43 protein-coding genes (2 of these 43 only partly in view) are annotated in these 57,671 nt (G+C 66.2%); 22 read left to right on the forward strand and 21 right to left on the reverse strand.

All coding sequences use genetic code 11. From position 1 onward, the window contains the following. Nucleotides 1-397: the end of an NAD(P)H-dependent flavin oxidoreductase gene (locus ACQR1H_RS21805; protein WP_434881753.1), read on the forward strand. Its footprint begins 572 nt before the window's first position; the window shows 397 of its 969 coding nt (coding positions 573-969); its start codon lies beyond the left edge, outside the window; the stop codon is at nucleotides 395-397. A gap of 84 nt (nucleotides 398-481) precedes the next feature. Here ACQR1H_RS21805 and ACQR1H_RS21810 read toward each other — a convergent pair whose 3' ends face one another. The 4 genes from ACQR1H_RS21810 to ACQR1H_RS21825 form a co-directional block, all read right to left on the reverse strand. After that, entirely contained in the window at nucleotides 482-2,053 is a 1,572-nt protein-coding gene (locus tag ACQR1H_RS21810; RefSeq protein WP_316181115.1) for an ABC transporter substrate-binding protein, read from the reverse strand. A 212-nt stretch (nucleotides 2,054-2,265) separates the two neighbouring features. Then, nucleotides 2,266-3,798 carry an ABC transporter substrate-binding protein gene (locus tag ACQR1H_RS21815; RefSeq protein ID WP_434881752.1) on the reverse strand — a complete coding sequence of 511 codons (1,533 nt, stop codon included), beginning with the start codon at nucleotides 3,796-3,798 and terminating at the stop codon, nucleotides 2,266-2,268. A 131-nt stretch (nucleotides 3,799-3,929) separates the two neighbouring features. Further along, complete coding sequence (locus ACQR1H_RS21820) at nucleotides 3,930-5,540, reverse strand: ABC transporter substrate-binding protein (RefSeq protein WP_434838044.1); 1,611 nt, start codon at nucleotides 5,538-5,540, stop codon at nucleotides 3,930-3,932. A gap of 42 nt (nucleotides 5,541-5,582) precedes the next feature. Beyond that, nucleotides 5,583-6,221, reverse strand: coding sequence for a hypothetical protein (locus tag ACQR1H_RS21825; RefSeq protein ID WP_315804605.1), 639 nt, complete (start codon nucleotides 6,219-6,221; stop codon nucleotides 5,583-5,585). A gap of 519 nt (nucleotides 6,222-6,740) precedes the next feature. Between ACQR1H_RS21825 and minC the strand changes: the two genes are divergently transcribed. The 4 genes from minC to ACQR1H_RS21845 are packed head-to-tail and all read left to right on the forward strand — an operon-like array spanning nucleotide 6,741 to nucleotide 9,339. Further along, a complete protein-coding gene (minC, locus tag ACQR1H_RS21830) occupies nucleotides 6,741-7,436 on the forward strand; it encodes a septum site-determining protein MinC (protein ID WP_316181120.1) in 696 nt (231 codons plus the stop codon). A gap of 20 nt (nucleotides 7,437-7,456) precedes the next feature. After that, on the forward strand, nucleotides 7,457-8,272 hold the full coding sequence (minD, locus tag ACQR1H_RS21835) for a septum site-determining protein MinD (protein WP_315804603.1): 816 nt from the start codon (nucleotides 7,457-7,459) through the stop codon (nucleotides 8,270-8,272). Further along, a complete protein-coding gene (gene minE / locus ACQR1H_RS21840) occupies nucleotides 8,269-8,544 on the forward strand; it encodes a cell division topological specificity factor MinE (protein ID WP_315716282.1) in 276 nt (91 codons plus the stop codon). Before minD ends, minE begins: the two co-directional genes overlap by 4 nt. A 21-nt stretch (nucleotides 8,545-8,565) precedes the next feature. Continuing rightward, nucleotides 8,566-9,339 carry a thioesterase family protein gene (locus tag ACQR1H_RS21845; RefSeq protein ID WP_434847123.1) on the forward strand — a complete coding sequence of 258 codons (774 nt, stop codon included), beginning with the start codon at nucleotides 8,566-8,568 and terminating at the stop codon, nucleotides 9,337-9,339. A 315-nt stretch (nucleotides 9,340-9,654) separates the two neighbouring features. Here ACQR1H_RS21845 and ACQR1H_RS21850 read toward each other — a convergent pair whose 3' ends face one another. Next, complete coding sequence (locus ACQR1H_RS21850; protein ID WP_316218035.1) at nucleotides 9,655-11,346, reverse strand: methyl-accepting chemotaxis protein; 1,692 nt, start codon at nucleotides 11,344-11,346, stop codon at nucleotides 9,655-9,657. A gap of 242 nt (nucleotides 11,347-11,588) precedes the next feature. Here ACQR1H_RS21850 and ACQR1H_RS21855 point away from each other — a divergent pair, with 242 nt between their 5' ends. Then, complete coding sequence (locus ACQR1H_RS21855) at nucleotides 11,589-12,011, forward strand: DUF1801 domain-containing protein (protein ID WP_315804600.1); 423 nt, start codon at nucleotides 11,589-11,591, stop codon at nucleotides 12,009-12,011. 410 nt (nucleotides 12,012-12,421) lie between these two features. Beyond that, nucleotides 12,422-13,501 (forward strand): hypothetical protein, encoded by a 1,080-nt coding sequence (locus ACQR1H_RS21860; protein WP_434908171.1) that lies wholly within the window; start codon nucleotides 12,422-12,424, stop codon nucleotides 13,499-13,501. 1,122 nt (nucleotides 13,502-14,623) lie between these two features. Here the strand turns inward: ACQR1H_RS21860 and ACQR1H_RS21865 are convergent. Further along, a complete protein-coding gene (locus ACQR1H_RS21865) occupies nucleotides 14,624-16,186 on the reverse strand; it encodes an AMP-binding protein (protein WP_316218033.1) in 1,563 nt (520 codons plus the stop codon). A 154-nt stretch (nucleotides 16,187-16,340) separates the two neighbouring features. Between ACQR1H_RS21865 and ACQR1H_RS21870 the strand changes: the two genes are divergently transcribed. The 4 genes from ACQR1H_RS21870 (at nucleotide 16,341) to ACQR1H_RS21885 (ending at nucleotide 19,131) form a co-directional block, all read left to right on the forward strand. Next, the gene (locus ACQR1H_RS21870; protein ID WP_316218032.1) at nucleotides 16,341-16,946 is read left to right on the forward strand and encodes a hypothetical protein; all 606 of its coding nucleotides are present in this window, start codon (nucleotides 16,341-16,343) and stop codon (nucleotides 16,944-16,946) included. A 56-nt stretch (nucleotides 16,947-17,002) separates the two neighbouring features. Next, complete coding sequence (locus ACQR1H_RS21875; RefSeq protein WP_316218031.1) at nucleotides 17,003-17,974, forward strand: NAD(P)H-dependent flavin oxidoreductase; 972 nt, start codon at nucleotides 17,003-17,005, stop codon at nucleotides 17,972-17,974. A gap of 82 nt (nucleotides 17,975-18,056) precedes the next feature. Beyond that, nucleotides 18,057-18,323 carry a hypothetical protein gene (locus tag ACQR1H_RS21880; RefSeq protein WP_315804595.1) on the forward strand — a complete coding sequence of 89 codons (267 nt, stop codon included), beginning with the start codon at nucleotides 18,057-18,059 and terminating at the stop codon, nucleotides 18,321-18,323. A gap of 181 nt (nucleotides 18,324-18,504) precedes the next feature. Beyond that, nucleotides 18,505-19,131: a hypothetical protein gene (locus ACQR1H_RS21885; RefSeq protein WP_315804683.1), complete on the forward strand. Its 627-nt coding sequence runs from the start codon at nucleotides 18,505-18,507 to the stop codon at nucleotides 19,129-19,131. Between the two features lie 72 nt (nucleotides 19,132-19,203). Here ACQR1H_RS21885 and ACQR1H_RS21890 read toward each other — a convergent pair whose 3' ends face one another. Both ACQR1H_RS21890 and ACQR1H_RS21895 read right to left on the reverse strand, forming a co-directional pair. Next, nucleotides 19,204-19,683, reverse strand: a complete 480-nt coding sequence (locus ACQR1H_RS21890) for a hypothetical protein (protein ID WP_315804594.1) — start codon at nucleotides 19,681-19,683, stop codon at nucleotides 19,204-19,206. Nucleotides 19,684-19,809: 126 nt separating this feature from the next. Further along, nucleotides 19,810-20,661, reverse strand: coding sequence for an SDR family oxidoreductase (locus ACQR1H_RS21895; RefSeq protein WP_434908172.1), 852 nt, complete (start codon nucleotides 20,659-20,661; stop codon nucleotides 19,810-19,812). A 188-nt stretch (nucleotides 20,662-20,849) separates the two neighbouring features. Here ACQR1H_RS21895 and ACQR1H_RS21900 point away from each other — a divergent pair, with 188 nt between their 5' ends. From ACQR1H_RS21900 to ACQR1H_RS21920, 5 genes are all read left to right on the forward strand, one after another. Next, complete coding sequence (locus tag ACQR1H_RS21900) at nucleotides 20,850-22,886, forward strand: NAD(+) synthase (RefSeq protein WP_434899892.1); 2,037 nt, start codon at nucleotides 20,850-20,852, stop codon at nucleotides 22,884-22,886. A gap of 218 nt (nucleotides 22,887-23,104) precedes the next feature. Beyond that, nucleotides 23,105-23,794 carry a substrate-binding domain-containing protein gene (locus tag ACQR1H_RS21905; RefSeq protein ID WP_316181135.1) on the forward strand — a complete coding sequence of 230 codons (690 nt, stop codon included), beginning with the start codon at nucleotides 23,105-23,107 and terminating at the stop codon, nucleotides 23,792-23,794. Nucleotides 23,795-23,908: 114 nt separating this feature from the next. After that, nucleotides 23,909-24,349 (forward strand): hypothetical protein, encoded by a 441-nt coding sequence (locus ACQR1H_RS21910; protein WP_315804590.1) that lies wholly within the window; start codon nucleotides 23,909-23,911, stop codon nucleotides 24,347-24,349. A gap of 170 nt (nucleotides 24,350-24,519) precedes the next feature. Then, nucleotides 24,520-25,752 (forward strand): MFS transporter, encoded by a 1,233-nt coding sequence (locus ACQR1H_RS21915; RefSeq protein WP_434908173.1) that lies wholly within the window; start codon nucleotides 24,520-24,522, stop codon nucleotides 25,750-25,752. 127 nt (nucleotides 25,753-25,879) lie between these two features. After that, nucleotides 25,880-26,122 carry a hypothetical protein gene (locus ACQR1H_RS21920; protein ID WP_434838032.1) on the forward strand — a complete coding sequence of 81 codons (243 nt, stop codon included), beginning with the start codon at nucleotides 25,880-25,882 and terminating at the stop codon, nucleotides 26,120-26,122. Nucleotides 26,123-26,350: 228 nt separating this feature from the next. Here the strand turns inward: ACQR1H_RS21920 and ACQR1H_RS21925 are convergent, their stop codons facing one another. Further along, on the reverse strand, nucleotides 26,351-26,593 hold the full coding sequence (locus tag ACQR1H_RS21925) for a hypothetical protein (protein WP_434908174.1): 243 nt from the start codon (nucleotides 26,591-26,593) through the stop codon (nucleotides 26,351-26,353). Between the two features lie 1,022 nt (nucleotides 26,594-27,615). On the opposite strand from ACQR1H_RS21925, the gene ACQR1H_RS21930 reads away from it, so the two are divergent. From ACQR1H_RS21930 to ACQR1H_RS21955, 6 genes are all read left to right on the forward strand, one after another. Continuing rightward, on the forward strand, nucleotides 27,616-30,132 hold the full coding sequence (locus ACQR1H_RS21930) for a hypothetical protein (protein ID WP_434908175.1): 2,517 nt from the start codon (nucleotides 27,616-27,618) through the stop codon (nucleotides 30,130-30,132). Then, entirely contained in the window at nucleotides 30,125-33,631 is a 3,507-nt protein-coding gene (locus ACQR1H_RS21935) for a DUF6603 domain-containing protein (protein WP_316218026.1), read from the forward strand. Before ACQR1H_RS21930 ends, ACQR1H_RS21935 begins: the two co-directional genes overlap by 8 nt. A gap of 51 nt (nucleotides 33,632-33,682) precedes the next feature. Then, complete coding sequence (locus ACQR1H_RS21940; RefSeq protein WP_315804584.1) at nucleotides 33,683-36,979, forward strand: hypothetical protein; 3,297 nt, start codon at nucleotides 33,683-33,685, stop codon at nucleotides 36,977-36,979. 37 nt (nucleotides 36,980-37,016) lie between these two features. Next, the gene (locus tag ACQR1H_RS21945; RefSeq protein WP_434908176.1) at nucleotides 37,017-42,686 is read left to right on the forward strand and encodes a hypothetical protein; all 5,670 of its coding nucleotides are present in this window, start codon (nucleotides 37,017-37,019) and stop codon (nucleotides 42,684-42,686) included. Then, on the forward strand, nucleotides 42,679-44,562 hold the full coding sequence (locus tag ACQR1H_RS21950; RefSeq protein WP_434908177.1) for a hypothetical protein: 1,884 nt from the start codon (nucleotides 42,679-42,681) through the stop codon (nucleotides 44,560-44,562). The genes ACQR1H_RS21945 and ACQR1H_RS21950 overlap by 8 nt, the downstream gene beginning before the upstream one ends. Nucleotides 44,563-45,434: 872 nt before the next feature. Next, on the forward strand, nucleotides 45,435-48,539 hold the full coding sequence (locus ACQR1H_RS21955; protein ID WP_434908178.1) for a DEAD/DEAH box helicase: 3,105 nt from the start codon (nucleotides 45,435-45,437) through the stop codon (nucleotides 48,537-48,539). Nucleotides 48,540-48,840: 301 nt separating this feature from the next. Here ACQR1H_RS21955 and ACQR1H_RS21960 read toward each other — a convergent pair whose 3' ends face one another. The 12 genes from ACQR1H_RS21960 to ACQR1H_RS22015 all read right to left on the reverse strand — a co-directional run. Next, a complete protein-coding gene (locus tag ACQR1H_RS21960) occupies nucleotides 48,841-49,338 on the reverse strand; it encodes a 2Fe-2S iron-sulfur cluster binding domain-containing protein (protein WP_434908179.1) in 498 nt (165 codons plus the stop codon). Between the two features lie 21 nt (nucleotides 49,339-49,359). Then, on the reverse strand, nucleotides 49,360-49,890 hold the full coding sequence (locus ACQR1H_RS21965) for a luciferase family protein (RefSeq protein ID WP_315804579.1): 531 nt from the start codon (nucleotides 49,888-49,890) through the stop codon (nucleotides 49,360-49,362). A gap of 7 nt (nucleotides 49,891-49,897) precedes the next feature. After that, the gene (locus ACQR1H_RS21970) at nucleotides 49,898-50,887 is read right to left on the reverse strand and encodes a 2Fe-2S iron-sulfur cluster-binding protein (RefSeq protein WP_434908180.1); all 990 of its coding nucleotides are present in this window, start codon (nucleotides 50,885-50,887) and stop codon (nucleotides 49,898-49,900) included. A 56-nt stretch (nucleotides 50,888-50,943) separates the two neighbouring features. Next, nucleotides 50,944-51,969, reverse strand: a complete 1,026-nt coding sequence (locus ACQR1H_RS21975) for an aromatic/alkene monooxygenase hydroxylase subunit beta (protein WP_434908181.1) — start codon at nucleotides 51,967-51,969, stop codon at nucleotides 50,944-50,946. 21 nt (nucleotides 51,970-51,990) lie between these two features. Continuing rightward, on the reverse strand, nucleotides 51,991-52,290 hold the full coding sequence (locus ACQR1H_RS21980) for an MmoB/DmpM family protein (RefSeq protein WP_315716254.1): 300 nt from the start codon (nucleotides 52,288-52,290) through the stop codon (nucleotides 51,991-51,993). Between the two features lie 9 nt (nucleotides 52,291-52,299). Further along, nucleotides 52,300-52,680 carry a Rieske 2Fe-2S domain-containing protein gene (locus ACQR1H_RS21985; RefSeq protein WP_315804576.1) on the reverse strand — a complete coding sequence of 127 codons (381 nt, stop codon included), beginning with the start codon at nucleotides 52,678-52,680 and terminating at the stop codon, nucleotides 52,300-52,302. Beyond that, a complete protein-coding gene (locus ACQR1H_RS21990) occupies nucleotides 52,673-52,918 on the reverse strand; it encodes a toluene-4-monooxygenase system B family protein (RefSeq protein WP_316237158.1) in 246 nt (81 codons plus the stop codon). Before ACQR1H_RS21990 ends, ACQR1H_RS21985 begins: the two co-directional genes overlap by 8 nt. A 100-nt stretch (nucleotides 52,919-53,018) precedes the next feature. Continuing rightward, nucleotides 53,019-54,503, reverse strand: coding sequence for an aromatic/alkene/methane monooxygenase hydroxylase/oxygenase subunit alpha (locus tag ACQR1H_RS21995; RefSeq protein WP_434908182.1), 1,485 nt, complete (start codon nucleotides 54,501-54,503; stop codon nucleotides 53,019-53,021). A gap of 426 nt (nucleotides 54,504-54,929) precedes the next feature. Beyond that, a complete protein-coding gene (locus ACQR1H_RS22000) occupies nucleotides 54,930-55,253 on the reverse strand; it encodes a 2Fe-2S iron-sulfur cluster-binding protein (RefSeq protein WP_434838024.1) in 324 nt (107 codons plus the stop codon). Between the two features lie 14 nt (nucleotides 55,254-55,267). After that, nucleotides 55,268-56,029 carry an SDR family NAD(P)-dependent oxidoreductase gene (locus tag ACQR1H_RS22005; protein ID WP_434908183.1) on the reverse strand — a complete coding sequence of 254 codons (762 nt, stop codon included), beginning with the start codon at nucleotides 56,027-56,029 and terminating at the stop codon, nucleotides 55,268-55,270. Continuing rightward, on the reverse strand, nucleotides 56,026-56,640 hold the full coding sequence (locus tag ACQR1H_RS22010; protein ID WP_315804571.1) for an HD domain-containing protein: 615 nt from the start codon (nucleotides 56,638-56,640) through the stop codon (nucleotides 56,026-56,028). The genes ACQR1H_RS22005 and ACQR1H_RS22010 overlap by 4 nt, the downstream gene beginning before the upstream one ends. Further along, nucleotides 56,640-57,671: the 3' portion of an aldehyde dehydrogenase family protein gene (locus ACQR1H_RS22015; RefSeq protein WP_315804570.1), read on the reverse strand. 414 nt of this gene lie beyond the right edge of the window; the window shows 1,032 of its 1,446 coding nt (coding positions 415-1,446); the start codon falls outside the window, past its right edge — the gene reads right to left on this strand; the stop codon is at nucleotides 56,640-56,642. Before ACQR1H_RS22015 ends, ACQR1H_RS22010 begins: the two co-directional genes overlap by 1 nt.

Genomic DNA, 57,671 nt, shown 5'->3' on the forward strand with positions numbered 1-57,671 from the left:
CCGCGCCGCGCGCGTCCTCGGCGCCGACTTCGCCTATATCGGCTCGGCCTTCATCGCCACCAAGGAGGCGAACGCGGTCGAAAGCTACAAGGACATGATCACCAAGTCCGGCGCCGACGACATCGTCTATTCGAACCTGTTCACCGGCGTGCACGGCAACTACCTGAAGCCGTCGATCGTCGCCGCCGGCCTCGATCCGGACAACCTCCCGACCTCCGATCCGTCGAAGATGAGCTTCGGCACCGATGCCTCGGGCGAGCGCGCCAAGCCGAAGGCCTGGAAGGAGATCTGGGGATCGGGGCAGGGCATCGGCGCCATCAAGGACGTGCTGCCCGCCGCCGAGCTGATCGCACGCTTCAAGAAGGAATATGACGAAGCGATCGATCCGCCGCTCTGAGCGGCTTCGCGCCGGACAGAAGAAAAGCGCGGCAGCCAGGGCTGTCGCGCTTTTTTTTGTCGAGGCCGCAACAGAGCGGGCGAGCTACTCCAGCTCGATCGCCTGGAACTTGCCGCGCTCGTCCAGCGCGGTGCCCCAGATCTTGTGCGAGGCCTGGTGTTCGGCGCGGCCGAAGCCGAGCTTGGCGCCGAGACCGAGATCGATGTCACGCATGTTCTCCAGCGTATCGATCAGCGCCTCGGTGTCGAGCTGCGGGCCAACCCGGCGCAGCGCCTGGATCAGCACGTTGGCCGAGACGTAGCCTTCGAACGACACGTAGGACGGTGCCTCGCCCGGGAAGTACTTCTCCAGTGCGCTCTTGTATTCGAGCACGGCGCTCGAATAGCCGCCGACGGCCGGCACCACCTGGGTGACGATCACGCCGCTGGCATAGCGCGGGCCGAGCAGCATCAGCTCGTCGGAGAGCTCGGTCGAACCCACGAAGGAGACGTTGGTGTAGATCATGTGCGGGAACAGATCGCGCGTCTTCTCGATGAACTTCGCGGCGGCGCGATAGGTTGCGACCATGACGATCGCCTTGGGCGGGTTCTTCAACGCCCTCAGCTGGTTGACCGCGTCGTCGACGTCGACCGTGTTGCGCTTGTAGTTGAGGCGCAAGATGGACGTGTCGGCAAGGCCGAGCGTGCGGAAGGCCTTGGCCACACCGGAGAAGCCTGCATCACCATAGGCGTCCTGCTGCGCGAACACGGCAATGTCCTTGGCCGGCAGGCGGCGCAGCTTGACGAGGTAGCGCACGACGGTGTCGGTCTCTTCCGCGTAGCTGGCGCGATAGTTGAATACGTAGCGATCCGGCGGATCGTTGCGCAGCAGGTTGGCGCCGGTGAACGCGCCGTAGAACAGCACGCGACGCTGCAGGGCGTAGGGCATCGCCACGGCAGAAGTTGGGGTGCCGACGTTGCCGACGAAGCCGAACACCTTGTCCTTCTCGTAGAGCTGCTTCATCGCGTCCAGCGTCCGCGACGGCTCGTAGCCGTCGTCGGCCGAATAGAGCCGCAGCGAGCGCCCGGCGATGCCGCCGGCGTCGTTGGCGCGGTTGAAGGCGGCCTCGATGCCCATCTTCATCTGGCGGCCGAGCTCCTTGGCAGCGCCGGAGAACGGAGCGGCGATGCCGAAGCGGATCTCGTTGGCGGTGACGCCCTGGACGTTGGTCGTGGACGCCGGCGGCAGCGTCGCGGTCGGTGCCGTCGCGGCGACAGCCGCGGACGGGGCGATCACCCCGGCGAGGCTGGTGGCGGTCTGGCTCGGCGCGCTTTGCCCGAGCGAGCGCTCGAGCTCGGCGAGCTGGCGGCCCGCGGAGTTACAGTCGGTCTGAGCCGCCCCGACGCGGTTGCGTCCATCGGCGACGTAGCCGTTGAAGACGCGGGTGAGCTCGTCACGATCCGAGCCGCCGGTGGAGGCCTCCCGGATCACCTCGCGAAACTTGTCGACAATGGCCTGAACGCGGCCCTGGTCGATCGCCTGACAGGCGGATGCTGCTCCCACGATCGGCCCGACCCGGCTCGCAAGATTACGCACCACATCCGCATTGGTGCCCGCCGCGCTGGCGGGCGTTGCGAGCAATGCCGCAACCAAGAACACGCTACAACGAAAGTTCATTGCCACTATCCCACTTTGGACCCCATCCAGGTCTTCCGCCTGGTGAATTGACGCCGTGTCTGCGACGGAGAAGACATAAGACCGTCACCATGCACAGACCAGCCTTTCCTAAGAGCATGACCATTTCGGTAACCCGACACGCCTTTTTCCGATCATACTTTAGGACCTGCTAACGAAACGTCTTCACCAGTTCTTCCCCTTCGAAGCTAATTCTACTCAAGTTCGATTGCCTGATACGTGCCGGTTTCGTCGAGTGCGGTGCCCCAGATCTTGTGCGAGGCCTGGTGCTCCGCGCGTCCAAATGCGAGCGTCGTGCCGAGGCCGAGATCGAGGCTGCGCATCGATTCGAGCGTGTCGATCAGCCGCTCGGTGTCGAGCGGATTGGTCTGCTTCAGCGCCTGGATCAAAATCGTCGCCGAGATATAGCCTTCGAGTGACGTGTAGTCCGGTGCCTCGCCGGGCGCGTATTTGGCCAGGGCGTTCTTGTAGTCGAGCACGAGGCTTGAGTAGCCCGAAACCGCCGGCACGCCCTGCGTCACGATGACGCCGTTGGTGAAGCGCGGGCCGAGCAGCTTGAGCTCCGTCGCGAGCGAGGTCGAGCCGACGGCGGACACGTTGGCGTAGATCAGGCCCGGCACCGCGTCGCGCGTCTTCTCGATGAACTTCGCAGCGGCGCGATCGGTCGCGACCATGATGATCGCCTTGAGTCCCGGCTTGTGCGCCTTGACCTGATTGACCGCCTCTTCCACGTCCATCGTCGCGCGCGGATAGTTGATGCGCGTCACGGTATCGCCGATGTTCAACTGTCGGTAGGCCTTCGCGACACCGGTGTAACCGTCGTCGCCGAATGGGTCCTGCTGGGTGAACACGGCGATCTGCTTGGGCGAGACGCGCTTCATCCTGATCAGGTAGCGCACCAGCGCGGCAGTCTCCTCGGCGTAGCTCGCCCGATAGTTGAAGACGTAGCGATCCGGCGGATCGCGTCGCACCACGGCTGCGCCGGTGTTCGGCGCGAAGAACAGCGTGCGCCGCTCCAGCGCATAGGGGATCGCCACCTGCGAGTTGGCGGTGCCGACGTTGCCGATGAAGCCGAACACCTGCTCCTTGTCGTAGAGCTGCGTCATCGCCGCCAGCGTGCGGTTCGGATCGTAGCCGTCGTCCGCCGCCACGAGACGGAGCATGCGCCCGTTGACGCCGCCGGCATCGTTGGTGCGTGCGAACGCGGCCTCGATGCCCTGGCGCATCTGACGCCCGGTCTCCTTGCGGATGCCGGAGAACGGCAGGACCATGCCGAAGCGGATCTCGCGGTCGGTGATGCCGCGCACGGGGCCGGCGGTGACGGCGCCGGTCGTCGTTTCGGCCTTGACCGGTGTGATCGGGGCCGTCGCCGCAGCCGGCTCGCCGAGCGAGCGTTCGAGCTCCGTCAGTTGCCGCTCCGCGGCCGCGCAGGTCGCCTGCGAGGCGCCCGTACGACTACGGCCCTCGGCGATGTAGCCATTGAAGCTGCGGGTCAGCTGATCGCGCTCGCCGTCATTCCTCGTCGCCTGGCGGATGGCTTCGCGGAATTTGTCGACCATGCCCTGGACGCGGCCCTGCGCGATGTCCGGGCAGGCGGAGGCCTGTCCCACGATCGGCCCAACCCGGCTGCCGAGCTCCCTGACGACGTCGGGAGCCGCCGCCAGAGCGGGGCTGAAGGGAGCTGCGAAAACACTCCCGATGATCAACGTGGACCAACGCACGGCCATCGAACCTTCCACCTGCTCAGCCTGTTTCAAACCCTCTTCGTTCTACTATTCGTGGCATTTCGAATTAATGTCGGGTTTCTCTGTCGCTCTTTTGTCGTGGTAGTCGAGGCCGTCGCGCCTCCAGCGGTATCCTATTCAAGTTCGACGGGTTGGTAGGTGCCGCTGTTGTCAAGCGCCGTGCCCCAGATCTTGTGCGAAGCCTGGTGTTCGGCGCGGCCGAAGCCGAGCTGCGTGCCGAGGCCGAGATCGACGTTGCGCATGTTCTCGAGCGTCTCGACCAGTTGCTCGGTATCGAAGTTCGGACCGGCGCGCTTCAGTCCCTCGATCAGGATGCTCGCCGCGATGTAGCCCTCGAGCGAGGTGTAGTCGGCCGGCTCGCCCGGGGCATATTTCGCAAGTGCGGTCTTGTATTCGAGCACCAGGCTCGAATAGCCGGAGACGCCGGGCACGGTCTGGCTGACGATCACGCCCTCGGCGTAGCGCGGTCCGAGCAGCATCAGCTCGCTGGCGAGCGCCGAGCCGGCAACCGCCGAGATGTTGGCGAAGATGACGCCCGGAAATACGCCCTGGGCCTTCTCGATGAACTTGGCGGCGGCACGCGTCGTTGCCAGCATCACCACCGCCTTGACCGGGGTCTTCAGCAGCTTCAGCTGATTGATGGCGTCGTCGACCTCGACCGTGTTGCGCGGATAGTTGACCCGCACGATCGAATTGTCGCTCACCCCGAGCGTCCGGAATGCCTTTGCCACGCCGGCGAAGCCCGCGTCGCCGAAGGCGTCGTTCTGCGCGAACACGACGATCTGGCGCGGATGCAGCCTTCGCATCTTCACGAGATAATGGACCAGCGCGTCGGTCTCCTCGGCATAGCTCGGCCGGTAGTTGAAGACGTAGCGGTCGGGCGGATCGTGGCGCACGACGTTGGCGCCGGTATAGGGCGCGAAGAACAGCGTGCGGCGCTCGAGCGCGTAGGGGATGGCGACCGCGGCGGTGGCCGAGCCGAAATTGCAGATATAGCCGAACACCTGCTCCTTCTCGTAGAGCTGCTTCATCGCATCCAGCGTGCGCGCGGGATCGTAGCCGTCATCGGCGGTGACGAGCTTGAGCATGCGGCCGTTGACGCCGCCGGCCTCGTTGGCGCGATTGAACGCCGTCTCGACGCCGATCTTGAGCAGTCGCCCGCTCTCCTTCACCGGTCCGCTGTAGGGAATGACCATGCCGAGCTTGATCTCGCTCTGCGTCACCCCGCGCACGTTGCCGGCCGGCGGCAGCAGTTGCGCCGGGACGGTCGCGGCCTGCGCCGTCGCAGGTCCGATGCTCACGGCAGGCAGGTTCGCGCGCGCCGGAGGCGGCGCTGCGATGGATCGTTCGAGATCGGCAAGCTGCCGGTCGGCGCCGCCGCAATCCATCCGGCCTGACGTGACAAGGCTGCGGCCTTCGGCCACATAGCGGTCGAGCAGGCGCGTCAGCTCGTCACGGTCGGCCTCGCTGGACGCGGCCTCGCGGATGACGAGCTGGAATTTCTCGATGATGGCCTGGATGCGCGGCCGGGCGATGTCGCGGCACGCGAGTGCTGCGCCAATGATCGGGCCGACGCGGCTGCCGAGCTGGCGCGCCACGCTCACACTCTCGCCGGGCGCGGCAACGGCCTCGCCGGCCACGAGGGACGCGAGCAGGATGGCTGCCACACGGGCGTGAGCCAGCGGACGGCGTGCTGCCGCTTTCTGCGGTAGGACGTCGATCATCGTCGCCTGTGAAGTGTTGGAAGCTGGATCAGTCGTAGAGGGTTAGCGAACCCGCTCCATCTGACCCGTCTTCTGGTTCCACTGCATGAACTGCTGCAGCATGGGCTTTTCGGGATTGTCGGAATCTGCCGCGGGCTCCGGAGCGTCCGCGAGCAGCGACTTGAACTGCGACAGCGCCGGGGCGGCCTGAGCCTCGACCCGCTCCGGCAGCGCGCTGGTCTGATCCGCCTTGGCGTCCTGCACGTCGGCGGCGACCGGCGGCAGCGTCTTCATCGACTGCACGGCGGCGACGAAGGACGAACTCGCGTCGGGCTGGCGCCACACCGGCACGATGTTGACGAAGAACAGCGCGACGACGGCGGCGACGCCGGTTGCGGCGGCGAAGCGGCCGGCCACCTTGAACACGACCGAGCGGCGGTCGCGCTCGCGCTCCAGATCCGGCGGCTCGCGCATGACCTGGGGATTCAGCGATTGGCGAAGGGATTCGAACACGGCGGTCTCCAGGCGAGCATCGAGCGGTCCTTGCTGTCCCGAAGCGGGACGCTCGGCCGCCTCCGCTGCCTTGGCATTGTCACCGACGAGAGATAGACGCGCGGCTTCCGGACGTTCGCGCAGCCACCGCGGTGCATAGTGCAGCGGGTCCTGCGGGTTCATCGGATTCTGTTCACTCAACGAACTCATACGCTACTCCTCTGACGCTCGATTCCGGTAAACTGATACGCTTCTGCCACGGTCGTATGAGAGCTAGTTTCAAACGAAGAGCGGGAGCGGTTCTGCCACTTCAGATCACACGGAATCATTTGCAGAATCAGACGTTTCGCGTCGATCAGCGATCGCACGCCAGCAGTCCCTTCCTGCAAGGCGCCGTGGCACGTTTGCCGTGCCTTGGGCGCCTCTATCGATCCCATGCCCCGCCCCCTGACGAGTGTCAATCGATCGGAACTTCCTAAAGCCGTCGGTTCCGAATTATATGTACGTTAAAGTTATCATCATGATGTGATTAAAATGAGGCATGACAGGTCTTGACGCAGATGCTCATGAATTGCGTCTCATTGATGCCAATATTGCGCCTTGATTCGATCATCATCGAACTATGTCGGGCGGGCCGCTGTCGATTTTTGAGCGGCTTAGCGTCGATTTAACCATCCGTTAACCATCTGGCGCCGACAGTTAACCAATCACTAAGAAGGGTTGGGTCGGATGGTCATGAGTGCCAGCGCTGAAACGGTGCGTCCTGTTATTCGTCTGCGCGGGCGCTCCTACGTCGCCTTCGTGTTTTCGCCGGTTGTGCCGATTGCCGATTGGCTGGCTGAGCTCGATGCAACGCTCGCGGGCTCGCCCGGCTTCTTCGTCGGCAAGCCGATCGTGCTCGATCTCTCGGCGCTGGATCTGAGCCCGCTCGCCATCACCCATCTCATCAAGAGCATCGAGTCGCGCAACATCCGCGTGCTCGGCCTCGAAGGCGTCGAGCAGGGGCGGCTGTCGCTCGGCATGCCGCCCTTGTTGTCCGGCGGCCGTCACTGCGCCGTGCAGGAGATCGAGCCGGAGAAGCCACAGCTGCAGCAGCCGACCTCGCTGCTGCTCGACCAGCCCGTACGCTCGGGCCAGTCGATCGTGTTTCCCGATGGCGACGTCACCGTGCTCGGCGCGGTGTCGTCGGGCGCCGAGATCGTCGCCGGCGGCTCGATCCACGTCTACGGCGCGCTGCGTGGCCGCGCGATGGCCGGTATCAACGGCAACGCGGCGGCGCGCATCTACTGCCAGAAGATCGAGGCCGAGCTGGTCGCGATCGACGGCTACTACCAGACCGCCGAGCAGATCGACGCCGCGTTGCGCGGCCGGGCCGTGCAGGCGCGGCTCGAAGGTCATTCCATGAAGATCGTTGCATTGAACTGAGTAGCAGGAGGATTCGTGACATGTCGAAAGTACTCGTAGTGACGTCGGGCAAGGGTGGCGTCGGCAAGACCACCACGACGGCGGCGATGGGCGCGGCGCTGGCGCAGGCCGGCGAGAAGGTCGTCGTCGTCGATTTCGACGTCGGCCTGCGCAACCTCGACCTGGTGATGGGCGCGGAGCGCCGCGTCGTGTTCGATCTCATCAACGTGGTGCATGGCGTCGCCAAGCTGCCGCAGGCCCTGATCCGCGACAAGCGGCTGGAGAATCTGTGGCTGCTGCCGGCCTCGCAGACCAAGGACAAGGACGCGCTGACCGAGGACGGCGTCGGCCGCGTCATCACCGAGCTGCGCAAGACATTCGACTGGGTGATCTGCGACAGCCCGGCCGGCATCGAGCGCGGCGCGATGCTCGCGATGCGCTATGCCGACGAGGCGCTCATCGTCACCAATCCGGAAGTATCGTCGGTGCGCGATTCCGACCGCATCATCGGCATGCTCGATTCCAAGACCGTGCGCGCCGAGAACGGCGAGCGCGTCGAGAAGCACATCCTCATCACCCGCTACGATGCGGGCCGTGCCGCGCGCGGCGAGATGCTGTCGATCGACGACGTGCTGGAGATCCTGGCGACGCCGCTGCTCGGCATCGTGCCGGAGAGCCAGGACGTGCTGCGCGCCTCCAATGTCGGCTGCCCGGTGACGCTCAACAGCCCGGCCAGCGCGCCGGCGCGCGCCTATCACGATGCAATGCGCCGCCTGCTCGGCGAGGAGGTCGAGATGCAGATCCCGACCGAGCGCAAGGGCCTGATGAACCTGCTCCTGGGACGGAGGGCTGCATGAGTGTGCTGCGGCTCTTTACGGGGCGTGCGGCCTCCGCGCCCGTCGCGCGGGAGCGGCTGCAGATCCTGCTCGCGCATGAGCGCAGCCTGCGCGGCCAGCCCGATCTCCTGATGCAGCTGCGCGAGGAAATCCTCGCCGTGGTTTCGCGCCATGTGGTACTTGATCCGGACAAGGTCATCGTTCGCATGGACCGGGGAAAGCATGTCTCGACGCTCGAGGTCGACATCGAACTGCCCAATGGCGCCGACCGCGCCTTTGCCAGCGCCGGCTGAGACGTGGCGAGGCGCGCGCTGATGCGGCCGATCTTCCGCATCGCGGACAATCGGGTCGCCGTCAGCTCCGATGCTGCGGGACCATGGGATCCGACCATGCAACATGGGTCTGCGCCATCGGCGCTGGCCGTGTGGGCGGCCGAGCGCATTCCCACGAAGTCGCCGATGCGCATCGCCCGCGTCACCATCGACCTGATGCGCCCGGTGCCGCTCGCAGAGCTCCTCATCGAGACCGAGGTGCTGCGCGAGGGGCGCAAGATCCAGCTCTGCGCCGTGCGCTTGCGCGCCGGCGACACGGTGGTCGTCACGGCGACGGTGCTCAAGATCAGGCAGGATGCGGTGCCGCTGCCGGACGATGTCGGCGAGCTGCCGGTCGATCTGGTCGGCCCCGACGAGGCGCTGCCGGAGCCGGCTGATTTCTCGACCAGCCCCTTCGTGCGCGGCATGACGCTCCGCGCCGCGCGCGGCCGCTTCGGCGTCAAGGGACCGGGCGCGATCTGGTACCGCGTCGACTGGCCGCTCGTCGACGGCCATGCCGTATCGCAGGCGATGCGCGCCGTGGTCGCGAGCGACTTCTGCAACGGCACCTCGGCCGCGCTCGACTTCCACAGCTACACGTTCCTCAATGCCGACCTCACCGTGAACATGGCCCGCGAGCCGGTCGGCGACTGGATTCTGCTCGACGCCGAAAGCTGGATCGGCCCGGACGGCGCCGGGCTGGCGATGGCGCGATTGGGTGATGCGAGAGGCTATTTCGGCCGCGTGGTGCAGAGCCTGGTGATCGAGAAGCGGTGAGGGGGCGGTCCGCCGTCCGTATCTCGTTCATAGCGGGTTGGTGAACTGATCACCGCACCAGTGCTGCTTCGCTTCCAACGGCGCGCCGCGGCGAGGTGTCATGAGGTTGCGCCGGTGATCGGCGGTTGCTTGCTTCGTTACGGGTGAACCAATCAACCCTGCGCCAAGCTCCGCTGCGCCCGCTCGCGGGGGAGAGGGGGCGCCACGCACACCGCCGCTGGAGCGGCCCCCTCCCTAGCCCTCCCCCGCAAGCGGGAGAGGGAACGCACTGCCGTTGTTGCGACTGAACGAGTCCGACCACGAATGATCTCGCTCTCACGCTGCGCGCACCGTGCCGAGGAAGCGCCCGACCTCCAGCTTCAGCCGGTTGCTATCCTGCGACAGCGACTGCGCCGCCGACAGCACCTGGGACGAGGCCGAGCCGGTTTCGCTGGCGCCATGCTGCACCTCGGTGATGTTGGACGACACTTCGTGCGTGCCCTGTGCCGCCTGCTGGATGTTGCGCGAGATCTCCTGCGTCGCTGCGCCCTGCTCCTCGACCGCCGCGGCGATGGTCGAGGAAATCTCGGACAGCCGTTCGATGGTGCCGCTGATCTCCCTGATGGCGCCGACCGACTCCTGGGTCGCCGCCTGGATGCCGGAGATCTGCTGGCCGATCTCGCCGGTCGCCTTGGCGGTCTGCTCGGCCAGCGCCTTGACCTCGGAGGCGACCACCGCGAAGCCGCGGCCGGCTTCGCCGGCGCGCGCCGCCTCGATGGTGGCATTGAGCGCGAGCAGGTTGGTCTGCCCGGCAATGGTGTTGATCAGCTCGACGACGTCGCCGATGCGCGCTGCGGCCTTGGACAACTCGCCGACGCGGTCGTTGGTCTTGCGCGCCTGGTCGACGGCCTCGTTGGCCATCCGCGCGGATTCCTGCACCTGCCGGCTGATCTCGGTGACCGACGAGCTCAGCTCCTCCGTGGCGGATGCGACCGACTGCACGTTGGCGGTCGCCTGCTCGGATGCGGCCGCGACGGTGGTGGTGCGCTGCTGTGTGCGCTCGGCGGTCGAGGTCAGCGTCGTGGCCGACGCTTCGAGCTCGGTCGAGGCCGAGGAGACCGTGTTGATGATCTCTCCGACCGCGCTCTCGAAGCTGTTGGCCAGGTCATGCATGTCGCGCTTGCGCCGCTCGACGGCGAGCTTCTCGGCCTCCGCCTGCTCGGCGCGCAGTTTCTCGGTCTCGATGGCGTTGTTCTTGAACACCAGCACGGCGCCCGCCATGTTGCCGATCTCGTCCTTGCGGTCGGTGCCGGGAATCGGCGCCGCCATGTCGCCGCCGGCGAGCCGGCGCATCGCCTCCGTCATCGCCGTGATCGGGCGCGACACGCCGGCCACGATCAGGTAGCCCATCGCGATGCACAGCAGCGCCGCCAGTGCGATCACACCCAGAATCCAGGCGCGCGAGGACAGATAGACCGCGGCGCCCTTGTCGGCTTCCTTCTTGCCCTGCTCGACGTTCCAGGCGAGGTCCTGTTCCAGCGCCTTGCGGGCCAGCACGAAGTCGTCGCGCAGCTTGCCCATGAAGAACGCGGTTGCGGCGTCGACCTGGTTCTTGCGTGACAGTTCGAGCAACTGCTTGCTGTCGTCGAGATAGGCGGTCCACGGCGTCTTGAACGCAGCCACCAGCGCCTTCTCCTCCGACGTCGTCACCGTCGGCTCGTAGAGGCGCCAGGCCTTGTCGAACAGCTCGAGGCTTTCGGCGATCTGCCGTTCCTGGATTGCCTTTTCGTCGGCCGTGGTCGCCAGCAGGAACTGACCCTGCCGGGCACGATATTGCTCGATCGATTTGGAGATGGTTCCGAGCCATCCGGTCGCCGGCAGCCAGTTGTCGCGCACTTCCGCAGCCGAGCCGTTCACGCTACCGAGACGATCGATCGAGAAGCCGCCGAGCCCCATCGCCGTGATCAGCACGATGCCGAACGCCAGCAGGACCTTGTTGCGAATGGACAGGTTGGAAAACGACGGCATCTGCGACTCCGGCTTCGATAGGTCCAGGGATTGGGTGCAGCCGGCTCGAAGAGAGCGCGTTGCTGCAAATCGGCGCGACGAGCGCTCGTCGGTGAGGCGTCATGGTCCGCGCGTGCGGCTGATTTGGCCGGGGAGTTATAAAGATTGCTCTAAACTTGAGCAGACCAGGATAGCCGTATAAATACGGCGCGCTGCGAACTACACGCAGATGGAACTACGCGCAGCTGAACGGAACAAGCGTCATGGCGAAATCAACGAAGGCTGAAGGTGCCGGCGAGGGGAGCCAGTCTCCGTCGGAACTGATCGACGTCCGGATCAAGCAACTCGGTGACTGGCGCGGCGTCACGCTCGGCCATGTGCGTGATCTCATCAGACAGGCCGATCCCGATATCGTCGAAGAATGGAAGTGGCGCGGCGTTCCCGTGTGGTCGCATGGCGGCATCGTTTGCACCGGCGAAACCTACAAGGCGGCTGTGAAGCTCACCTTCCTCAAGGGAGCTTCGGTGCCTGACCCTTCCGGCCTCTTCAACGCCAGCCTCGACGGCAACACCCGCCGCGCCATCGACCTTCACGAAGGCGACGTGATCGACGAGGCGGCGTTCATGGCGCTGATCCGCGCCGCGGTTGCGCTGAATGGGACGAAGCGGAGCGGTCGGAAAGCGTAGCAGGGTCGGCGCAGCAGCGGACGGCAATCCTCACGCGTCGCTGCCCGCCCGGGCTCGCGAGCCAACGGGCCGCTGCGCATGCGCGGCGCGATGACAGGCTTAGCGAAGCACTCCCGTTGCAGGAAACGGTCGAGCACCTGACGAACTCGCTGGAGTTGCGCCGCGCAGCGAAACCGGCTATTCAGCGCCACCCCAACTTCAACGCAGGAGGCGACGATGTCCAGACTCGCACGCTTCCCGGGCTCGCTGCGCGATCATTGACGCGGCCACCGGGATGATTGTCCCGGATATGATCTGACTCTTTCACAACTCATCGAAAAGCCCGCGGCCCTCCTGGCCTGCGCTTGAACACGTGTGTCATGACATCTCATCCTCTGCTGACTCCCCGCCGGGAGCCGGTGCGTTCTTCGTTGTGTGAACGTCGGCTGCGGCGCTATGCGTCTCGTTTCCAGTCCCGCGTCGCTGCGCTGGCGCAGCGCCATCCGCATCTCGCCGACCTCGCGCTGAGCTTTCCGGCGCTGTTGTTCGCGGTGGCGGTGCCGCGCAAACAGGTTGACCCGGAGTCGGCGATTGCTCGCGTGATCGCGGGACGCTCGCTTGCCGAGGCGGCCGCCGCGGCGGGCTTGCCAATGTGGCTGCGCAAGCTGCCGCCGGAGGCGTTCGTTTGTCCGATCCCGCGGCTGCCGGATGGCGATCTGTTCCGCAGGCAGATCGGCAATCACTTGCCGCGCTCGCCGAAGCTGATGCCGATATGGCTGCAACTCGTCTCGGAGATGGCGACCATCGCCCATGAGGCCGCCGCCGTCTGGATCGCGCGGGAGTACATCCGTGCGCCGAAGGCCGTGAACAGCGACCGCGTGCATCTGCTCGCCCTGTGGATCTGGTTCTCTGGCCAGCCCGGCCGTCTCGCCCACGATCTCATCGACCGGCCGTGGACGCCGGACATGGGGCTCGATGCCGCAATCACTGCCGCATCCAATTGGCGCGGTCGGATCTCGCTGCATCTCAATCTCGGTCAATTGCCGATCAGCGACATGTGGCTCGATCCCGGCCGGGTCGGGGACTATGAGTTCAGGCCGCTCGACAAGATTCCGGATCTGGTCGACGAAGCGGCCGCCATGCGCAATTGTGTCCGCACCTACGGCGCTGACATCGTCCACAACCGCTCGCGGCTGTGGAGCGTCCGTCACCGGGGTGAACGCGTCGCGACGCTGGAGGTCGGCCGCCACTGGCGCGATCCTTTGCTGAACATCGTCCAGCTCAAGGGGGCCGGAAACGCGGCCGCGTCGCACGACCTGTGGTGGATCGCGCGACGCTGGCTGCATCTGCACGATCTCTCACAGATCAAGCCGGCCAGGATGAAGTGGGGCCAGGCGCCGCTCGACCACGTCACTTGGCGCGCGCTGTGGCGGCCCTATTGGCTTGCAAAAAGCCGGATTCCCGACTGGCTGCCGCTCGCGCCTTCGCGCGACGCGTTCGGTGCGCTGTGATGAAGCCGCGCGTCGGCGCGGCCGCGCTGGACCCGACGAACGACTCGGGCAGTATCCCGGCCATCGCGCAGAGCGGGGCCATGAACCGACGGAGGTGATTTGCCCGACGAGCGGACTCTCTCACATTCACCGTGGTTCGAGGGCCGCCCCGCGCAGCGGAAACCGCGTGCGCCGAATGTGAAATTCGGCAACGCCTTCAAGCCGATTTGGCCTGTCCAGATCCTCGACGAAAAATATTCGACTTTGCATTATCAGAAATATCTGTTTTCCTCTTCTCATCCCGCCTCACTGACGAGGGGCGCTTCGCGAACGTCACGACGCGTTGGGGTGGGAGGCGGTGGCCGCGACGGGCGCAGCGTGCTCCAAGCATGCCGACGTACGTCTCGTCGCGGACGGTGAAGTCGCAGGGTCCTGGCCTCCCGACGCTGAGGTCAAGTTTCGTGAGATCGCCCAGGGGCATCTTGCGGGACGACGGTGGCAAACAAGCCCGGTCGCCGGGGAGACTGCGTATAATCCGTCAACCCATCGCGCAGGGAAGGCCGGGTCGATCCGGCCGAACCTGTGGTTCTGCCGCGTGCTTTTTGCTGCACGCGGACCGCAGGCCTCGGTCGAGGCCTGGCCTTCCCTGCACCCTCCGTCTGATGGAGGGGAGGACGTCAGCAAGACTCGGACGCCGATGCGCCGCGAGATGGCGATGTCATGTTTGCAGATCGTGCAACAGACGTTCAGGTCGATTTGAGCGGCGCATATCGGTCGAGGGTGACCTATTGGATTCCGGCGCCTCGGGCCACGCAAATAGTGTCGTCCCCGCGAACGCGGGGACCCATAACCACAGGACGTTGTATGAGGCTCGCCTGCCGCGACATCCGCGCTCACCACGCCCTCCTGTGGTTATGGATCCCGGGTCGCGCTTCGCTTGCCCGGGACGACAGCGGAGTGCGGCGGCTGCGAGCAGGGCTAACCAGACATTCGCGCCGTCGTTTCGTCTGGTCTCGATCAATGAATGGTTCGCCGTCATTGCGAGGAGCGCAGCGACGAAGCAATCCAGAGTCCCGCGATGACCCGGGATTGCTTCGCTTCGCTCGCAATGACGACGACCACCGAAGCCGCGCTGCCGTGCCGCTACCCCACCATCCGCCCGCGTCCCTCCCAGTACCGCGCGCGCAACACCTTCTTGTCGATCTTGCCGACGCCGGTGACCGGCAGCTCCTGCACGAACTCGACGCGCTTCGGCGCGTGCGCGGAGCCCTTGCGGGCTTTCACCAGCTCGATCAGCTCGCTGGCGTCGATCTGCGCGCCGGCGCGCGGCACCACGATGGCGGTGACGGCTTCGCCCCATTTGTCGTCGGGCACGCCCACCACGGCGCACATCGCCACATCGGCGTGCTGCGTCAGCACATCCTCGATCTCGCGTGGGAAGATGTTGAAGCCGCCGGAGACGATCATGTCCTTCTTGCGGTCGAGGATGTACATGTAGCCGCGCTCGTCGCGGCGGGCGATGTCGCCGGTGTGCAGCCAGCCGTTCTTCAGGGTCTCGGCGGTGGTGTCCGGCCGCTTCCAATATTCACTCATCACATGCGGCGCGCGCACGCAGATCTCGCCGGCCTCGCCCTGCGCAACCTCCTGATCATTGTCATCGAGGATCTTGACCTCGCAGGCCGCGATCGGGAAGCCGCAGGACAGGAACAGCTCCGGCTGCTTCGGATCGTGGTCGGCCTTGCGCAGCACCGACACCGGATAGCATTCGGTCTGGCCGTAGAGCTGCGAGAACACCGGGCCGATGCGCTCGATGCCTTCGACGAGCCGCGTCGGCGACATCGCCGAGGCGCCATACAGCACAAGCTCGAGCGAGGAGAGATCGGTCCTGGCCAACGCGGGATGATCGAGCAGCACGTAGATCATCGTCGGCACGAACAGCGTGAAGTTGATGCGCTCGCGCGCGATCGTCGCCAGCACCGCCTCGGGATCGAAGCCCTTCAGCATGTGAACCGTGCCGCCGCGCATCAGGGTCGGCAGCACCTTGGTGCCGGCGACATGGCTGATCGGGGCGACCGTCAGGTAGCGGGCGCGCTCCGGAATCTCGAAATCGGCGAGGATCGCGGTGGCGAAGCCGCCATATTCCTGGTGATGACGCAGCGCGCCCTTCGACTTTCCGGTGGTGCCGCCGGTGTAGTTCAAGGTCGCGATGTCCTCGGGCGTGGCGAAGTTGCGCGCGGTGGCGTGGCCGGACTGCTCGATCGCGGCGAGGAGGTCGGCGCCGTAGCCGGCTGCGCCAAGCGTGAACACGTGGCGCAGGCCGCCCGAGCGCGCGGCCAGCTCGCCGCCGCGGTCGTGGAACGCGGCGGCATCGATCACCAGCACCTGCGATTCGGAATCGGCGAGCTGGAACAGCTGATCGTCCAGCGAGCCCAGCGGATGCAGCCAGGTGATGGCGAGCCGCGACAGCTGCGCCGCCGTGCCGGCGCACCAGGCATCGGCGCGGTTCGCGCTGAGGAACGCGACGCGTGTTCCCGGCGGCAGGCCGAGCCGCATGAACACGCGCTGCATGCGGCCGATGAGGTCGGTCGCGCCCTGATAGGTCAGCGATCCGCCAGGCCAGCTGAAGGCGGTGCGCGACGGATGACGCGACAGCGTGAGCAGGGTCTGCTCACAGACGACCGGAAACGAATGAAGCTGTGGGCTCATGGACGATCCTTCCGAGATGCCGCGATCGTTGTTGCGTCGCGTGGCTTGTTGCCGACGCTATCAGAAAGCCGATCGCGCTCAAGGTGCGCTTGTCGTCCTCGGAACATCGCTGCGCGCGCCGCGTTGCCCGGCCGAACAACAACGGAGCAAGGCCATGCGCACCTCGACAGCTTTTTTTGCGGGAGCCGGAACGGTTGCCATTGCCGTCGCGGCCGGTCTCGGCGGCGGGCTCATGATCGCGGAAGGCATGCATCCGAGATCGCCGGCGCTCGAGCAGGCCAAGCTCGAGCGTTCCGTGCCGGAGGCGCCGTCGCCAAGTCCGACGGTCACCTCGTATCTTGCGGCAACGCAGGCGGCTGCGATCACGCCGGTCAAGGTGGCGCCTGCCGCAACCGAGACGAGGCCCGTGACCCCGGTCTCGACCGATCCCTCGCCGGCGCCGCAAGCCGCCGCAGCGGAGGCCACAGCGGCCTCTTCGGCGCCCGCCGGCACCCAGGCCGCCGCCGAGGACGTTCAGGACAAGGCCGCAGCGAAGCCCGAGGACGCCGATCTCAAGTCGCGCGGCGCCGAGCGCAAGCGCGCCGCGGAGCAGCGCCGCGCCGAGCGGCACCGGCAATATGTCGAGCGCCGGCGGCAGCGCCGCGAGCAGGATATGCGCGCCGTCGAGCAGGCGGTGCGCGATGACACGACGCCGCGCGCCTATGCGGCGCAGCCGGTCGGCATGGATGGACCGCGCTTCAGCTTCTTCGGCGACGATTGATCGCACGCGGCGGCGTCGTTATCCCTGAGCCGAACAATGATCGGGGAGGACGCGCCGTGCAGGAGACTCGATGGGCCGGGCTGCGGACGCGGCTGCGCCTGCCGCTGATCGCAGCGCCGATGTTTCTGGTGTCCGGGATCGAGCTGGTGAGCGCGGCCTGCGGGAACGGCGTGATCGGCGCGTTCCCGACCGTCAATTGTCGTACTCCCGATGAGCTCGATGCCTGGCTGCGCGAGATCGCCGATCGGCTCGCGCGCCACAGCGATGCCAGTCGGCGGGCGGCTGCGCCGCTCTGCCCGAACCTGATCGTGCACCATTCCAACGCGCGGCTGCAGGACGATCTCGCGGTGCTGTTGCGGCATCGTCCGGAGATCGTGATCACCTCGGTCGGCTCGCCGGCGAAGGTCGTTGCGCCCCTGCATGATGCGGGCGCGCTGGTGTTCGCTGACGTTGCCTCGATCCGTCATGCCGAGCGCGCGGTCGAGGCCGGCGCCGATGGCCTGGTGCTGCTCACGGCCGGGGCCGGCGGCCAGACCGGCTGGCTCAATCCATTCGCCTTCGTGCGCGCGGTCAGGGCGTTCTTCGATGGTCCCATCGTGCTTGCCGGCGGCATCAGCGACGGCGTCGCGCTGCGCGCGGCGGAGATGCTCGGCTGCGACCTCGCCTATATGGGCACGAAGTTCATCGCCACGCGCGAAAGCCTGGCCGATGATCGCTACAAGGCGATGCTGGTCGCGAGCTCGGCCGACGACGTGCTGCTGACGTCCGCCTTCACCGGCCTGCCGACCAGCATGCTGCGGCCGTCGATCGTCGCGGCCGGGCTCGACCCCGAGGCCTTGCCGGCGCGCGGCGCGATCGAGATCGGCAGCGACATCGACATTGCTGCGCGCGAGGCGCGGCCGAAACGCTGGCGCGACATCTGGAGTGCGGGGCACGCGACCTCTGGGGTGACCGACATTCCGTCCGTTGCCGAACTGGTCGCGCGCACGGCCGATGAGTACATGGGCGCCGGGTGGCCACGCTCGTGAGAAAACGTGATGTGTGTCCTTAAGGCACCATTAACCATCGGGTCCCACAATCCGCGGAGCTTGAACTTGGCGGAATCGTGCGATGGGCATCGGGCTACGGCAGGACAAAGAGCGGGCGACGCTTGAGGAGATCCGGATCCGTGTCGGGCATGCCCTGCAGCGGCATCCGCTGTGCCGCAACGTCCAGTTCGACATCATGAGCGTTCCCCGCACCGCCCGCGGCGGGAACTGGACCATCAGCCTGCATTCGGTGGAACCGGCGGCGCTTTGGGAGGCCTCCGACATCGTTGCCGACATCCAGGCCGCGTACGATCTGCTGATCCCGGCCGAGCTGTCTTCGGCGGCGTGAAAAAAATATCCGTCATGTTCACAGGGCGGAATGGTGGCCGGCGTGTTTCTGTGGCATCGTAAAGCCTTAATTAACTCCCACTTTTCGGCAAAGTGCGGCTTTCCGCCGGGATACGGAGAATTGCGTGACGAAGTCGATCGCTTTTGTCGCTTTGCTGGGCGTGCTGATCGCAGGCGCGGCCGTGACGAGCGTCCTGATGCAGGACAGCGTGCCTTCGGCCGGTGCGATGATGCCGCCCGTGGTGGCGAAGAGCCCGCTCTCCAACCGTGAAGCCAAGGGCGACCGCCTGGCGATGGTCACACTTGCGGCCCCCGAGGTGCAGCAGCCGAGTGCCGCCCCGAAGACGACTCTCCGCCAGGCCTATGCCTATGCGCCGTCCGAGGCCGAAATGGCCAAGGCGTCGGCCGCTGCGGTCGTTGCTGCCGAGCCGGTGGTGCCGAAGTCCAAGATTCTCGCCCGGAGCGAGCCGACGCCGGCGCCGCTAAAGCCCGAGGTGCAGAAGGCCTATTCGCTGCTGTCGGACGGCCAGATCGCCGGCATCAAGGAGCGGCTGCGGCTCTCGTCGAGCCAGGAATATTATTGGCCGGCGGTCGAGACCGCGCTGCGCGCCGTCGCCCGTAAGATCCACGCCGGACGGCAGGGCGCGGCGAAGCCGGGCGCGGTGGCGCTCGATCCGGATTCGGATGAGGTGCAACAGCTGAAGTCGGCCGCGATGCCGCTGCTCTGGCAGTTGCGCGAGGACCAGAAGGACGAAGTGCGGCGGCTTGCGCGCACCATCGGCCTCGACAAGGTCGCAGCTGCGATCTGATCCGGGCGATCCCTGCCGTGAACACGTCAAAAGGCCGCGCATTGCGCGGCCTTCGCTGTTCGAGGGGGTCTTTTACCGCGCCGGCGGATTGGCCTCTGGATGTCCGCCGCTCTCGGGACCGGCTCCGGTCGGCGACGACGCGGGCGCGGTGCGCAGGTCCGGGCCCGGCCGCGCCGGCTGGGTCATGGTCGGAGCTTCCGGCGGGGTGATCGCGGCGCCGGCGCCGACCGTGGTGCCGCGATCGGTGTTGCTCGGCGCCGACGGCACCGGGGTCGGCTTGTCGCCGCCGGCAAAGCGCGTCGCGCCGCCGCTCTGATAGCCGGCGACCAGCAGGCCGGCGACCACGAGCCCGAGCACGAACAGGCCGCCGAGCTCGGGCAGCGCGCCAGATGGGGCGACGCCGCGGCTCCGGCCGTCGCCCTCGAGCGCCACCGCCGCGATCTCCCGGTTGTGCCGCGAGCGCAGGAAGGCCAGGAACGCGCCGGCCGCGATGATGATCGCAGCCGCGAGCGTGAAGAACATCAGCCAGCTGATGGGTTGATCGCCTTGCATGTCGAACATCCTTTGATCCGTGAGGGCTGCGCGACGTGCAGTCGCGTCAAACCCGCATGACAATCTCTGTTCGTTGCAATCGCCGGTGGCATGAAAGGTTTCCCGCCCGGCGGCGAAAATCTTGCCTCAGCGCCCGTCGCCGGCGGCCCACAGCGCGTCGAGCCCGGCGCGATAGGTCGGGTAGGCGAAGCCGACGCCGAGCTCCTGCCTGGCGCGGATATTCCGGATGCGCCGGTTGCTGGCATAGAAGCTGCGCGCCATCGGCGACAGCTCGGCGCTGTCGAACGGCAGCTCGGGCGGCGGCGCGATGCCCATCAGGCTGGCGGCATAGGCGATGACGTCCTGCGGCGGCGCCGGCTCGTTGTCCACGATGTTCCAGGCGCCGCCTTGTCCGCGCCGGATCGCACCCATGATCGCGCTGGCGGCATCATCGACATGGATGCGGTTGAACACCTGGCCCGGCTTGACGATGCGGCGCGCCCGCCCGGCCTGCAGCTCGACCAGCGCGTTGCGGCCGGGCCCGTAGATGCCGCCGAGCCGGAGCACCGCGAGCCGGTCGCCGATGACAGCGCGCCATTCCGCCTCGACGCGGACACGGGCCTGCACCCGGTCGTGCTCGGGCGCCAGCGGCGTGTCCTCGTCGATCCAGCCGCCCTGGTGGTCGCCGTACACGCCGACGGTCGAGAGATAGACCACGCGCCGCGCGCGGCCCGCCGTGATCGCGTCGCCGAAGGCGGCCAGCACCGGGTCGTCGCCCGCTCCGGGGGGCACCGAGATCAGTACGACGTCGGCATCCGCCGCCTTCACCAGCGTCGCGGCGGCGGGCGCCGTGCTGTCGAACAGGTCGATGTCATCAGGCGCCAGCTCCGCGCGCTTGGCGGCGCTGCGCACCGTGCCGCCGATGCGGGCAAACGCGCCTCGGTGCAGCTCGACGAAGCGCTGGGCGGTGTAGCCGAGGCCGATGACGAAGAGGTTCATGGATGCCGTTCACCTGGACTGCGCGAATAGATGAGTCTCCGAGTTACCCGGCGCCGGGCGGCCCGCGCAATTCAAATGACGCGCGCGGAGTCAGCCTGCGGGCGGAGCGGTGCTGACCTGCCGCGCTTGTTATGGCTCCCGTCATGGTCCATGTCGTATGCTCCGGCGACAAGAGATGGACTGCCACGATGAATTTCCATTCGATCTACCGCCATGGCTTTGCCCGCGTCGCCGCCTGCGTCACGGTCTCCAGCGTCGCCAACCCGACCGCCAACGCGGCGGCGATCCTGGCGGCGGCGCGCGCCTGCCATGATCAGGGCGCGGCGGTCGCGGTGTTTCCGGAGCTCTGTCTGTCCGGCTACGCGATCGAGGACCTGGTCAAGCAGGACCCGCTGCTCGATGCCGTGCAGCGCGGGCTGCTCACCCTCGTCGAAGCCTCGCACGACCTGATGCCGGTGCTGATCGTCGGCGCGCCGCTGCGCTTCGCCCACCGGGTCTACAATTGCGCCGTCGTGATCCATCGCGGCGAGGTGCTGGGCGTCATCCCGAAGAGCTACCTGCCGACCTATCGCGAGTTCTACGAAGGCCGCCACTTCGCCTCCGGTGCCGGCATCCGCGGCGAGATGATCGAGGTCGCCGAGACCATGGCGCCGTTCGGCACCGACCTGCTGTTCGCCGCCGCCGATGTCGCCGGGCTCGTGATCGGCGTCGAGATCTGCGAGGACATGTGGATCCCTGTCACGCCGGCGTCCGAACTTGCGCTTGCCGGCGCCACCGTGCTCGCCAATCTCTCCGGCAGCCCGATCACGGTCGGCCGCGCCGAGTCTCGCTCACTCTTGTGCCGCTCGACCTCGGCGCGCTGCCTCGCCGCCTATGTCTACGCGGCGGCCGGCGCCGGCGAATCCACCACGGACCTCGCCTGGGACGGCCAGACCTCGATCTTCGAGAACGGCGTGCTGCTCGCCGAGAGCGGGCGCTTCCGCCAGACCGGCCAGACCATCGTCGCCGACGTCGATCTCGATTTGCTGCGCCAGGAGCGCGCGCTGATGGGCACGTTCGACGACAACGCGCGCGCGCAAGGCGCCGGCGTGCACTGGCGCCGCATCGGCTTCGAGCTGCAGCCGGCCGAGGGCGACATCGGCTTCAGGCGCAGCATCGAGCGCTTTCCGTTCGTGCCGAGCGATGCCGCGCGGCTCGATCAGGACTGCTACGAGGCCTACAACATCCAGGTCGCCGGCCTGACGCAGCGGCTGCGCGCCACCGGCACCAAGCGCATCGTGATCGGCGTCTCCGGCGGGCTCGATTCCACGCATGCGCTGATCGTCGCGGCGAAGGCGATGGATCTGCTCGGCCTGCCTCGCACCAACATCCTGGCCTACACGATGCCGGGCTTTGCCACGGGCGCGCAGAGCAAGTCCTACGCGCATGCGCTGATGTCTTCGCTTCAAGTCAGTGCCGCCGAGCTCGACATCCGCCCCGCCGCCACGCAGATGCTGAAGGACATCGGCCATCCGTTCGGCCGCGGCGAAGAGGTCTACGACGTCACCTTCGAGAACGTGCAGGCCGGTCTGCGCACCGACTATCTGTTCCGCCTCGCCAACGACCGCGGCGGCCTCGTGCTCGGTACCGGCGATCTCTCCGAGCTCGCGCTCGGCTGGTGCACCTATGGCGTCGGCGATCAGATGGCGCACTACAACGTCAATGCCGGCGTGCCGAAGACCCTGATCCAGCATCTCATCCGCTGGGTCATCGCCTCGCATCAGTTCTCGGCCGATGTCGACCGCACCCTGGAGGCGGTGCTGTCGGCCGAGATCTCGCCGGAGCTGGTGCCGGTGAAGGAGGGCGAGACGCCGCAGAGCACGCAGGCCACGATCGGCCCGTATGAGCTGCAGGACTTCAACCTGTTCTATACGCTGCGCTACGGTATGCGCCCGTCGAAGATCGCCTTCATGGCGCATCACGCCTGGAAGGATGCGGGCGAGGGCGCCTGGCCGCCGCACTTTCCGCCCGACAAGCGCAACGCCTATGCGCTCGGCGACATCAGGAAGTGGCTCGAAGTGTTCCTCAAGCGCTTCTTCGCCTTCAGCCAGTTCAAGCGCTCGGCGATGCCCAACGGCCCGAAGGTGGTGGCCGGCGGCGCATTATCGCCCCGCGGCGACTGGCGCGCGCCGTCGGACGGCAATGCGACGGCGTGGCTGGAGGACCTGGAGAGCGTGCCGAAGTGAGGGCTGCAGTCCTCGTGGCATGTCGATGGCGCACCGTTTTGCATCACGGGCGGTGCGCTCCCTCTCCCCGTAAGAACGGGGAGAGGGAGCGCAGCGGCGCTCGCCGTAACCGCTGTTGCCTCCCACCGTCTTGCTCCGCTGCCCCGCTTGCCATATCCGAAGAAGCGTCGCAGCGTAGTTTGCGGCGCTGCAATTGCCTCTTCAAACGGAGCCCCTCCATGAGCGTGACCGCCGCCGGCATTTCCTCGATGGCGACGAGGCAGATCCTCGCCGAGCTCGCGGCCGCCTATGAGGAGGCGACCGGCGAGGTGATCACGATCGAATCCGTCGGCGGCGTCGATGCCGCCAAGCGCATCCGCGCCGGCGAAGCGTTCGATTTCGCGGTGCTGGCTTCCGACGCGTTGCAGAAGCTCGAGGCCGACGGCCACCTCGTGCCCGGCAGCATCATCGAGATCGCGGAATCGCCGATGGCGATGGCGGTGCGCGCCGGCAGCGCCAAGCCCGATCCGCTCGACGAAGCCGCCGTGCGCAAGGCGATGGAGAACGCCAAGGCGATCGGCATCTCCACCGGCCCGAGCGGCACATATGTGCAGAAGCTCGCCCGCGACTGGGGCCTGGAGGGCGATGGCGCCTCGCGCCTGGTCCAGGCCAAGCCCGGCATTCCCGTGGCCAAGCTGCTCGCCGATGGCGAGGTCGATGTCGGCTTCCAGCAGCTCAGCGAGATGCTCGGCGCACCTGGCATCGACATCGTCGGTCTGCTGCCGGACGCGCTGCAGCCGGGCACCGTGTTCGCCGCCGCGTTGTGCAACGCCGGCGCACACACCGACGCCGCACGCGCGTTCATCGAATATCTGGTCTCGGACGAGACCGCCGAGACCAAGCGCCAGCACGGCATGACGCCGGTGTGAGGCGGCGAGGGGCAAGGATCGTCCTGGACGTCACGTGCCTCGCAACTTCCGCATGGAACTTCGCCCCGCCGCGCCCTATGGAAGGACGTGTGCTGAAAGCGAATGGAAGGACTCATGCGTCGCTGGCCTCTCGTATCTCTCATCCCTCCGTTGCTGACCGGCTGCGTCACGCAGAGCGCGGAAAATGACAAGGCTGCGGAAGCCGCCGCGATGGCGACGCATCTGCCGGCCGACTATCGTCAGATCCTCGCCAACGATTTCAAGACCTGGCCGGACTACGCTGGCATGCCCATCACCAAGGCCCAGATATCGAACCCCGCCAAGGAGTTCGGTGACATCCTCAATGGTGGAACCGTGGTCGGCATCTGCGTGCGCTACATGACCAGACCGCGTGCTTTTGGACAGGAGCTCAGCCCGCGGACGGTGGTCGAATCGATTTCCTTCACCAACAAGCGCCTGAATCACGCAGGTCTGAAAGGCCGGCGCGAGATCGCGATGCTCAGCTGCGACGCAAAGCGCGTCTACTCGCCCTTTCCCGAGATCGAGACGGAGTAGGCACGGATCGGAAGCGACCAGCGCATCGGCACCGGCTTGGGGCGCGGCTGCCGGTTGCGCGCGTCGGCCGATCCCTTCGACGGTCCAGGGGCGACGAAAAATGGTCCGCGCGTATGTCGTCCGAGCCCCGCGCCGTTCGTCTTGTCATCGAACGGCAGAGGAGGAGACGAATGATCACATCGCACTATCGCTGGGTGATCGTGGCGGCCGGGGGCGTGCTCGGCTGCGTCGCGGTCGGCGGCCTGTTCTCGCTGCCGGTGTTCCTCAAGCCGATGGCCGCCGAGACCGGCTGGTCGGTCGCGGGGATCTCAAGCGCGATGACCATCGGCTTCCTGGCGATGGCCGTCACCAGCATGGGCTGGGGCACGCTGTCCGACCGGATCGGCCCGCGTCCCGTGCTGCTGATCGGATCGGTCCTGCTCGCCGTCAGCCTGCTGCTGGCAAGCCTGACGTCCTCGCTGCTGGCGTTCCAACTGCTGTTCGGACTGATCGCTGGCATCGCGACAGCGGCGATCTTCCCGCCGGTCATGGCGACCGTCACCGGCTGGTTCGACACCCACCGCAGCCTCGCGGTCTCGCTGGTCTCGGCCGGCATGGGTGTCGCGCCGATGACGATGTCGCCGCTCGCGGCCTGGCTCGTGTCCAGCTACGACTGGCGCACCGCGATGCAGTGCATCGCCGCCATCGTCGCCGCCATCATGATCCCGACGTCGCTGCTGGTGGGCCGTCCACCATCGTCAGCGCCCGGCGACGCCCTCGCGTTGGATCCGGCCGCCGGGCCGGCCGAGATGACGCGCGCGGCGGCGCTGCGCTCGCCGCAGTTCCTGATCCTGCTCGCCACCAACTTCTTCTGCTGCGCCACCCATTCCGGCCCGATCATCCATACCGTCAGCTACGCCGTCACCTGCGGCATCCCGCTGATGGCGGCGGTGACGATCTACAGCATCGAGGGCCTCGCCGGCCTCGGCGGCCGCATCGCCTTCGGCCTGCTCGGCGACCGCTTCGGCGCCAAGCGTGTGCTCGTTCTCGGCCTGCTGGCGCAGGCGTTCGGTGCGCTCGCCTACGTGGCCGTGCGCGACCTCGCCGCGTTCTATGCCGTCGCGGCGACGTTCGGCTTCCTTTATGCCGGCACCATGCCGCTCTACGCGGCGATCGCGCGCGACAACTTTCCGCAGAGCATCATGGGCACGGTGATCGGCGGCACGGCGATGGCCGGCAGCCTCGGCATGGCGACCGGCCCGCTGGCCGGCGGCCTGATCTACGACAGCTTTGCCAGCTACACCTGGCTCTATGTCGGCTCGTGGGTGATGGGCCTCGGCGCTGTCATGATGATGATGACATTCCGGCCGTTTCCCAAGCCGGCGTCGCAGCCTGGCGCCGTGCCGATGCAGGCGCCGGCCTGACGCTGCTGCATCGCACCTTCACGCGCGCTGTCGGAATCGGACAACAACGCTTGATCCACCGGCAGGAACTGTGATGTCGCAGCCGGGTTGGGCGAGCGTGGGGTTCAACCGGATGGAGATCGGATCCATGAAGAAGACCCAGCTCGCCATTGCCACCCTCGTCGCAGCCACCCTCGCTGCCGTCCCGCTCGCCGCGCAAGCCAAGCATGCCAAGAAGCACAGCGCCGCGACCTCGACGACCTCCTCGCAGACCACCGGCAGCAACATGCGGGCGACCAGCGGCGCGATGAAGTCTAGCCGCGATTCCACCTCGTCGAGCCAGGGCAACGTCGGCCCAGGCACGAACCAGGCGGGGAGCATGGGGAAATAGGACGGAATTGTCCCTCGGATTCCGCGTCGGAGTGCCCGGTGCCCGGGCTTTCCGGCGCGCAGTGGCACTCCGCAGCAGCGCAGCGATGCAAGACGCCGCTACACCACAGCGCTGCAAGACGACGCGCTCCACGCGAACGGACGGCACGAAACCACGGGAGCGAACAAACCTTGCGAACACCAATCGGCCTCGCCAATCGGGCGATGAGTCCCGATCAGCAAAACCCGATCACTTCGAGGCTTCCTTGATCTTGTGATCCAAATGCCCGGTGCCGTGGTCCCGGCGCAACTGGCTCAGCGACGTCTCGTTGAGCTGAAGCAGCACGTCGCTCAGCTTCGTCGAGTCCGGATAGCCCGCTGCGAACGGCTTCCCGTAGATCTTGCGCAGCGTGCCGACCAGGGTATTGCCGTGCTTCCTGCTGATCTCGCCATCCTTGTCCCGATGGCGGCCGTCCAGGCCCGGTTCCTTCATGCGTCTCTCCCCCTGATGCGACTTCTGCGCTTCTGATAGCCTGCGCTCAATCGACGAGATTGGCAACGCTGCAGCGCGACAGACGAAGTCGCGTGCGCCTGTGCTTCGTTGCGGTGGCCATCTTTTTCAAGGCGTCGGCCGAAAAAGATTCCAATCGCCGTTTTTCCGAAATTGTGGTCCTATCTGCGCATCCCGCCTCGTGCAGAGGGCGTACGCGTCGTCACGATACGTGGAGGTGGGCTGCGATGGACGTGGATGCTGCGCCAGACGAGCGCGTGCGTCGCGGACGGCGAAGTCGTGGGGTCCCGGCCTCCCGATGCTGAGGTCAAGCCTGCTGTTGATGCGCAAGCGTCACGCGGGCGATGGGGGCAAGAAAGCCCGGTCCCCAAGGAGAGCACGAAGGACACCGTTAAAACCGATCGCGCAGGGAGGGCCGGATCGTCCGGCTGGACCTGTGGTACCTGCCGCCTGCATTTTTTCGCAGGCGGGCCACGGGCCTCAGTCGAGGTCCGGCTCTCCCTGCGCCTCTCGTATGTCGAGGCGCGCCCGGCCAGCGCATCCCTCGGACTCATCGAGCCGCGAGACTGCGCGCGCACGCCTGAAGCGACCGCAAGTGGCTGTTTGACATCTGGCTGTTTGACATCTGAATGACGTGACGGTGCTTGTCTGCGCCCGTGACAACGTCGAGCAGCGTCGGGCCGAACCCACGGATAGGAGACGCGGTCAGTCGCAGTACGTCTCAGGGAGCTCGACGGAGAGAAACCGGATCGCGCCATAGAGCGGTCGTGTTCATCCGTGAACGAGGACAACGAGAGCTCCACGCCGCCGGCATTTGCAGCAGGATTGGCCCCAGTGATGGAGAACACCACTCGGCAAACGACAATTGCGGAAGGATGTCGAAACAGTATCACGTTGAGGTTGTGTTGAGAAGGCTTGAGTGTACAATCTTGGGGATGCCAGATTTTCGATGGGAGCGACGGGCTTCCCGATAGGTGTGCTGGCTGAGAGAGGGTCGTGCCGGCATGCCTCTCATCGTCTATCCGCATTGCGACATGCACGTCGCGCTGAAGAAGCCCGCGACCAAGGTGCTGCCGTTCCGCGTGTTCGACCAGGACCTGCCGAACGGCTCGACGACCTACACGCTGACCGACGTCACCGCGGACTGCAATTTTCGAATCCTGGCGCCGTACAACCCGGTCGGGTCCCGGCTGACCAGCTTCGTGACGATTGATCCTGCGGCGCGCACCATCACCGGCGACGACGTCGGCATCAATCTCGTGGTGATCGAATATGGCCCCGGCTACGTTGTCGCGCGTATCCAGGTGCACGACGATGTGCTCGGCTGGTGGTTCGGCAACTCCTCGGTCACCACAGCGCTGCATCCGACGGTCGCCCACAGCCAGCCGACGCTGTGCGCGCTGTTCAGCGACGATCCGACCGGGACTGATCTCGTCGGCGACATCACCGGGCACGGCTTCGTCACGCTCAGCTCGGCCAGCCCCAGCACCTTCGTGGTGGCAAATACGAACAATGAGGGACGGTTGAGGGGCGTGAGCGAGGGGACGGCCCAGCTCGACGGCAGCTTCCTCGGCGTCAACCAGAGCCTGCCGGTGAAGGTGGTCGACTACGCCAAGACCCGCGACAACATCTCCACGGTGCGCGCCGGCGACCTCGCCAATGCCTCCGAGATGCACAACATCCTGTTCCTCGCCGAAGGCTTTCGCGCGTCCGAGAAGGACAAGTTCGACAAGATCGTGCAGGAAGCGGCGGACGGTCTGTTCTCGCAGAAGCGCCACGAGCCCTATGGCACGCTCGCGGGCAGCTTCAACGTATTCAAGGCCTTCCAGGCGTCGGAAGAGCAGGCGGTGACCTGCGGCTGGCGCGTCAACGACGAGGAGACCTCGGAGCTCGGCAAGGGCGGACCGATTCCGTGGAACTACAGCGTTTCGGACGACAAGAGCATCTACGAGGTCGACGAGCTCGTGGCCCGTGTCGGCCTGCCGCTCCGCAACGAGACTGCGACGCCGGCGCAATTGAAGGCGCGGTGGGCGAGCCAGTCGCTGCCCAATTACGACGCGGCGAAGGTCAACGACACCCTGATCGAAGCGTGGAGGAAGCAGAAATCGCTCGGCATCCTGGAGGCACGTGACACCTTCTACGGCCTGATGCTCGGCGCCCGCTGGGGCGACCGGTCGGCGAAGTCCGGGGCCGCTTTGACGATGCCGGCGGCGGATGCGGCGGGCGATGCCAACCTCGCGCCGCTGATCGCCCGCGCCTATCAGTTCTTCAAGCCGGCCAGCGCCACCCGGCACCTTGCCCCGGATCCGCGCCGGCACCCGCCGGAGCTCGCCAGGGACGGCCGCGCGAACGTTGCGGCGCCGATCATGGCCTACCTGTCCGGACTGCGGCTCGGGCCGTCGCCGCACACCGCGCTCGGCGCCGAGTGGATACCGGACGGCACCTTCAAGCGCAGCCGCGGCCTGATCGCCATGATCACCAACGAGGACATGATCGGCGGCACCAATTTCAACCAGTCGACCGTGACCGCCAATTCGCTGCAGAGCCTGAAGACGCTCGACTTCGAATATCCGGCGACCAACACGGCGACGAAGAAAGTGATGCGGCGCAAGCCTGCCAGCGACATCGACGCCGACCTCACCGATATTATCGACACGGTTGCGCACGAATTCGGCCATTCCTTCAATCTCGGCGACGAATACGAGACGAGCGCCGAAGACAATGCGACCGCTTCGAGCGAGGACGACAACATCGTCGCGCTCGCCGACATCTTTCAGGATCCGAGCTACGCCGCCAACCACTCCCGTCTGGTCGATCCGTCCAAGGTGAAATGGTTCGAACTTCTCAGGATCGAGCTTTCGGCCAAGCTGACCCAGGCTTCGACCCAGCAGGGTGGCTCGATCGAGGTCAGGATCGACCCGCGCCAGATCCCGCGCTGGGTGCAGGCGAAGGCGGCCGGCCGCCAGGCGTTTCTCCGCCGCATCCAGATCACGGCGATCGGCCAGCAACTGCCGCTTACGTTCATCGATGCCGATTACCTCGTCAGACTCGACATCGGCGACATCGACCAGAACCTCGGCTCGATCCGGCTCGGCGGGCTGGAATTGCCGCCGGCGCCGTTTCCCGTGTTTCCGAAAGGCTCGCTGCTGTTCGTGCCGCGCCGCGACGATGCGGACGCGCTGGTCTATGTGGTGGAAAAGAAGGTGCGCGACTTCATCGCAGGCAACCATCTGCCGCTCAACAAGGATACCGACACCGCTCATGTGAACGACGAGGGCGACGACCCGAAGGACATCCCGGACTTCAAGCCGCCATGCAAGGCGCAGCGGCTGGTCGGCCTGTACGAGGGCGCATACAACTTCACCGGGCTGGTCTATCGGCCGGCCGGCGACTGCAAGATGCGGAACAGCAGCGGCGCTTTCTGCCATGTCTGCAAATGGCTGATCACCAACCGCGTCGATCCCGCTCTGCACGACGTCGTCGACCGTGAATTCTATCCGGAGGCCAAGAAAAATGGCTGAACCGGGCGCCCTCGAAACGATCGTCGCCGAGATCGGCAAGCTGCTGCTGCCGCTGCGGGCGGCGGTGGAGTCGCCGGCCGCGTTCCAGGGCCTGCTGCTCAAGCTGGGCTGGGATTCCGACGTGATTCCGAAGCCGATCGCCGATCTTGCGGTCGACTTGCAGTTGTTGTTCGATCGGCTCCAGGCGCTGGTCGGCGGTGGGCTGTCGCTCGACGGCGAAGTGGCGTCCGACGGCGAGATGACGCTGGAGTCCGGGGCGCTCGAAGACGCCTTCAAGGCCATCGAGGCGATCGCCGGCGTCGTGCAGGCGATCGACGACCTCGTCTCGGCGCCTGGCGGTGCATTTTCGGCGACGCTGAACGCCGACAATTTCAAGGGCGAGTTTCCGGGGCAGCTCGTCGGCTATCTCTTCATCACCTATCTGCGCAACCATCATCCGGGCATCGGTTTCGCGCTGCAGGCGCTCGGCGTCATCAGCACCCGCTATACCGCGCCGGCCGGCAACCGCCCGGACTACATCGACTACAGGTTCAGCTTCCCGGACCTGCCGAAGATCGTCTCCGACCCGGTGACACTGTTCGAGAACGCCTTCGGCTGGGGCACCGACAGCTTCGACTTCTCCGGCTTCGCGCGACAGATCGACAGCCTCGCGGCCGGGCTCGGGCTCGACGTCCGGATGGTGGAGGTGCCGGATCGGGTCGCGCGCGCGCTCGAAGGCGGCCCTCCGACCGGGCGTGCCGCGGTGCGCAAGCGGCTCCGCTTGGTGTTCTTCGAGCGGGCGCGCGACGCGGGTCGGCTATCGGCCGAGCTCGGACTGTTCCCGCTGCCGAAGTCCGGGACCAAGAAGCCGGGCTTCGCGCTGCTGCCGTCGTTCAGCGGGCTGCTGTCGGTGCGGATGCAGCTCGGTCCGACGATCGCGGTGACGATCTCGAGCGACCTCGATCTCACCGGCGGTGTCGGCCTGATGGTGCGGCCGGGCAGCGGCATCGACATGGTGACCGGCTTCGCGGGCAGCGGCGCGCCGACGTCGGCCAAGGGCACCGCGCGCGTCGAAGTGGAATACTCCGCCGCCTCCGGCAGCCCGACCATTATCCTCGGCACCGGCGAGGGCACGCGGCTCGAATACCAATCGGTGAGCGGTGCCGGCGGCTTCACGCTGGTGGCGGGCAAGGACGTCGAGGTGTTCGCCGAGGTGGACCTCAAGGGCCTCGCTTTCGTCCTCGACGCGTCCGGCTCGGACGGCTTCATCTCGACCATCCTGTCGGGGATCTCGACGCGGTTCGAGTTCGATCTCGGCCTCGGCGTCGCCTATCCGCGCGGCGTGTATTTCCGCGGCACCTCGCATCTCGAGATCCAGATCCCAGCGCATATCGACCTCGGTCCGATCGAGGTGCAGGGACTGACGCTCGCGGTGACACCGTCGGGTGGCGGCCTCCCGATCGATATCGGCGCGACGCTGAAGGCGGCGCTCGGTCCGCTGGTCGCGGTGGTGGAAAACATCGGGCTGCGGACCGATCTCGCTTTTCCGGGGAGCGGCGGCAATCTCGGCCCGATCGATCTATCCTTCGGCTTCAAGCCACCGAACGGTGTCGGGCTGTCGATCGATGCCGGGGCGGTGACGGGCGGCGGCTATCTCTTCATCGATCCGGACCGCGGCGAATATGCCGGCGCGCTCGAACTGAAGATCCTCGACTTTCTCTCGGTGACGGCAATCGGCGTCATCACCACCAAGATGCCGGACGGGTCAAAGGGCTTTTCCTTCATCGCCATCATCACGGTCGAGTTCAATCCCGGAATGCAGCTCGGCTTCGGCTTCACCCTGCTGGGAGTCGGCGGACTCGTCGGCCTCAACCGCTCGATGGACCTCGACGCGCTGGTCAACGGCGTGCGCGCCGGCTCGCTGGACTCGGTGCTGTTCCCGCACGACGTCGTCGCCAACGCGCACCGGATCATCTCCGACCTCCGCACCTTCTTCCCGCCGGAGCAGGGGACCTTCCTGATCGGCCCGATGGCGAAGTTCGGCTGGGGCACGCCGACGCTGATCAGCCTGTCGCTGGGGATCATCATCGAGATTCCCGGCAACATCGCCATCATCGGCAAGCTGACGGTGGCGATCCCGGACGAGCGGCTGCCGCTCATCATCATCCAGGTCGCCTTCATGGGCGCGATCGAATTCGACAAGAAGCGCGGCTGGTTCTTCGCCATCCTGTACGAATCGCGCGTGATCTTCATGCCGCTCGACGGCGGCATGGGCGTGCTCGCGTCATTCGGCGGCGACGCCACTTTCATCGTCTCCGTCGGCGGCTTCCACCCGGCCTACAATCCACCGCCGCTGCCGTTCCCGCCGATCCCCCGGATCGCGATCAACATCCTCAACACGCCGGTGGCCCGCATCCGGGTCGACGCCTATTTCGCGGTGACGTCGAACACCGTGCAGTTCGGCGCACATGCGGAGCTTTATTTCGGCATCTCGATCGCCAGCATCGAGGGCCATCTCGCCTTCGACGCGCTGTTCCAGTTCTCGCCGTTCTATTTCATCATCACGATCTCTGCCTCGCTGTCGGTGAAGCTGTTCGGCGCGGGGCTGTTCAGTATCCGCTTCCGCGGCTCGCTCGAAGGCACATCGCCCTGGCACGTCGAGGGCACCGGGAGCATCTCGCTGCTGTTCTGGGACGTCGACGTCGACTTCTCCCACACCTGGGGCGACAAGGAGGACACCAGCCTGCCGCCGGTCTCCGTGCTGCCCCTGCTGGTGGCGGAATACTCGAAGGCGGAGAATTGGACTGCCGCGCTGCAGAACAGCAGCAGGCTGTTGGTGACGCTCAAGACCGTGGACGCGGGCTCCGACCTTGTGCTGCATCCGGTCGGCTCGCTCAAGATCACCCAGCGTGCGATTCCGCTCGGCATCACCCTCGACAAGATCGGCGCGCAGCGCCCGGACGACGCCAATTACTTCGCGGTCGCGGCCGCGACGTCGGGCATCGAGAAGCGCGCCACCATCCGGGAGTCGTTCGCGATCGCCCAGTTCAAGGACCTCAAGGACGGCGAGAAGCTCAGCGCTTCCGACTACGAGGCCGAGGAGGCGGGGCTGGAGCTGTCGGTCACTGGCAACCAGGCCAAGACCAGCTATGTCACCAAGCGCATCGCCCGCTACGAAGAGATCATCGTCGACAACAATTTCAAGCGCGCACGCCGGCGCTTCGTCACGCTCATCTCCGGGCTGTTCACGCACTTCCTGGCCAACAACGCCGTGGCGCGGTCGGAGATCTCGGCGAAGTCGCGCGATCTGAAGCACGGATTCGACGACAAGATCGCGGTCGATCAGGCGTCCTATGTGGTGGTGAGCCTGGTCGACAATTCGCCGATCGCCGGCGCGCCTGCGTCGTTCCAATCGCGCGCCAGCGCCGGTGAATTCATGGCGGCCGAGACGCGGCGCAATCCGAGCTTCGCCAGCGAGGCCCATATCGTGCGCCCGCACGAGATGAAGCGCGCGGCGTAGCGGAGGCACGATGATGGCGGGCGGTCCGGCGAGGCGGCGGGGAGGGGCGGGATGAGCGACACGATCGGCACCTATTCCTTCCTGCCCTGGCTGCGGCTCGGCGTGGCGAACAACATCACCGCGGCCGACAACGACAACGCGGTGGCGCTGCGCGCGACGATCAAGGTCGACTTGTCGCTGGCCGGGCGGCCGGTCCAGGGCGACACGGATCTGACGGCGACGATTTCGCGCGACGTCGCGCTCTATGGTCCAGGCGACATCGTCGGCATCGATCCGAAGGCGGTGGTGAAGGTGGAGCCGCGCGACTGGATCACCAATTTCGAGCCGAACTACCTGCCCTTCGTTGAGTTCTATGACGAGGATTTTCCGTGGCGCTACACGCCGGCCGCGCCGGACGAGTCGCGCCACCGGCTGCGCCCGTGGCTCGCACTCTTGGTGCTCGAGGTGGAGGAGTTCAAGGAAGTCGCGGTGTCGTCGGCGCGGCCGCTGCCGGCGATCGAGGTGACGGGCGATCCGGCCTCGGTGTTTCCGCCCGCCGACCAGCTTTGGGCCTGGGCGCACGTCCACGTCAATCGCGACCTGATCCAGCAGGACGGCGTGGTGGAATCGACCAATGCCGACCAGGCGAGGGCGCGACTGGAGAGCCTGCTGGCCAGCAATCCGGACTACGCCTATTCGCGCGTCCTGTCGCCGCGTCAGTTGAAGCCGAATACGTCCTACCATGCGTTCGTGGTGCCGACCTTCGAGAGCGGCCGTCTCGCCGGCCTCGGAATCGCGCCGGTGGCGAATCCCGCGCTCTTCGCGACCCTGTCGGCCTGGGCGGACTATACCGACCGGCCGTTCCCGACGCTGCATCCGGTGTACAAGCGGTGGTACTTCAAGACTGGGACGGTGGGCGATTTTGAGTACCTCGTCCGCCTGCTGAAGCCGCGTCCGCCGGACTCGCGGCTCGGCCGCCGCGACATGGACACGCAGACGCCGGGTTCCGGGATGCCGCCCATCGCGGTCGCCGGGCTTCACGGGGTGCTGCGGCTCGGCGGCGCGCTCAAGGTGCCGGACGAGGCGCTGACCGGTGCGCAGGAGGCAGAAGCTGCGGCCTATGAGGGCTGGGATGAACCCTACGCGCACGAATTCGAGAAGGCGCTGGCGGGCTTCGTCAACCTGACCGACGACTATGCCCGCGAAGGCGCGCCCGACCCGGTGATCACGCCGCCGCTGTACGGCCGCTGGCACGCGCTCACCGAACGGCTGCTTGAGGAGGCGGATGGCAGCGACGCGCCGCAGCCGCGCAACTGGGTGCACGAGCTCAATCTGGACCCGCGGTTTCGCGTTCCCGCCGCGTTCGGCACGGAAGTCGTGCAGAAGAACCAGGAGGCCTATATGGACGCCGCCTGGGACCAGGTCGGCGACATCCTCGCGGCGAACCGGCGGATCAGGCTGGCGCAATTCGCCAAGGCGGCGGCCGCGATCTGGCATGCGCGCCATCTCGGGCCGCTGAAGGATCTCAGCGCGGAGCGCGGGCTCACGATGATGGCGCCGGTACAGCGCCGGGTGATCGCCGACGGCTTCACGCTGCGCCATCGGCTCAAGGAAAGCACGGTGCCCCGCGCGGCGCTGTCTGCGCCGTTCCGGCGCGCGCTCCGGCCGCGCGACCAGGTCGCGGCGACGCTCGGCTTCGACTCGCCGAAAGGCGCCGAAGAGCTGCTGGAGAAGATCAATCGCGGCGAGGTCAGCGCGGCGCCGCCGCGGGTCACCCCGGAAGCCTTGCCGGCGGTGGAGGATGTCGCCGCGCAACTTCAGCCGAAGTCGCTGCCCGCGGAGCTGACCGACTGGCTCGCCAAGCACCGCTGGGCGAAGTGGGTATTGCTGGTCGTTCTGCTGCTGCTCGCCGTGCTGCTGCTGGCCGTCGCCATTCCGTTCGCGATCGTGGTCGCGGCAGCGGCGCTGGCGCTGTTCGGATGGCTGGTGCGGCTCGAGAAGCAGGCCGGCATCGCGACCGGCGTGTTGCCGCAAGGGGCTTCGCCCGAGATCATCGACGCGCTGCCGGGCTTTCCGTCGTTCACCATCCGCGATCCTGATCCCGCCGCGCCGGAGCCTGTCGGCGGCGCTTCGTCCGCCGACAGCCCGGAGGCGGCGCGCTTCAAACTGGCCCTCAAGGACCTCAACCGGCTGCTCACAGTCAGCGCCGATCTCGGCAAGCCGCCATTGCGCAAGCCGATCGACATCGCCGCGCTCGGAGCGTCGACCTTCGCTGCGATTGATCCCGACAAGACGGTGCCCGCCTTCACCTTCTCCTCGATCACCATTCCGCCGCGAGTGCTGGCCATCAACGGGATCGCGACGCTGCTGCAGCCGGAAGTGTTCAAGCCGGTGATGGCATATCCGGAAATCGACCTGCCGATGTACAAGCCGCTTCTCGGCCTGTCCGACGAGCACTTCCTGCCGAACATCGACAAGATTCCGCAGAACACGATCACGCTGCTCGAGACCAATCAGCGTTTCATCGAGGCCTACATGGTCGGCCTCAACCATGAATTCGCCCGCGAGCTGCTGTGGCGCGAATATCCCACTGACCAGCGCGGCAGCTGCTTCCGCCAGTTCTGGGACCCGAGCGGCGTGATCGACCGGGAGGGCCTGTCGAAGGACGAGTTGCGCGAAAAGCTCCGCGATATTCCGCCGCTCCACACCTGGTCGCTGTTCTCCAAGCTCGGCGATCACGACCATCGCGAGAAGCCGGGCGAGAACGAGGAGGAAGTCGTCCTCGTCATCCGCGGCGAGCTGCTGAAGAAATATCCGACCGCGGTGATCTACGCCCAGAAGGCGCGCTGGCAGCGCGACGACGGCGGCGCGATCAATCCCCGCGTCGAGCGGGTGCTAGAGACCGACGGTCCGGTGGAGGATCGCCTGCGCACACCGCTCTACGAAGCCAAGGTCGATCCCGACATCACCTTCATCGGCTTCGACCTGACCTCGAAGGAGGCGAAGGGGGGCAGCGGCCGCGGCAATTCGACGGCGCCGGGCTGGTTCTTCGTCATCAAGGAGCGGCCCGGCGAGCCGCGCTTCGGCCTCGATATTTCTCGCGATGGGCCGCTCAACGTCTGGAACGACCTCGCCTGGCCCGACGTGCTGTCCGACGCCGACAAGGGCTTCCTGCAGATCAGGCCGGGCGGGCCGACCCTCACCCTGGACGATCCGGTGGCTCCGGAGCTGCAGGAGAAGAAACAACAATACGATGAGGACAAGGCGCTCCGCTGGCATCCGGACAGCAACTCCGCGGAGCTCGCCTACATCCTCTACCAGGTTCCCGTGCTGGTCGCGGTGCACGGCAGCGAGATGCTGCCGAACTGATCGCGCAGCGGACACGACAGGGGGCGGCTGAAGCGAAATGTCCGAGTTCGATGATATCCGCAAGGAGCTGGAAGCGTCGCGCGCCGCGGCCGATGCGACGTCGCGCGAAATCGGCCGGCTTCGCCACACCCGCGCGCGGCTGATCCGCGACCGCGCACGGGCCGAGCGCGTCAGCAAGGGCGCCGACGATCCGGCGCTGGCGGCGATCGACAAGGAGATCAAGGCGGCGGCCTCCGAGATCGAGCGGCTGGGCGGTGCGCTGAGGGCGGCGAAGGACGAAGTGGTCCGCAATATCGGGCTGTTCGCGAACTTCACCGATCCCCGCCGCAACATCGGCCTGCTGTCCGATCAGACGCCGATCCTGCTGATGCCGCTGCGAATCGAAACGCGCTTCAAGCAGGCGGCGGAATTCGGCGGCGACCGCGACGAGCTGTGGGTCCGGGTCTATCCGGACGACATCGCCGTCGACAGCTTCGAGGAGGCGTTGTCGGAAGACGAAGTGAAGCGCGCCCAGGCCTATTGGGCCGACGTCTGGCGGGCGAACCACGACCCCGCCGGGGAGCGGGCCGCCTGGCGAACGCTGCTGAGCGGACAGGGCTCGGGGCGGTCCTACTACGTGATCCAGACTCATCGCCCGCTCAACGAGGCGGCGCGACCGGCCAAAGTGGAAGGCGTGCCGACCGTGATCCTGACGGTGGTGACCAGCGCGCCGCTCGTCGATCCCGAGCGAGGTGCGGTCAGCACGTTCTGGACGGCACTGTGGCGCGCGGGCACCGATGCGGCCGCGCAGGCGGACGCGATCGCCGCGCTCGACAGCGCGCTCGGCGCCGAGCGCGCTGCGGCAGTCCGTGAGGCGTACCGGCCGCGGAATCTCGCCGACGCGCCGCCCGAAGGCGCGGACCGCGCGACCACCACGGTCATCGCCGCGTATCTGGAGTTTCCCGCCACGGACGCCACGCCGATGCGCGAGACCGGCTGGTCGCAGCCGGCGACCGCCCGGACCTTGCCTGATCGCCTCGTCCTGCTCGGCTACAACAACGGAACGCTCGAGCTCGAGCAACTTGGAAAACCGATTCCGTCGCCGCTGCCGGTCACGCCGTCGCCGACCGGAACGGACGACGCATCGGTCGCGGGCGACGGCGACGACATCACGTTCGGTCCGGAGCTCGAATGGGTGCGCAACTTCGACCGCGCCGTCGAGATCGGCATGGGATTCCGGGTGCCGCTAACGCCGGCCGCCTTCCGCCGTGGCTTCGATCAGTTGATGGTGCTCGGTGTGCGGCTCGGGGCCGATGCAGACGCCGGCCGGGTCGCGCTGGAGCAGTTGTTCGTCCATCATCATCAGTCGAAGGCGGGGTTCTCGATCCTGCCGCAGGGCCAGCCGACCAACAACGTCGAGGGCGAGGGCGCCGCCTACAGCTGGCGCGAGGATTCCGACGTCAGCTTCGATCACTACTTCGGCACTCCGCCCCTGGACTCCGACGGATGGTTCGAGCGGACAGACGGACGCTGCCTTGCCGCCACGCTCGGTCTCGATCCGGCCGCGCTGGCGGCGATCCCCTTCTACCATCGCCACGACGTCAACGACGCCCGCGCCATGAACACGGCGCTGTGGCCGGCTACGCTCGGCTACTTCATGGAGAGCATGCTTCATCCGATCTTCGACGATTCGACGGTTGAGCGGACCCGCGACTTCTTCGTCCGGCACGTGTCGGCGCGCGGGCCGATGCCTACGATCCGCGTCCGTCGTCAGCCCTACGGCATCCTGCCGGCGACGCCGCGCTCGCGCATCCAATGGATCTTCGCCGGGTCGAACGTCGCGGTCGGGGCCGCGCACGCACCGGACGATCCGGAATTGCGGTTCCTGATGCGGTTGTATCAACTGCTGCGCAAGGTCGAGGCCGATCTGGAGCCGCTGATGTCGCGGGTGTCCTACATCGGCAAGCCGGGCGGCGACCGTCATCAGATATTGCTCGATGTCCTCGGCCTGCACGCCGGATCGGTAGAATTCCAGCAGCGCTTCGCCGAAAGCTTCAAGGAACTGTACAACCGCCTCGCGATGCAGGGGGCGGGCGGCGCCTTGGTCGCGCTCCTGCTCGCCGCAGGCTATGTCGGAAGCGGGCTCGATCTGCTGAAGCAGCTCGGCTACACGCCGCCCGAGGGAATCGAGGTGCCGGACATCCTTGAGAAACTCTTTCTCAAGGCGCCCAACCAGCTCAAGGGCCCGCTGATCGACGACCGTCCGTTGTCGGAGACCGAGCAGATCCGCGCCTACACCGCGGGCGGCGACAACTACATCGGCTGGCTGATCAAGGCTGCGGCGACCTCCCACGACGCGCTGCGGCTGCAGCAGGGCTTCACCCAGCGCCCGAATGCGCTGCTGTATCTCATGCTGCATCACGCGCTCGACCTGAGCTTCGTCGAGACCAGCATCCGTCTGTTCTTCAATGCCGGGCTGATCGGCGAGACCGAGCTGAAGGCGGCGCGGCGCGAGCCGAAGTTCTTCCAGGTCGAGGAGGCGAGCCTCGCCGTGCCGGCTGCGGCCGGCGGCAGCCGCTGGCGCTACCTCCACCGCAGCGACGCCGCCGTCACCGGAACGGGACTGAGGACGGTCGGCGAGTTCATCCCGACGGTGCTGACCTCGATGGTCGCTACCGCGTATCTCAAGCGCCAGCTCGATGCGCTCGAACGGCTGAAGAGGTCGCCGACGGCGGTGCTGGAACGGGTGTTCGCCGAGCATCTCGACCTCTGCACCTACCGGTTCGACGCCTGGTACGGCGGCATCATGAGCCGCCAACTGGAGCGGATGCGCTATCCGAACGGTGCCGGCCGGGGGACCGCCCAGCCGGGCGCACCGGCCGGCGAGGCGAAGAGGGGAATCTATCTCGGCGCCTATGGCTGGCTCGAGAACGTCAAGCCGGAGTTCAAGAAGCTGACGGCCGTCGAACTGCCGGCAAACCTCGCGGCGATCTTTGCCGATCCCGACGCGCCGCCGCTGATGCGCGACCGCAGCAACCAGGGCTACATCCACGCGCCGTCGCTGAACCAAGCGGTGACCGCCGCGGTGCTGCGCAACGGCTATCTGTCCAACGCCACGCCCGACAATCCGGGCAGCCTCGCTGTCAATCTCAGCTCGGAACGGGTCCGCATCGCGCTATCGATCATTGAGGGAATGAAGGGCGAGCAGAGCCTCGGCGCGTTGCTCGGCTACCAGTTCGAGCGCGGCCTGCACGACCGCCACGACGTCGAAGTGGACGGGTTCATCTACGACCTCCGCAAGGTGTTCCCGCTGGTCGGCGACCGGCTGACTCCGACGCGTACCGGTCGGCTCGACGCGTTCGGTCGGCGGCTGCGGATCGACCGGGTGGAGGCGCGCAACGTCATCGACGGCCTGGCCTTGGTCGAGCACATCAAGACCAGCGGCGTGAGCAGCTATCCGTTCGGCCACGATGCCGACCTGCCGGCGGCGAGCCCGCAGCAGGCAGCCGCGATCACCGCCGAGGCCGCGCGGATTGCCGACATCGCCGACGCGGTCGCCGACCTCGCGATGGCAGAGAGCGTGCATCAGGTGGTGCAGGGCAACTACGATCGTGCCGGCGCCGTGCTCGACACCTACTCCAAGGGAAAATTCCCGGCGACCCCCGACGTGGTGCGTACGCCGCGGTCGGGGGTGACGCTGACCCACCGGGTGGCGCTGCATCTCAAGGCCGGGCTCGACCCGAACGACGGCGCGCTGACATCGCCGCGGGCGAAGGCGGAGCCTGCGCTCAACGCCTGGCTCGCGGGCATTCTGCCGCCGCCGGCAGCGGTCGCCTGCTCGGTGACGGTCACCGACCCGCTCGATCTTTCCGCCGTCACCTACAACGTGACGCAGGCCGATCTCGGCCTGCTGCCGATCGACCTGCTGTATCTGCTCGATCCGGACAACGATCCAGCCGCCAAGGCGCTCGACGATCTGATCGAAGCGCATGTGATCGCCGCTCATACGCCGCGCCCGGACGCCATGCTGACGATCGCCTACCGCGAGAGGATCGCGGCGATCGCCGGGCATGTGCCGCTGTTCGAGCTGTCGGCGTTGATGCGGCATCTCAGAAGCCTGCTGCTGCGCTCGCGTCCGCTCAAGGCGAGCGACATGGCGATGGCCGGCGAGGCGAACGAGGCGGTCGATCTCGACGCGGCGCTCGCACGCGAGCGGGCGACGCTGCCGCGCGTCCTGCTCGTCGGGGGGCTTGCGGATATCGACACCTTCCGTACGGCGCTGCAGGCCCGCCTGGACGCCAAGCAGGAGGCGCAGATCGCCACGGAGATCGAGCTGACGATCACCGGCTTCGTGTCGGTGATGCAGGGTCTCGGTCCGTTCGCGCCGTTGCAGACCGGTACCGGTGCCGTCTACGCCGACCGGCGGCGGATCTTCTCCCAGTTGCATGCCGCACTCGCCGGCTACATCGCTCGATGGACCCGGCAACTCGCCGAGTTCGACGCACGCATGGCCGCTTACGACGCTGATCCGGGCGCGCCGGACGCGGCGAAGTTCCTGGCGCTGCGGGTGGCCGAAAAGCTGATCGCGACCACGGCGACCGACCCTCTACCGGCGCAACCGGACGATTTCCGCGACGATCTCATGAGCGGCAAGCGCGCCGCCTTCGTCGGACAGCGCGTCGCTCTGATCACGCTTTACGACAATGCGTCCGACCTCGCCGCCCTGCACGACGGCATCGAAGCCTCGAAGGCTGCGAACGCCGCGTTCGACGCCGCGGTGATCGACATCGCAGCCCAGCGCGCGGCGATCGTCGCCCTCGCAGAGGACATGGCGAAGCGCACCGCCGCGCTCGCGCTCGAGCTGACGACGCGGCTGCCGGCGATCCAGGCCCGGCTCGATCAATACGATGCCGCGGCGGAGGCGAAGAACAAGATCGAGGCGTTGACCGCGGCGGCGAAGCTGCTGTTCGGCGACGATTTCAAGATCGTGCCGGATTTCGGCCTGCCAGCGGCGCTGGCCGGTGAATGGAGCAACGCCTGGGGCGCGGGCGCGCAGGCGGACGAGACCATTCTCGGGTTCGTCAAGACGACCATCGGACGCCGCTTTCCGCTCGACGACTGGTTCACGGGTGTCGCGCGGGTGCGGTCGAAGCTGCACGATCTGGAAGCCTCGCAGCATCTCGCCGAGGCGTTCACGGGGGCGGGCGTCGCGCTGCAGGCGCTGCAATTTCCGCATCGCCCCGAGTTGCCGTGGCTCGGACTCGAATTCCCGGAGACCGATGCCGACGGAAAGCCGTTCGTGATCGATGAGGACAAGCTGCTCTATACCGCGCATTTCGCCGAAAGCTTCGATCCGGCGCGGCGGCAACTCGGGCTGTTGCTCGACGAGTGGACCGAAGTGATCCCGCGCCCGACCGAGGATACCGGGCTGGCGTTCCACTTCGACCGGCCAAACGCCGAACCGCCGCAGACCCTGCTGCTGGCGCTGCCGCCGAAATTTGTCGGCGCGTGGCAGTGGCAGGATCTCGTCGACACGGTGCGCGAGACGATGGACCTCGCCAAGAAGCGCGCGATCGAGCCCGACCACGTCGACACCACCGCCTATGCCCGCTTCCTGCCGGCGCTGGTGTCCGCCGTGACCTTCCATCCGATCACGGCCTCGCTCAACCTCGCCTTCAACAACAACCTCGCCGCGGTGCTGGCCGAGACGGAGACGGGCAATGGCTGACTATGTCGCGGTTCAGAACCTCTCCGCCGTGTTCTCCGGCAAGGTGAAGCTGCCCACCATCACGTTGTGGAACAGGCTCGAGGGCCGCCCACGCACGCACGATTTCGACCGCGCGCTCAAGGCCGAGGTTCGTGATCCGCTGTGGCTGCTGACGAAGCAGTGGCAGATGGGCGAGTTTCAGGGCGACGACGCCGGCTCGCCGGTCGTCGCCAAGGTGCACATCGAGACCACCGAACTGACGAAATACCGCGCGGCCGGCAATCCGCCCGAAGCGTTCGCCGACGACGTGCCGCTCGAAGCCAAGGTCGAGCGGCGGCCGATCCCGTTCCGTCTCGCCGGCCAGAAGATGGCGTTCGATCTCCGCATCGCCCTGGGCCGACGCTGGCTGAAGCTCGTCGCCGGCATCGAGCCGGGGCTTGCCCAGCAATTCATCGCGGCGCTGCCGCTCGCCATGCCAGATCCGGCGCTCAAGGCCGATGCGCCGGTCGCCGCCCATCGCGAAGCCTGGCAGACGATGGCGGCGCTCGCCGGCAGGTCGATGGACGGCTACGACCTCGTCGAGCATCTGATGGCCGCGCCCGGCAATCACGCGCACGACCTCGTCGCGCTCGGCAACCCGGCCAGCACTGCTGCGATCGAGACGGCGGAGGCGGAATTCCTGGCGTGGTACCGGGAGGCGTTCTACCAGCCCGCCGCGGGTGCGGCCGATGCCTGGCTGCCCGATCGCCTCGAATACGCCTTTGCAGCGTCGGCGCCCAAGGCGGGCGGCGAGAAGCTCGTGGTCGCCGACGAATACTTCCAGGGGCATCTCGACTGGTACAATTTCGACGTCGACGCCTCCGGCGCAGGGCTCGGTGACCTGGCGGACGCGCCGCCGCCTGCCGCCATCGAGACGACCTTCACGGCGTCGTTCATCCCGGCGCCGATCCAGTTCGACGGCATGCCGAACACGCGCTGGTGGACCTTCGAGGAGGGACGAACGAATTTCGGCGACATCGATCCGGAGACGACGGACGTCAACAAGCTGCTGCTGATCGAATTCGGCCTCGTCTACGCCAACGATTGGTTCCTGATGCCGTTCACGGTGCCGGCCGGGGCGATCACCAGGGTCGCCGGCATGAGCGTGACCAACGTCTTCGGAGAGCGGATCTGGGTCGAAGCCGCGGGCAAGGGCGCGGATGAAGATTGGCAACGCTGGTCGATGTTTACGCTGGCGACGAAGGGGAGCGACGACATTCCCGCCGATCTCAGCCTGTTCGTCGTGCCCAGCGTGCCGAAGATCCAGGAGGGCGAGCCGCTGGAATCCGTGGAACTGTTCCGCGACGAGATGGCCAACATGGTGTGGGGCGTCGAGTCGCGGGTGATGTTGGCTTCGGGCGACAGCAAGAGCGGACGCAGCGCCGCGCTCGACACCCGCCGCTATTTCCGTCGCCTGGTGGAGGAGAGCCTGCCGCCGGCCCCACTACCTGCGCCGCCGATCGAGAACGACGCCGCGATCCGCTATCGGCTGATGAGCGAGATGCCGGAGAACTGGATCCCGTTCATCCCAGTGCACATCGACAACGACAGCCGCGAGATTCAGCTGCGTCGCGCCGCGCTGCTGCGGGTCATCGACCGCGACCCGGATCCGCCGGTGCGCGTCGAACCTCGCACCGATCTGCTGCGCCACGGTCTCGACCTCCCGCAGCAGCAGGGCTACAATCTCCATGAGGAGGAGGTGCCGCGCGCGGGCATTCGTGTCACCCAGAGCTTCCAGCGCACGCGCTGGTACAACGGCCGCACTTTCGTCTGGCTCGGCATCCGCAAGGAGACCGATCGCGGCGAGCGGTCGAGCAAGCTCGCTTTCGACACGATCCTTCCGAAGCGGAAGGCATGAACGCATGAAACGTCACCGTCGAATCTGGCGTGGCGCGGCCGCCGGCGGTGGACGGGCGCGGGTCATTCCCAAGTCGGTCGTTTCTCGCGCGACGGCAGACGCTCGGTGCCCCAAGACTACGTAGTGGCCGGCGAGTCTGACTATCCGAAGGCCCATTCCCGACCTGAGCGCTTCCTTCATGACACAGCAGGAGCAACGGAGAGCGAGCACGAGGAACACCGTTCGAGGTTGAGCGCGGAGAGGTTCGCATTGATTGTGTCGAATCTGAAGCTGCTGCGTTATTGTACGTTGCGGCCCGAGCCTCTTCGGCAGAGGCCCATAGCCATAAGGACAGAGATCACGCGGCCTCGCTTACGGCATGGGGCAACCGCCGGCTCTGCTCAAACCTCGTGACAGGTAGTCCCACCGCAGGCTGTCAGCCTGGCTCGCGAATTCTGTGCAGCGCAGTCACCAAGGCCGCGATCACGCTTATCAACGCGTTCGTACCATGGTCGTTCAAGAACGAATCTCTCTGCGTCATAGTTGAAATCACACCCCAGTCTGCCCACGTGGAGCGCGACGATGGTGCTGGTCGGTGACACCGTCGCACTTAAGGGGAGAACGGTGATCGACACTCCGAAGTTTGGATCCCTTGAAGCCGTCGAATCCGCTAAAGCTCGACAGAGATTCGCAGGCTTGCATCGCATTCGTCAATTCAGCACGAGAATTCAGTGACCACTGCTCTTCGTACGCCCCGTGGCTCAACGCCGCGCAAGAACACATCAGCAAAGCGCTCCGCGTCACCAAAGGTCGCCCTGCGGAAGAAGACATCTGTTGCGACAACAACGAAGGCTCCGATTCGGACCGGCATTTCCTCCTCGTCTCCATTGGGCATGTTGGCGCTGTATCTTACTGCGCAATGGCGTGCTTCGGGCCGAGGCGGACTTGTGTTCCTCGCCGAAAATGAGAGCCGAGCCGAGCTGTTGGGTTCGATCATCCCAGTTATCGAGCCGGCTTGTGATGTGCTCGTCTATCCCCGTTTGAACACGCTTCCGTTCGATCAGCTTGAGCCGTCACGTGATATCGCGGGTCGGCGGAGCTCCGTCTTGAGACGCCTTGCCAGGGCAAAGAAGCCGATCCTGCTGATCACGACGGTGGAGGCCATAATGGAACTCCTGCCGTTGCCTGCGAACTGGTCTCGTATCGGATTTCCACTTCGGACCGGGGCCGTCTTTTCCGAGGAAGACCTTGAGGCCCGTCTGAAAGCTCTCGGGTACGACCTGGACGACAGTCCGGATTATCCCGGTGGAGTTTTATTTCACGGCAACACCTTCGAGATATTCCCTGCCGGCGCGCTCGGACCTTTTAGGATCGAGCATTCCGGAGGGAGAATCCGGCGTATTGCAGCGATCAATCCGATAGACCAGGAGGTGATTTCCGAAGCGAAGGAGCTCCTGATTGACCCGATGTCCGAGCGGCTGGCGTTCACGGGCCGGGCGCGAAGAAGGTCCAGCCTATTGGACTATTGTGCGCGCGCCAAATGGATCGCCGACAGCACCGTGCCCAGGCACGCCGAGACCTGGTTGAGCACGATCGACGATGCGGCCGCCCGCAGTGAGCGTGACCGTGCCTATCTCAGCCGGCGCGAATGGGAGCTGGCGGCGAAGAAGATCACTGTCTTGCCGCCAACCACTCCGTATCGTGCGACGCCAGAGTTCTACAAGGCAGCCTCTCCGCGGAAGGCCCTCCGTGCATTTATCGAGGAAGCCCAGCGCGGCAGCGCACGTGTGCTCTTCGTCGCTGCGGTCGAAGCGGATTTGCGTGTGATGGCCCGGATGAGCGCCATCAAGGCCGAATGCGTGCCCGATTGGGCGCAGGCGACCGCAAGGGGCAGGCAGCAGGCTGCGTTGCTGGCAGGCTTCGATGCGGGCTTTGTCGTTCCTGGAAAGAAGCCGCTCGTGGTCGTCACTGCTGCCGACGTGCTCGGCAGCAGGGCGCACCAGCCGCAACCGACGAACTGGGCGTGGACGCCCGGCTTCGATTCGGGAGATCTCCCCGAACTCGGATCCGTGGTCGTTCATCTGCAACGTGGACTCGCACGCCTTGGCGGCTTGCGATCCATGGGCGCGGGCGATCTTTCGGCGCGCGAGATGGTCAGGTTGGTATTCGCCGGAAACGACGCCGTTCTCGTCCCTCTCGCAGAATTGGCCCTGATCTGGCCCTACGCCGCCGAGCTCGGAGACACCTCGCTGGACAAGGCCGACGGCAGCTCGTGGCGGCCGCGGCGAACGGCTGCCGAGACGGAAATTCACGTGGTCGCAAAGGAGCTGGCCAAGCAGATGAGTCAGCGCCGGCGGCGCCCAGCTCCGAAGCTCGTGCCGCGTCCTGCTGTCTATGAGAAGTTCGTCGCGCGGTTTCCCTATTTCACCACCCCCGATCAGGCGAAGGCCATCCGCGACGTTCTGGATGATCTTGCATCGGGGCACCCGATGGACCGGATCGTCTGTGGAGACGTCGGCTTTGGCAAAACCGAGGTGGCGCTGCGAGCAGCGGCAGCCGCCGTGCTGGCCGGAAAGCAGGTCGCTATCGTCGTGCCGACGACAGTGCTGGCGCGACAGCATGTCGAAACCTTTCGAAAGCGCTTTGCGCCTCTTGGCATCGATGTTGGAAACCTGTCGCGGATTGCCTCGACCGCCGAAGCGCGAAAGGTCAGGGAGGGCCTCAAGAGCGGAGAACTCAGGATCGTCGTCGGGACCCTCTCGCTCGCATCCAAGGAGGTGAGATTTGCCGACCTTGGTCTGATCATCATTGACGAGGAGCAGCATTTCGGCGCTGCTGAGAAAGCCATGCTGTCGGGCCTCAATAAGAACGGCCATCGGCTCTGGATGAGTGCGACACCGATCCCCCGCACACTTGCAGCGGGCTTGACGGGCTTGAGGGACCTCAGCGTGATCGCAACCCCGCCGGTCCATCGTGTTCCGGTTGCCACCAAGGTGGCACCGCTCTCGGACATAGCGATCGCCGCTGCCCTGGTTCGCGAGCACAGACGTAACGGTCAGAGTTTCGTCATTTGTCCGCGGATCCAGGATCTCGATCCCATGCTCGCCAGGATCCACGCGCTGGCGCCGGAACTACGTATCATGACCATTCACGGCAAGTTGCCAACCGACGAGATCGACGAGAGGTTGATGGGGTTCGTCGAAGGTCGTGCCGATGTACTACTTGCAACCAACATCGTGGAAAGTGGCCTCGACATCCCACGTGCAAATACCATCGTTGTGTGCTGGCCGGAAAAATTCGGCCTGGCACAATTGCATCAGCTCAGGGGGAGAGTAGGACGGGGCGGCATCCGGGCGTTTGCGCATTTCCTGACGGAAGGCGGCTCCGAACGCTCGGAAAAACGGCTTTCCGCTCTTGAGGAATTGAGTCGTCCGGGCGCTGGCTTCGCGATCAGCGCTCGCGACCTCGACCTGCGCGGTGGTGGCGACCTTCGCTCCGATCGACAATCCGGCCACACGCAGGTGTTCGGACCGACGCTTTACGGCCACCTTCTGACGCTTGCCCTGGAGGGAGACCGCGATGGAATGTCCGCGCTCTGGATCCCTGAGTTGAATCTTCCCATCCCTGAGCTGCTTCCCTCGAGCTATGTGCAATCGGAGGCGGTCAGGCTGGAGATCTACGCTCGAGCCGCTCGGTGCCGGAGTGATGACGATCTGGAGGAGCTCGAGGATGAAACGCACCGTCGATTCGGCAAGCTGCCATCCGAGGCCAGCAATTTCTTTGCTGTCGCCAAGCTCAGGGTAAGTTGCAGGCAACGGGGGATCATGCGTCTCGATGTCGGTCCGGATGCAATTGCCGCAACGATGCTCGCAGGGAGGATCAAGAAGTCATGCTCACGGTCGCTGCAGCGCGAGGGCGATCGCGTCGTCTACCCCGGGCGCAGCGATGAACCTGCTTTACGAAGGGTCGAGCAGTTCTTGGATCTGTTGGACGAATGACGAGGGATTCGTCACTCAACTTGAAGCGATGTTGTGTGCCCTCCTCGGGGGCCCCGAAATGAAAGCGATGGCGCTTCACCCTTGGCAAGGACGATTGAGAGAACCCGTGTTGCGGGACACAGAGACGATCGTTCGAGCTGTTCTGAACCGGCCGGTCGGATGCGGTGGATCGTTCAAGTTCAAAGCTGCGCTGGCGGCCGACCCAGCCCGGATCCCAACAAACGAATGAGTCAGCGACAGAACCAGCTTCACCTTTTTGCGGCTTTGGTGACCACCGGTCCTCATGATATGCAGAAGGACGCTATGTGGGTTTTGGCCCAATCAGCCCCATCTGAGCGGATGTCGCCGGCTCGTCTGTTCGAGTTCCTGTTGCTGAACGGGTGCACGCGTCGACCCGCGCGGTAGCGCGTCCGCGGCGAAACCGGAGACGTGCGCCGGGCGGATAGGCTCGCGCCAGCTGATTGTGCTCGATCCGGTGTTGCATCATGTCCCGTCGGGTCTGGCGCTCGTCGAGCATCAGGACCAGATCGGAGCACGGCTTGGTCGAACACAGCAGCAGAAAGCCGGCTTCAGCGTCCTGAGGGTAGACCGTCAGCGCATTGGAGCGGTCCACGGTGCCCGACACCAAGCGCGCGGCGCATGCGAGACACCAGCCCTGCTCGCAGATGTAGGGGGTCTCGATGCCGGCGTCGATCATGCTGTACAGCAGATATTCGTCGGATGCGGCGTCGAATGTGAACGTCCCCTCCGGACGTTCCAGCCGTATGCGAAACCGCCTGGTGCCGCCTTCATTGGTCATGGCCGAGAGCTCCGTCATCGCTCACCACCGGCTGTCGGGCAATGCGACGTCGCCGATGCGGCCGCTGGCGTAGCAGTGCGCGGCCGCGATGATCCGCGCCGCAACCGCCAGCTCGCTTCGATCGCGCGGCGCGTAGACCACGAGGCTCTGCGGTGGCACGGCGCCCGCCATGTAGCGTGCGAACGGATGCACCGTGCCCCAGCCTTTGGCCGCGACCTTCTGCGCCCATTCCGGTCGCAAGGTCAGGTGCAGCGACCCGTCGGGGCGAACGATGAGCCACACCGGCGCGAACACGAAGGCCTCCGGCTGGCCCATGGCATGGATGTCATCGAGCGCGAAGGCGCGGCCTGCGGCGTTCAGCGGCGCCGGCACCTCTTCGACCCCGGCCAGCGCGCATGTGCAGGACACGAGCTGTGCGGCGTATCCGGCGGGCGAGGTGCCGTCGAGCTGGTGGCAGGGCCATGTCGGTGCGAGCCGCGGTGCGCTGCCGGAACGTGTGGCGAGACGACGCAGTCCCGGTGCCATCGCCCAGACGGGTGCAGCACTGCGCAAGCCTGCTCTAGCCGAAGCTGTCATAATGAACCCGCGTGATCGGAACATCGACGGCGCGCAGCAGCGATCTGACCGCGTTCACCATGACCGGCGGGCCGGCGACATAGAACTCGGCCGCCGCGTGATCCAGGACTGCGCTCTGGATGACATCGGTAACGAAGCCGGCCGCATGCGGCCAGTCGGATGGCGCGTGTTCGACCACGGGCAGGTAGCGCCCCTGCGGAATGCGCGCGATCGCCGTCTCAAGCATGTCATCGGCGGCGAGATCCGCCGGTGTGCGGGCGCCGTAGATGACATCCACGGGCGATCCGAAATCGAGGCGCGCCTCCGCGGCCTCGCGCAGCATCGCCAGGATCGGCGCGATGCCGGTGCCTCCCGCCACGAACACCTTGCGTCCCTGCTGTCGACGCAGCGTGCAGGCGCCGAATGGCGCCTCGATGGTGATCTGTGCGCCCGAGGCCAAAGCGGCGAGCGCGTTGCCGCCCTTGCCGCCATCGTAGCGCTTGGCAATGAACTGCAGGGCTTTGCTGCCCGGCAGGTTGCACATCGAGTAGCAGCGCCGTAGCCCTTCGCCGAGATGTAGGATCGCATACTGACCGGGCCGGAAGTCGATCGGCTCGGCCGTCTCGAAGCTGAACTGGCGGATCTCCGGCGCGAGATCGTCGACGCCGCGCAGGATCGCCTGTTGCTCGACGCATCGCGGCGTCGGCGCGGACCAGTCGCCGGGACCACGCGCGATCGTGACGTCCGAGATCGCGCGGGATTGACAGGCCAGGATGCGGCTGCGTCGCGCGTCGCGCGGATTCATCGCCGGAGCGCCGGGAAAGATCGGATCGACCTGACCGTCGACGAGCGTCACCTTGCAGGCGCCGCAACTGCCCCAGCCGCATTCGTAGGCCAGCGCGATGCCCTGGCGTCGTGCTGCCTGCAGGATGGTGTCATGGTCGGCCGCGTCGATCACGACCCCGTCGGGCTCGATGCGGAGTTGTCGGGTCATCCACGCCATCCTTCCAGTCCCGGCGCTCGGCCGGCACGCCGAGTGCGCCTGCCAGACTACAAGCCGCAATCCGCGATCAGCCTCGCCTGGGTCGTCATGGTCCGCTCCAGGATCGCCCGTGCACCGTCGGCCCCGGGCGCGGTCGAAAGTGCCTCGCTGAGCCCGCGCGCGGCGCGTTCGCCGAGCGGCATCCACTTCGCGACCCACTCCCGCAGCAGAGCCGCGTGCTCCGGGACCTTGCCGGTGGCGTAGCGCACCAGGGCCTTGGTGGTCTCGACCGCATAGGCTTCGTCGTAGTTGCGGAAGTCGTCGTGCAGCAGCGCCAGCAGGTCGTCGTCGTTCGTGCGCGCCAGATCGGCGATCTCGCGATTGAAGACGTGATCGAAGATCGGCCGCAGCACCAGATTGCGGGACACGAACGCCTCGCCCCAATCGTAGGCGATCAGCTGCTTCTCGATCAGCTCGCGCAGGCCCTGCCATTGCGGCGCCTGCGTCCAGACGGTACGGGCAATTCCGCTGTCGGCGAGCTCCTCGCGTCCGGTGTCGAGCGCGAGCGCCTTGGCCAGATAGGCCTGGCGCTGTACCCGGCGCATCTCATTGCCCATCTGGAAGTAGAAAGTGTTGGTCACGAACGCCGACGGCGCCATCTGCGCGACATAGGCCGCGCTCATCTGCATCGCGTGTCCCGGGAAGCGCACCGGCAGATAGGCCTGGCCGAGGAAGTCGAGCCACGGTGCAGACAGCTTACGATAGCTGTCCTGGCGCTCGAACTCGTCGATCAGGTTGTCGCAATACACCTCGCGGTCCTTCTGATCGCCGACGTAGCGGCGATAGGTGTAGGTGAGGGGATCGCGATAGCCCTCCCAGTCGTCCAGCGCGAATTTCGAGCCTTCGCGATTCCTGAGGTAGAACTGGTTGATCGACCAGTTCTCGGACAGCTCGAATGGCGCCGGCGCGCGGCGAAAGTGGCTATGGAACTTGTAGGTGACGGCCTCGTATTCCGACGGCAGCCGGCGCTCGGTCCACAGGCTCCAAGTTTTCTTCTGCTTGCGCGCAGCCGGCTTCGCGGTCATTGCGGTCATGACGTGTCCTCCCGGGATTTGCTATGTGTGGATGGTCCAGACCCACTCGTCGTCCATCGATTCGAGTCGCCCGCCGAACGACACCAGGCTCGGCTCGATCTCGGCGAGCCGGAACGGCCGCCCCAGCGCCGCCTGCATGCTCTTCTGCGTCAGGCGGAAGTTGCGGTCGGCCTGGACGCGGACGTAGCCGCCGCGGTCCTCGATGACGATCTCGACGTCCGGATTGTCCTGCTCGCTCGCCGCGATCACGGCGTCGATGATGTCCTCGTCGACGCCCCTGATGACGGGGCCGACCAGTTTCGGAGCTGCTGTCGTGGTCATGGGCTTGTCCTATGCGTCCTGCTCGGTCTTGTGACGGAGGCGGCGCAGCCGGCCGTCATTCGGCACGCCAACCAGAATGGCTTCACCGTCTTTCTTCACGGGGTAGCGAAAGAGGCGGCAGTCGCGCGGGTTGAGGCCGCGGCCGTCATCCATGCTGAATTCCCATTCATGGGCCGAACATGTGATGGTGCCGGATTCGAAATCGACCTTGCCGTCCGCCAGCAGGATCTCCTGGTGCGGGCACATGCCCTGGAAGCAGCGCAAGTCGCCGCCGGGCAGATGCATCACGATCACTTCCTCGCCGTCGACCTCGACGCCGATGAAATCGCCTTCCCAAAGATCGTCCAGCGTTGCGACCTGCGTCCATGTCACGTCGGCATCGTCAGACATAGGCCACCTCGATCCAATCCATCGGCTGGATGCCGGATTGCGCCACCGTCATCGCCGACGGCAGCTCGCGACCGTTGTAGTAGACGCATTTTGGTGCCTTCTGCTCGGCGACGCGAAGTCCGACCGCGTGCTGTGCGACCTTGTCTGCCACGATGCTCATGTCGTCGCCGTCGTCGACAGGGATCAGCAGGACGACGAAGTCGCCGCGGAAATTGGCTTGGAGCGGAAACAGGGCCATGTGTGCCTCCCGGATTGTTGTTATGTCGGTGGTCTTTTCGATTGGAGACGTCGCTCGCGAGCGGCGCCCCTTTCCGTGCTGGCCGTCCGTCGCGGCCGGGTCACTCCGCCGCGAGCCGCGACGCGCCATCCCAGGCATAGGCTTGGGCATCGTTGCCGGCGACATCGGGGGTGATGCCCATATATTGCAGGGCGCCTTCCAGCGTCGGTGGCTGGATATGGCCGGCCAGGAAGCGGTCAACGACGGAGAGATGGGTGTCGTAACGTTCGGGCTGGCTCTTCCACACCCATTCGCAGACTTCGCAGCAGAAGTTCAGCTTGCGTCCATTATGCGTGGTGATCCGCGGCGCCTGGCCGATGCTCGGGCTGCAGATCGGAATGTGGCAGCAGTTGCAGACGATCGGCAGCGTCGCCGGATAGGTCTTCTCGATCCGGCCGGTGCGGACATTGTCGCCGATTACATCCCACAGCTTGCCGAATTGATCGTTCCAGCCGGGATACTTCTGCTCGAGCCAGTCGCGCTCGGCGGCGGACACGCCGGCGTCGGGATTCCACCACACCGTCGGCCGCCAGAACCAGACGCCCATGTGATAGGCGTGATGGACCCAGTCCAGCTCCGGCAGGAAGTGCTCTTCCCAGTACCATGGCACGTTCATGCCGAGGTCTTTGAACTGGTCCATGAACTGCCGGCAGATCCAGTCCTGCATGAACTCCTTGAACGACATCGTCCGGCTTTCCAGCGGCGTGTAGTAATCCATGGAGATGCCGGTCAGCAACGCGAACAGCTTCCACGACCGCCAGAACATCTGGTCGACCATTTTCTGCGCCTCGGCCTTCTTGCCGTTCTGGATCATGATCTTCAGCGTCGGCTCACCCTGCTGCGAATGCCGCGCCTCGTCGGTCTGGATCGAGGAGATCAGCGCACCGAACTCGATGTCGCCGACATGCAGCGCGTCGGAGGCCATGCCGAGGAACTGCAGATTGGTGAAGCCGGTCTCGAACGTAAATGTGAGCTGGATGGCCGTCGACACCGCATCATTGGCGGTGAACATGTCATCGAACAGGCTGCGCGCCGCGATCACGCCCCATTCGTTGGTGTGCATCGCCTTGTGAGCCCAGTCGAATTGCGGGTCCTTTCCGAGCAGGCAATAGGGGAAGTAGATCTGCGCCTGGCCGTGGCGGCATTCGTCGAGCGTCCCGAACGCGGCCATGTTGCGCCAGGCTGCGGCGCGGCCGAACCGTGCCATGCGCGCCTCGCCGATCGAGGCGAAATATTCCGGAACCGGGATCGCGCCGTAGTGCGCCTTGATCGCCGACTTCCAGCCGGCGTCGAGATTGTCGTACAGATTGGAGCGCGCGATCGTCGAGCGGATCGAGTAGATGCCGTCGTCCTTGCCGGCCTGATTGTGGACGTATTCGCGATAGGTCAGCTTGTACGGCTCGTCCCAGACCCACCATTCCTCGCCGTGGATGCCGAAGCTCTTGGACAGCTCCTCTGGAAAGACCTCGTCCTCGCTGACGTAGGAGAAAGCCCAGTTCATGTCGCGGGCCGTGTCGTAATAGTCCCGCCGCTGCAGCTTCGGCATGCGTTGCTCCTCCCGAGCTATGTGATCGCGTTCGTTGCTCTTCGTTGCGGTCCGCTGCCGCCCTTGATGGGCGAACGTTGTGCGGCGCGTGGCGATGGCGTACGAGTCAGGCGGTTGGACCTGATAGATCGTCGCGCGATGTTGTACGATCCAGTGTAGGACGCATTCTTTGGTTTTTCTTTAGGCCGCGGATGCGCACGAACATCGAGCGTATTCGGGCGCGATCGGGAGCGCAGGCGACCGCATTCCTGCTGCTACGCAGGTGACGAGATGATGCAATGCGAAGGGAAGGCGGCGGCGAGGATCGGCGCGGCCGTATCGACCAAGCGGGCCGATCTGTTCAAGCGAGCAGCTCGATGCCCGTCATCGTCCCGCTGCCGATGATGCGTGCGGCGGGATCAAAGACCGGTGCAACTCTCCGGCCGTTCAACGGCCGGGGCCGACGACCTGAAGCACCAGACCGTCGAGCTTATCGGTGATCGAAATCTGGCACGCCAGGCGGCTCTCCGGGCGCACGTCGGCGGCCTCGAATTCGAGCAGGTCGGCCTCGATGTCACCGGCGGGGCCGACACGGTCGATCCAGGCCTTGTCGACGTGACAATGGCAGGTGGCACAGATGCAGGAGCCGCCGCATTCGCCGATGATGCCGTCGACGCCGTTGCGTTTCGCCGCCTGCATGGCGCTTTCGGTGAGCTCTGCATCGACTGTCCGTACGGTGCCGTCTGGCTCGATGAAGGTGATCCTGGGCATGAATCTTCGGGTCCCTAGATGAACTGCCGGCCGCCGTCGACGATCAGGGTCTGGCCGGTGATGAAGGCTGCGGCGTGTGACGCGAAGAACAGCGCGCCGCCGACCATGTCGTCGACATCGGCCGCGCGCTTCAGGGCGCCGCGGGACACGCCATATTCGGCGGCGTTCTCGATCAGGCCGAGGCTGGCCTCGGTGAGCGTGAAGCCCGGCGCGATGACGTTGACAGTGATCTTGTCGTCGCCGAGCTCGCGCGCCAGCGCACGGGTCATCGCGATGACGGCGCCTTTCGATGAGACGTAGTGAAGCCACATCGGTGATCCGCTCATGACGGTCGCCGACGACACGTTGACGATCGCGCCGCCGCCGGCGCGCCGCATGAGCGGCGCGGCCGCCTTGCTCATCATCCACACGCCCTTGACGTTGACGCGCATGACCTGGTCCCACTCGGCTTCGGGGATCGCCTCGAAGCCGCGACGCGCGAGCCCGGCATAGATCGCGGCATTGTTGACCAGCACGTCGAGGCCGCCCATGCGCGCAAGCGCGAATTGCCCCAGCGCCGCGGTGGACGTCTCGTTGGCAACGTCGACCTCGGCGGCGTGCGCCTTGTGGCCGCGGTCGCGGATCAGCCGCGCGGTGTCCTCGGCGCCGCCGAGACGGATGTCGGCGGCCACGACCTCGGCGCCGGCCGCAGCGAAGGCGAGCGCGAAGCCGCGGCCCAGCCCACCGGCGGCGCCGGTGACGACCACACGTTTCCCATGCAGCTGGAACGCACTCATGCTGAAGCCTCGATGTGCAGCAGATCCGTCATGAAGGCAGACGCTGTGCCCTCGGCGATCAGTGCCTGGGCCATGGTGGTGCCGGCCTCGGTCAGCATCGACGGCAGCACGAAGCTTTCCAGCATCGCGAGCGTCTCCTTCGGCGGCGTATCGAACCAGCCGCCGATCGTCGCGACCCCATGGCCGGTGAAGCGCCACAGCTTGTCGGCGTCCTTCATCAGCGCATCCTCGTGCGAGATCGCCTTCTTGCGGGTGTCGTGGCCGTCGATGATCGCCAGGATGGTCTCCACCTGCAGCCCTGGAATCGCCAGCCGTGCGAACGATTCGGCCGCGATCTTCACGCCCTCGATCTCGTGGGCGCGCTGCAGCTCGGGATATCTGGGATTGGGACCGACGGCGGCGGCGAGCTGCTCGGGCGGGAATTTCTTCCAGCCGACGTCGTGCATGAGGATCGCCGGCAGCACCACGGAGGCGTCCGCTTCGGGATGGATCCGCAACAGCGCCTGGCCGAGACGATAGGAGATCAGCGTATGCTCGTCGTTGGAGCGCACGTCGAGCCACGGCCGCGCCGCGAGCCAGACCGGCCAATCCTGGTCGCGCAGAAAATGCATCACCGCAGCTCCGCGTCGTAGGTGAGATAGATGGTCTTGTATTCGAGATAGTCCTCGATGCCGTAGCGGCCCTTCTCGCGGCCGATCCCGCTCTGCTTCATGCCGCCGAACGGCGCGCGCTGGTTCGAGCGCTGGATGTCGTTGACCCACACGGAGCCGGCTTCGAGGCGCTCGGCCAAGGTCAGTCCTGTCGCCAGGTTGCGCGAGAACACGAAGGCGGCCAGTCCATAGACTGTCGCATTTGCGAGCCGCAGCGCCTCGCTGCGTTCGTCGAATGGGGCGACACCAAGCACAGGACCGAACGTTTCCTCGGTCATGACGAGCGCGGAGGGGGGCGCATCGGCGATCACGGTCGGCGGCAGGAACCAGCCCTTGTCGTAGAGTCCGCCCGTCAACCGGGCACCGCCGGTCAGCACGGTTGCGCCATTGGCACGGGCATCGGCGATCTGCCGCTCGCTGTTGCGGTAGATCTTCTCGTTGACAACAGGTCCGAGTGCGCAATTCGAGGTCAGCCCGTTGCCGACGTCGAGCTGCGCGACCTTGTCGGCGAGCGCAGCGAGAAAGGCCGCGTAGATGGGGCGCTCGACATAGACGCGATTGGCGCGGTAGCAGAACTGGCCGGAATTGGCGAACGCGTGACGGGCGATCGCAGCGGCCGCTGCGCCGATATCGGCGTCGGCGCAGACGATGGCCGGGCACTGGCCGCCGAGCTCGAGCGTGATCCGCTTCATCGTTCCTGCGGCTGCAGCGGCAATCGCCTTGCCAGCTCGGGTGCCGCCGGTGAACGCAATCTTGCGCGGTGTCGGATGCGCGATCATCTGCATGCCGAGGTCGGGGCCGCGGCCGGTGACGACATTGAAGCAGCCCTCGGCAAAGCCGGCGGCATGGAAGATCTCGGCGAGCCGCAGTGTCGACAGCGGCGTGTCCTCGGCAGGCTTGGCGACGACGGTGCAACCGGCCATCAGTGCGGCGCCGAGCTTGAAGCAGAGCAGCGTCACCGGATAGTTGAAGGGCGTGATCGCGACGACGAC

It is taken from the genome of Bradyrhizobium sp. HKCCYLRH2015 (genome assembly GCF_051168215.1).
Classification (GTDB): Bacteria; Pseudomonadota; Alphaproteobacteria; order Rhizobiales; family Xanthobacteraceae; genus Bradyrhizobium.

Bases quoted from the DNA above. Each gene is read 5' to 3' on its own strand.
- ACQR1H_RS21810 (WP_316181115.1), bottom strand. From the start codon at position 2,053: ATGAACTTTCGTTGTAGCGTGTTCTTGGTTGCGGCATTGCTCGCAACG.
- ACQR1H_RS21815 (WP_434881752.1), bottom strand. From the start codon at position 3,798: ATGGCCGTGCGTTGGTCCACGTTGATCATCGGGAGTGTTTTCGCAGCT.
- ACQR1H_RS21820 (WP_434838044.1), bottom strand. From the start codon at position 5,540: ATGATCGACGTCCTACCGCAGAAAGCGGCAGCACGCCGTCCGCTGGCT.
- ACQR1H_RS21825 (WP_315804605.1), bottom strand. From the start codon at position 6,221: ATGAGTTCGTTGAGTGAACAGAATCCGATGAACCCGCAGGACCCGCTG.
- minC (WP_316181120.1), top strand. From the start codon at position 6,741: ATGGTCATGAGTGCCAGCGCTGAAACGGTGCGTCCTGTTATTCGTCTG.
- minD (WP_315804603.1), top strand. From the start codon at position 7,457: ATGTCGAAAGTACTCGTAGTGACGTCGGGCAAGGGTGGCGTCGGCAAG.
- minE (WP_315716282.1), top strand. From the start codon at position 8,269: ATGAGTGTGCTGCGGCTCTTTACGGGGCGTGCGGCCTCCGCGCCCGTC.
- ACQR1H_RS21845 (WP_434847123.1), top strand. From the start codon at position 8,566: ATGCGGCCGATCTTCCGCATCGCGGACAATCGGGTCGCCGTCAGCTCC.
- ACQR1H_RS21850 (WP_316218035.1), bottom strand. From the start codon at position 11,346: ATGCCGTCGTTTTCCAACCTGTCCATTCGCAACAAGGTCCTGCTGGCG.
- ACQR1H_RS21855 (WP_315804600.1), top strand. From the start codon at position 11,589: ATGGCGAAATCAACGAAGGCTGAAGGTGCCGGCGAGGGGAGCCAGTCT.
- ACQR1H_RS21865 (WP_316218033.1), bottom strand. From the start codon at position 16,186: ATGAGCCCACAGCTTCATTCGTTTCCGGTCGTCTGTGAGCAGACCCTG.
- ACQR1H_RS21870 (WP_316218032.1), top strand. From the start codon at position 16,341: ATGCGCACCTCGACAGCTTTTTTTGCGGGAGCCGGAACGGTTGCCATT.
- ACQR1H_RS21880 (WP_315804595.1), top strand. From the start codon at position 18,057: ATGGGCATCGGGCTACGGCAGGACAAAGAGCGGGCGACGCTTGAGGAG.
- ACQR1H_RS21890 (WP_315804594.1), bottom strand. From the start codon at position 19,683: ATGCAAGGCGATCAACCCATCAGCTGGCTGATGTTCTTCACGCTCGCG.
- ACQR1H_RS21895 (WP_434908172.1), bottom strand. From the start codon at position 20,661: ATGAACCTCTTCGTCATCGGCCTCGGCTACACCGCCCAGCGCTTCGTC.
- ACQR1H_RS21900 (WP_434899892.1), top strand. From the start codon at position 20,850: ATGAATTTCCATTCGATCTACCGCCATGGCTTTGCCCGCGTCGCCGCC.
- ACQR1H_RS21905 (WP_316181135.1), top strand. From the start codon at position 23,105: ATGAGCGTGACCGCCGCCGGCATTTCCTCGATGGCGACGAGGCAGATC.
- ACQR1H_RS21910 (WP_315804590.1), top strand. From the start codon at position 23,909: ATGCGTCGCTGGCCTCTCGTATCTCTCATCCCTCCGTTGCTGACCGGC.
- ACQR1H_RS21915 (WP_434908173.1), top strand. From the start codon at position 24,520: ATGATCACATCGCACTATCGCTGGGTGATCGTGGCGGCCGGGGGCGTG.
- ACQR1H_RS21920 (WP_434838032.1), top strand. From the start codon at position 25,880: ATGAAGAAGACCCAGCTCGCCATTGCCACCCTCGTCGCAGCCACCCTC.
- ACQR1H_RS21925 (WP_434908174.1), bottom strand. From the start codon at position 26,593: ATGAAGGAACCGGGCCTGGACGGCCGCCATCGGGACAAGGATGGCGAG.
- ACQR1H_RS21930 (WP_434908175.1), top strand. From the start codon at position 27,616: ATGCCTCTCATCGTCTATCCGCATTGCGACATGCACGTCGCGCTGAAG.
- ACQR1H_RS21935 (WP_316218026.1), top strand. From the start codon at position 30,125: ATGGCTGAACCGGGCGCCCTCGAAACGATCGTCGCCGAGATCGGCAAG.
- ACQR1H_RS21940 (WP_315804584.1), top strand. From the start codon at position 33,683: ATGAGCGACACGATCGGCACCTATTCCTTCCTGCCCTGGCTGCGGCTC.
- ACQR1H_RS21945 (WP_434908176.1), top strand. From the start codon at position 37,017: ATGTCCGAGTTCGATGATATCCGCAAGGAGCTGGAAGCGTCGCGCGCC.
- ACQR1H_RS21950 (WP_434908177.1), top strand. From the start codon at position 42,679: ATGGCTGACTATGTCGCGGTTCAGAACCTCTCCGCCGTGTTCTCCGGC.
- ACQR1H_RS21955 (WP_434908178.1), top strand. From the start codon at position 45,435: ATGTTGGCGCTGTATCTTACTGCGCAATGGCGTGCTTCGGGCCGAGGC.
- ACQR1H_RS21960 (WP_434908179.1), bottom strand. From the start codon at position 49,338: ATGACCAATGAAGGCGGCACCAGGCGGTTTCGCATACGGCTGGAACGT.
- ACQR1H_RS21970 (WP_434908180.1), bottom strand. From the start codon at position 50,887: ATGACCCGACAACTCCGCATCGAGCCCGACGGGGTCGTGATCGACGCG.
- ACQR1H_RS21975 (WP_434908181.1), bottom strand. From the start codon at position 51,969: ATGACCGCAATGACCGCGAAGCCGGCTGCGCGCAAGCAGAAGAAAACT.
- ACQR1H_RS21980 (WP_315716254.1), bottom strand. From the start codon at position 52,290: ATGACCACGACAGCAGCTCCGAAACTGGTCGGCCCCGTCATCAGGGGC.
- ACQR1H_RS21985 (WP_315804576.1), bottom strand. From the start codon at position 52,680: ATGTCTGACGATGCCGACGTGACATGGACGCAGGTCGCAACGCTGGAC.
- ACQR1H_RS21990 (WP_316237158.1), bottom strand. From the start codon at position 52,918: ATGGCCCTGTTTCCGCTCCAAGCCAATTTCCGCGGCGACTTCGTCGTC.
- ACQR1H_RS21995 (WP_434908182.1), bottom strand. From the start codon at position 54,503: ATGCCGAAGCTGCAGCGGCGGGACTATTACGACACGGCCCGCGACATG.
- ACQR1H_RS22000 (WP_434838024.1), bottom strand. From the start codon at position 55,253: ATGCCCAGGATCACCTTCATCGAGCCAGACGGCACCGTACGGACAGTC.
- ACQR1H_RS22005 (WP_434908183.1), bottom strand. From the start codon at position 56,029: ATGAGTGCGTTCCAGCTGCATGGGAAACGTGTGGTCGTCACCGGCGCC.
- ACQR1H_RS22010 (WP_315804571.1), bottom strand. From the start codon at position 56,640: ATGCATTTTCTGCGCGACCAGGATTGGCCGGTCTGGCTCGCGGCGCGG.